This window comes from Bradyrhizobium sp. USDA 4516 (assembly GCF_054055915.1).
Genome location: NZ_JBSRXT010000001.1, coordinates 6328821 through 6384481, shown reverse-complemented (window position 1 = coordinate 6384481; position 55661 = coordinate 6328821). Strand labels below are relative to the sequence as shown.

General features: G+C 65.4%; 56 protein-coding genes and 1 riboswitch (2 of these 57 cut by a window edge). Of the genes, 20 read left to right on the top strand and 36 right to left on the bottom strand.

Annotation, left to right across the window (positions count from 1 at the left end):
• From ACVI1L_RS29045 to hutI, 11 genes are all read right to left on the bottom strand, one after another.
• Window positions 1-1032 carry the 5' portion of an aliphatic amidase gene (locus ACVI1L_RS29045; protein WP_028331418.1) on the bottom strand. The gene continues 6 nt to the left of window position 1, outside the view, so the window shows 1032 of its 1038 coding nt (coding positions 1-1032); it begins with the start codon at window positions 1030-1032; its stop codon lies off the left edge, out of view.
• Window positions 1033-1065: 33 nt separating this feature from the next.
• On the bottom strand, window positions 1066-1758 hold the full coding sequence (gene urtE / locus ACVI1L_RS29040; RefSeq protein WP_050386944.1) for an urea ABC transporter ATP-binding subunit UrtE: 693 nt from the start codon (window positions 1756-1758) through the stop codon (window positions 1066-1068).
• Window positions 1751-2503, bottom strand: a complete 753-nt coding sequence (urtD, locus tag ACVI1L_RS29035; protein WP_057015922.1) for an urea ABC transporter ATP-binding protein UrtD — start codon at window positions 2501-2503, stop codon at window positions 1751-1753. Before urtD (ACVI1L_RS29035) ends, urtE (ACVI1L_RS29040) begins: the two co-directional genes overlap by 8 nt.
• On the bottom strand, window positions 2500-3639 hold the full coding sequence (gene urtC / locus ACVI1L_RS29030) for an urea ABC transporter permease subunit UrtC (RefSeq protein ID WP_456784454.1): 1140 nt from the start codon (window positions 3637-3639) through the stop codon (window positions 2500-2502). Before urtC (ACVI1L_RS29030) ends, urtD (ACVI1L_RS29035) begins: the two co-directional genes overlap by 4 nt.
• 16 nt (window positions 3640-3655) lie before the next feature.
• A complete protein-coding gene (gene urtB / locus ACVI1L_RS29025) occupies window positions 3656-4525 on the bottom strand; it encodes an urea ABC transporter permease subunit UrtB (RefSeq protein WP_456784453.1) in 870 nt (289 codons plus the stop codon).
• Between the two features lie 129 nt (window positions 4526-4654).
• The gene (locus ACVI1L_RS29020; protein WP_057015919.1) at window positions 4655-5905 is read right to left on the bottom strand and encodes a transporter substrate-binding domain-containing protein; all 1251 of its coding nucleotides are present in this window, start codon (window positions 5903-5905) and stop codon (window positions 4655-4657) included.
• A 127-nt stretch (window positions 5906-6032) separates the two neighbouring features.
• Complete coding sequence (locus tag ACVI1L_RS29015; RefSeq protein ID WP_016845707.1) at window positions 6033-6674, bottom strand: ANTAR domain-containing response regulator; 642 nt, start codon at window positions 6672-6674, stop codon at window positions 6033-6035.
• The gene (locus tag ACVI1L_RS29010) at window positions 6671-7825 is read right to left on the bottom strand and encodes a transporter substrate-binding domain-containing protein (protein ID WP_028331424.1); all 1155 of its coding nucleotides are present in this window, start codon (window positions 7823-7825) and stop codon (window positions 6671-6673) included. The genes ACVI1L_RS29015 and ACVI1L_RS29010 overlap by 4 nt, the downstream gene beginning before the upstream one ends.
• Before the next feature lie 363 nt (window positions 7826-8188).
• Window positions 8189-9856 (bottom strand): urocanate hydratase, encoded by a 1668-nt coding sequence (gene hutU / locus ACVI1L_RS29005; protein ID WP_253587282.1) that lies wholly within the window; start codon window positions 9854-9856, stop codon window positions 8189-8191.
• A gap of 27 nt (window positions 9857-9883) precedes the next feature.
• On the bottom strand, window positions 9884-11443 hold the full coding sequence (hutH, locus tag ACVI1L_RS29000; RefSeq protein ID WP_456784452.1) for a histidine ammonia-lyase: 1560 nt from the start codon (window positions 11441-11443) through the stop codon (window positions 9884-9886).
• Window positions 11440-12654 carry an imidazolonepropionase gene (gene hutI, locus ACVI1L_RS28995; RefSeq protein WP_456784451.1) on the bottom strand — a complete coding sequence of 405 codons (1215 nt, stop codon included), beginning with the start codon at window positions 12652-12654 and terminating at the stop codon, window positions 11440-11442. The genes hutH and hutI overlap by 4 nt, the downstream gene beginning before the upstream one ends.
• An 85-nt stretch (window positions 12655-12739) precedes the next feature.
• On the opposite strand from hutI, the gene ACVI1L_RS28990 reads away from it, so the two are divergent.
• The 5 genes from ACVI1L_RS28990 (at window position 12740) to ACVI1L_RS28970 (ending at window position 17554) form a co-directional block, all read left to right on the top strand.
• Window positions 12740-14098, top strand: a complete 1359-nt coding sequence (locus ACVI1L_RS28990) for a formimidoylglutamate deiminase (protein ID WP_456784450.1) — start codon at window positions 12740-12742, stop codon at window positions 14096-14098.
• Window positions 14095-14838 (top strand): histidine utilization repressor, encoded by a 744-nt coding sequence (hutC, locus tag ACVI1L_RS28985; protein WP_456784449.1) that lies wholly within the window; start codon window positions 14095-14097, stop codon window positions 14836-14838. The genes ACVI1L_RS28990 and hutC overlap by 4 nt, the downstream gene beginning before the upstream one ends.
• 137 nt (window positions 14839-14975) lie before the next feature.
• A complete protein-coding gene (locus ACVI1L_RS28980) occupies window positions 14976-15920 on the top strand; it encodes an ABC transporter substrate-binding protein (RefSeq protein ID WP_057015912.1) in 945 nt (314 codons plus the stop codon).
• 78 nt (window positions 15921-15998) lie between these two features.
• On the top strand, window positions 15999-16772 hold the full coding sequence (locus tag ACVI1L_RS28975) for an ABC transporter permease (protein ID WP_456784448.1): 774 nt from the start codon (window positions 15999-16001) through the stop codon (window positions 16770-16772).
• On the top strand, window positions 16769-17554 hold the full coding sequence (locus tag ACVI1L_RS28970; RefSeq protein ID WP_168857084.1) for an ABC transporter ATP-binding protein: 786 nt from the start codon (window positions 16769-16771) through the stop codon (window positions 17552-17554). The genes ACVI1L_RS28975 and ACVI1L_RS28970 overlap by 4 nt, the downstream gene beginning before the upstream one ends.
• Window positions 17555-17670: 116 nt before the next feature.
• On the opposite strand, the gene ACVI1L_RS28965 is transcribed toward ACVI1L_RS28970, so the two are convergent.
• The 7 genes from ACVI1L_RS28965 to urtA form a co-directional block, all read right to left on the bottom strand.
• The gene (locus ACVI1L_RS28965) at window positions 17671-18018 is read right to left on the bottom strand and encodes an FmdB family zinc ribbon protein (RefSeq protein WP_057015943.1); all 348 of its coding nucleotides are present in this window, start codon (window positions 18016-18018) and stop codon (window positions 17671-17673) included.
• A gap of 101 nt (window positions 18019-18119) precedes the next feature.
• The gene (fmdA, locus tag ACVI1L_RS28960; RefSeq protein WP_456755616.1) at window positions 18120-19349 is read right to left on the bottom strand and encodes a formamidase; all 1230 of its coding nucleotides are present in this window, start codon (window positions 19347-19349) and stop codon (window positions 18120-18122) included.
• Between the two features lie 28 nt (window positions 19350-19377).
• A complete protein-coding gene (gene urtE / locus ACVI1L_RS28955) occupies window positions 19378-20067 on the bottom strand; it encodes an urea ABC transporter ATP-binding subunit UrtE (protein WP_050400072.1) in 690 nt (229 codons plus the stop codon).
• Between the two features lie 12 nt (window positions 20068-20079).
• Window positions 20080-20835 (bottom strand): urea ABC transporter ATP-binding protein UrtD, encoded by a 756-nt coding sequence (urtD, locus tag ACVI1L_RS28950; RefSeq protein ID WP_057015909.1) that lies wholly within the window; start codon window positions 20833-20835, stop codon window positions 20080-20082.
• A gap of 12 nt (window positions 20836-20847) precedes the next feature.
• The gene (urtC, locus tag ACVI1L_RS28945) at window positions 20848-21984 is read right to left on the bottom strand and encodes an urea ABC transporter permease subunit UrtC (protein ID WP_456784447.1); all 1137 of its coding nucleotides are present in this window, start codon (window positions 21982-21984) and stop codon (window positions 20848-20850) included.
• A 17-nt stretch (window positions 21985-22001) separates the two neighbouring features.
• The gene (urtB, locus tag ACVI1L_RS28940) at window positions 22002-22928 is read right to left on the bottom strand and encodes an urea ABC transporter permease subunit UrtB (protein ID WP_076833517.1); all 927 of its coding nucleotides are present in this window, start codon (window positions 22926-22928) and stop codon (window positions 22002-22004) included.
• Window positions 22929-23099: 171 nt separating this feature from the next.
• Entirely contained in the window at window positions 23100-24362 is a 1263-nt protein-coding gene (gene urtA / locus ACVI1L_RS28935; RefSeq protein WP_092079983.1) for an urea ABC transporter substrate-binding protein, read from the bottom strand.
• 169 nt (window positions 24363-24531) lie between these two features.
• Here urtA and ACVI1L_RS28930 point away from each other — a divergent pair, with 169 nt between their 5' ends.
• Both ACVI1L_RS28930 and ACVI1L_RS28925 read left to right on the top strand, forming a co-directional pair.
• Complete coding sequence (locus ACVI1L_RS28930) at window positions 24532-27900, top strand: hybrid sensor histidine kinase/response regulator (protein WP_456784446.1); 3369 nt, start codon at window positions 24532-24534, stop codon at window positions 27898-27900.
• Entirely contained in the window at window positions 27890-28816 is a 927-nt protein-coding gene (locus ACVI1L_RS28925) for a response regulator (protein ID WP_456784445.1), read from the top strand. Before ACVI1L_RS28930 ends, ACVI1L_RS28925 begins: the two co-directional genes overlap by 11 nt.
• Before the next feature lie 53 nt (window positions 28817-28869).
• Here the strand turns inward: ACVI1L_RS28925 and ACVI1L_RS28920 are convergent, their stop codons facing one another.
• Entirely contained in the window at window positions 28870-29865 is a 996-nt protein-coding gene (locus ACVI1L_RS28920) for an AraC family transcriptional regulator (protein ID WP_456784444.1), read from the bottom strand.
• Window positions 29866-29995: 130 nt separating this feature from the next.
• Between ACVI1L_RS28920 and ACVI1L_RS28915 the strand changes: the two genes are divergently transcribed.
• From ACVI1L_RS28915 to ACVI1L_RS28905, 3 genes are all read left to right on the top strand, one after another.
• Window positions 29996-30532: a carboxymuconolactone decarboxylase family protein gene (locus ACVI1L_RS28915; RefSeq protein WP_456784443.1), complete on the top strand. Its 537-nt coding sequence runs from the start codon at window positions 29996-29998 to the stop codon at window positions 30530-30532.
• 37 nt (window positions 30533-30569) lie between these two features.
• On the top strand, window positions 30570-31076 hold the full coding sequence (locus ACVI1L_RS28910) for a YkgB family protein (RefSeq protein WP_456784442.1): 507 nt from the start codon (window positions 30570-30572) through the stop codon (window positions 31074-31076).
• Between the two features lie 335 nt (window positions 31077-31411).
• The gene (locus ACVI1L_RS28905) at window positions 31412-31603 is read left to right on the top strand and encodes a hypothetical protein (RefSeq protein WP_456784441.1); all 192 of its coding nucleotides are present in this window, start codon (window positions 31412-31414) and stop codon (window positions 31601-31603) included.
• 40 nt (window positions 31604-31643) lie between these two features.
• Here ACVI1L_RS28905 and cobF read toward each other — a convergent pair whose 3' ends face one another.
• The 6 genes from cobF to cbiE are packed head-to-tail and all read right to left on the bottom strand — an operon-like array spanning window position 31644 to window position 36761.
• On the bottom strand, window positions 31644-32393 hold the full coding sequence (cobF, locus tag ACVI1L_RS28900; RefSeq protein ID WP_229189276.1) for a precorrin-6A synthase (deacetylating): 750 nt from the start codon (window positions 32391-32393) through the stop codon (window positions 31644-31646).
• Window positions 32394-32400: 7 nt separating this feature from the next.
• On the bottom strand, window positions 32401-33129 hold the full coding sequence (cobA, locus tag ACVI1L_RS28895; protein ID WP_229189275.1) for a uroporphyrinogen-III C-methyltransferase: 729 nt from the start codon (window positions 33127-33129) through the stop codon (window positions 32401-32403).
• Complete coding sequence (locus ACVI1L_RS28890; RefSeq protein ID WP_456784440.1) at window positions 33126-34436, bottom strand: cobyrinate a,c-diamide synthase; 1311 nt, start codon at window positions 34434-34436, stop codon at window positions 33126-33128. The genes cobA and ACVI1L_RS28890 overlap by 4 nt, the downstream gene beginning before the upstream one ends.
• Window positions 34433-35218 carry a precorrin-4 C(11)-methyltransferase gene (gene cobM, locus ACVI1L_RS28885; RefSeq protein WP_229189273.1) on the bottom strand — a complete coding sequence of 262 codons (786 nt, stop codon included), beginning with the start codon at window positions 35216-35218 and terminating at the stop codon, window positions 34433-34435. The genes ACVI1L_RS28890 and cobM overlap by 4 nt, the downstream gene beginning before the upstream one ends.
• On the bottom strand, window positions 35215-35583 hold the full coding sequence (locus tag ACVI1L_RS28880; protein WP_057015941.1) for a cobalamin biosynthesis protein: 369 nt from the start codon (window positions 35581-35583) through the stop codon (window positions 35215-35217). Before ACVI1L_RS28880 ends, cobM begins: the two co-directional genes overlap by 4 nt.
• Window positions 35580-36761: a precorrin-6y C5,15-methyltransferase (decarboxylating) subunit CbiE gene (cbiE, locus tag ACVI1L_RS28875; RefSeq protein WP_456784439.1), complete on the bottom strand. Its 1182-nt coding sequence runs from the start codon at window positions 36759-36761 to the stop codon at window positions 35580-35582. Before cbiE ends, ACVI1L_RS28880 begins: the two co-directional genes overlap by 4 nt.
• Between cbiE and ACVI1L_RS28870 the strand changes: the two genes are divergently transcribed.
• On the top strand, window positions 36760-37509 hold the full coding sequence (locus tag ACVI1L_RS28870; RefSeq protein ID WP_057015897.1) for a cobalt-precorrin-6A reductase: 750 nt from the start codon (window positions 36760-36762) through the stop codon (window positions 37507-37509). The two genes, cbiE and ACVI1L_RS28870, sit on opposite strands and share 2 nt — an antisense overlap.
• Here ACVI1L_RS28870 and cobJ read toward each other — a convergent pair.
• The 7 genes from cobJ to ACVI1L_RS28835 are packed head-to-tail and all read right to left on the bottom strand — an operon-like array spanning window position 37485 to window position 45392.
• On the bottom strand, window positions 37485-38219 hold the full coding sequence (gene cobJ, locus ACVI1L_RS28865) for a precorrin-3B C(17)-methyltransferase (protein WP_456784438.1): 735 nt from the start codon (window positions 38217-38219) through the stop codon (window positions 37485-37487). The two genes, ACVI1L_RS28870 and cobJ, sit on opposite strands and share 25 nt — an antisense overlap.
• Window positions 38216-38947 (bottom strand): precorrin-2 C(20)-methyltransferase, encoded by a 732-nt coding sequence (locus tag ACVI1L_RS28860; RefSeq protein ID WP_456784437.1) that lies wholly within the window; start codon window positions 38945-38947, stop codon window positions 38216-38218. The genes cobJ and ACVI1L_RS28860 overlap by 4 nt, the downstream gene beginning before the upstream one ends.
• Window positions 38948-38949: 2 nt before the next feature.
• On the bottom strand, window positions 38950-39579 hold the full coding sequence (locus ACVI1L_RS28855) for a precorrin-8X methylmutase (protein ID WP_456784436.1): 630 nt from the start codon (window positions 39577-39579) through the stop codon (window positions 38950-38952).
• On the bottom strand, window positions 39579-40742 hold the full coding sequence (cobG, locus tag ACVI1L_RS28850) for a precorrin-3B synthase (RefSeq protein WP_456784435.1): 1164 nt from the start codon (window positions 40740-40742) through the stop codon (window positions 39579-39581). Before cobG ends, ACVI1L_RS28855 begins: the two co-directional genes overlap by 1 nt.
• Window positions 40739-43987 carry a cobaltochelatase subunit CobN gene (gene cobN / locus ACVI1L_RS28845; protein ID WP_456784434.1) on the bottom strand — a complete coding sequence of 1083 codons (3249 nt, stop codon included), beginning with the start codon at window positions 43985-43987 and terminating at the stop codon, window positions 40739-40741. The genes cobG and cobN overlap by 4 nt, the downstream gene beginning before the upstream one ends.
• Entirely contained in the window at window positions 43987-45021 is a 1035-nt protein-coding gene (gene cobW, locus ACVI1L_RS28840; RefSeq protein WP_057015891.1) for a cobalamin biosynthesis protein CobW, read from the bottom strand. The genes cobN and cobW overlap by 1 nt, the downstream gene beginning before the upstream one ends.
• The gene (locus ACVI1L_RS28835; RefSeq protein WP_028331460.1) at window positions 45018-45392 is read right to left on the bottom strand and encodes a DUF1636 family protein; all 375 of its coding nucleotides are present in this window, start codon (window positions 45390-45392) and stop codon (window positions 45018-45020) included. Before ACVI1L_RS28835 ends, cobW begins: the two co-directional genes overlap by 4 nt.
• 94 nt (window positions 45393-45486) lie before the next feature.
• A riboswitch (cobalamin riboswitch) is annotated at window positions 45487-45698 on the bottom strand.
• A gap of 36 nt (window positions 45699-45734) precedes the next feature.
• Between ACVI1L_RS28835 and cobO the strand changes: the two genes are divergently transcribed.
• The gene (gene cobO, locus ACVI1L_RS28830; RefSeq protein ID WP_141339887.1) at window positions 45735-46388 is read left to right on the top strand and encodes a cob(I)yrinic acid a,c-diamide adenosyltransferase; all 654 of its coding nucleotides are present in this window, start codon (window positions 45735-45737) and stop codon (window positions 46386-46388) included.
• 11 nt (window positions 46389-46399) lie between these two features.
• Window positions 46400-47848, top strand: coding sequence for a cobyric acid synthase (locus ACVI1L_RS28825; protein WP_057015889.1), 1449 nt, complete (start codon window positions 46400-46402; stop codon window positions 47846-47848).
• A gap of 181 nt (window positions 47849-48029) precedes the next feature.
• On the opposite strand, the gene cobD is transcribed toward ACVI1L_RS28825, so the two are convergent.
• Together cobD and cbiB are read right to left on the bottom strand one after the other, a co-directional pair.
• Window positions 48030-48995, bottom strand: coding sequence for a threonine-phosphate decarboxylase CobD (gene cobD, locus ACVI1L_RS28820; RefSeq protein WP_456784433.1), 966 nt, complete (start codon window positions 48993-48995; stop codon window positions 48030-48032).
• Between the two features lie 11 nt (window positions 48996-49006).
• Entirely contained in the window at window positions 49007-49948 is a 942-nt protein-coding gene (gene cbiB, locus ACVI1L_RS28815; protein WP_456784432.1) for an adenosylcobinamide-phosphate synthase CbiB, read from the bottom strand.
• Between the two features lie 149 nt (window positions 49949-50097).
• On the opposite strand from cbiB, the gene cobU reads away from it, so the two are divergent.
• Genes cobU through ACVI1L_RS28790 form a run of 5 tightly spaced genes read left to right on the top strand, consistent with a single transcriptional unit; the run spans window position 50098 to window position 52554 of the window.
• The gene (gene cobU / locus ACVI1L_RS28810; RefSeq protein WP_057015887.1) at window positions 50098-50601 is read left to right on the top strand and encodes a bifunctional adenosylcobinamide kinase/adenosylcobinamide-phosphate guanylyltransferase; all 504 of its coding nucleotides are present in this window, start codon (window positions 50098-50100) and stop codon (window positions 50599-50601) included.
• Between the two features lie 32 nt (window positions 50602-50633).
• Complete coding sequence (gene bluB, locus ACVI1L_RS28805) at window positions 50634-51266, top strand: 5,6-dimethylbenzimidazole synthase (protein WP_456785622.1); 633 nt, start codon at window positions 50634-50636, stop codon at window positions 51264-51266.
• The gene (locus ACVI1L_RS28800; protein WP_076833476.1) at window positions 51244-51588 is read left to right on the top strand and encodes a hypothetical protein; all 345 of its coding nucleotides are present in this window, start codon (window positions 51244-51246) and stop codon (window positions 51586-51588) included. Before bluB ends, ACVI1L_RS28800 begins: the two co-directional genes overlap by 23 nt.
• The gene (locus ACVI1L_RS28795; protein WP_456784431.1) at window positions 51585-51797 is read left to right on the top strand and encodes a CbtB domain-containing protein; all 213 of its coding nucleotides are present in this window, start codon (window positions 51585-51587) and stop codon (window positions 51795-51797) included. Before ACVI1L_RS28800 ends, ACVI1L_RS28795 begins: the two co-directional genes overlap by 4 nt.
• Window positions 51798-51807: 10 nt before the next feature.
• Window positions 51808-52554, top strand: a complete 747-nt coding sequence (locus ACVI1L_RS28790) for a CbtA family protein (RefSeq protein ID WP_456784430.1) — start codon at window positions 51808-51810, stop codon at window positions 52552-52554.
• Here the strand turns inward: ACVI1L_RS28790 and ACVI1L_RS28785 are convergent.
• Entirely contained in the window at window positions 52537-53364 is an 828-nt protein-coding gene (locus tag ACVI1L_RS28785) for a dienelactone hydrolase family protein (RefSeq protein ID WP_456784429.1), read from the bottom strand. The genes ACVI1L_RS28790 and ACVI1L_RS28785 overlap by 18 nt on opposite strands.
• Before the next feature lie 104 nt (window positions 53365-53468).
• Between ACVI1L_RS28785 and ACVI1L_RS28780 the strand changes: the two genes are divergently transcribed.
• Window positions 53469-54395 carry a GlxA family transcriptional regulator gene (locus ACVI1L_RS28780; RefSeq protein ID WP_456784428.1) on the top strand — a complete coding sequence of 309 codons (927 nt, stop codon included), beginning with the start codon at window positions 53469-53471 and terminating at the stop codon, window positions 54393-54395.
• Here the strand turns inward: ACVI1L_RS28780 and ACVI1L_RS28775 are convergent.
• Window positions 54384-54806 (bottom strand): hypothetical protein, encoded by a 423-nt coding sequence (locus ACVI1L_RS28775; RefSeq protein ID WP_456784427.1) that lies wholly within the window; start codon window positions 54804-54806, stop codon window positions 54384-54386. The two genes, ACVI1L_RS28780 and ACVI1L_RS28775, sit on opposite strands and share 12 nt — an antisense overlap.
• A gap of 155 nt (window positions 54807-54961) precedes the next feature.
• On the opposite strand from ACVI1L_RS28775, the gene ACVI1L_RS28770 reads away from it, so the two are divergent.
• Window positions 54962-55661, top strand: the 5' portion of a protein-coding gene (locus ACVI1L_RS28770; RefSeq protein ID WP_456784426.1) for a glycosyltransferase family 87 protein. Its footprint extends 668 nt past the window's final position; the window shows 700 of its 1368 coding nt (coding positions 1-700); the start codon lies at window positions 54962-54964; its stop codon lies off the right edge, out of view.

Here is a 55661-nt window from a genome sequence, read left to right as displayed (position 1 = left end):
ATGTGCGACTTTCTGGTTCGGAATGCCCTCGATCGGGCATTCGTCGGTTCCGACGGTCGGACGGGTCATGGCCTCGACCATTTCCCGGGTGCCCTCGGGGTCCGTGATCCAGTTCTTGTAGAAGGTGTAGGGGCAGACCGCGTGCCCCCGATCGCCGTCGCCGGAGTTGATCAGGCCGGTATAGCCGCGGTGCATCAGCTTGAAGAGATGGTTCTGCGACTGCATGTTGCGGCGGGCGTCGCGGATCAGCGACACCGAGAGCTGCGCGTACTGGATGCCGTTCTCCTCCGTGCCGCACTCGCCGAGCGTCCTTCCGTCGAAACCGATGAGCGCGGAATGGCCGAAATAGGAATAGACGCCGTCGAAGCCAGAGGCGTTGGCGACCGCGACGTAGCAGTTGTTGGCCCAGGCCATCGACTTCGAGATCTGGATCTGCTGCTCCTTGGCCGGATACATGTAGCCCTGGCAGCGCACGATCAGCTCGGCACCGCGCATCGCGCAGTCACGCCAGATCTCCGGATAGTTGCCGTCGTCGCAGATGATCAGGCTGATCTTCAGCCCCTTCGGCCCGTCCGAGACGTAGGTGCAATCGCCGGGATACCAGCCCTCGATCGGTACCCACGGCATGATCTTGCGGTACTTCTGGACGATCTCGCCCTTGTCGTTCATCAGGATCAGGGTGTTGTACGGCGCCTTGTTGGGGTGCTCCTCATGGCGCTCGCCGGTCAGCGAGAACACGCCCCAGACCTTCGCCTTGCGGCAGGCGTCGGCGAAGATGCGAGTCTCCTCGCCCGGCACGGACGACGCCGTCTCGTACATCTCCTTGGAGTCGTACATGATGCCGTGGGTCGAGTATTCCGGGAAGATCACGAGGTCCATGCCCGGAAGGCCGAGTTTCATGCCCTCGACCATCTTGGCGATGTTGCGCGCGTTATCCAGCACCTCGGCCTTGGTGTGCAGGCGCGGCATCTTGTAGTTCACCACGGCAACGCCGACCGTGTCCTTGCTGCTCGATATGTCTCCATGCAACATGTCTCGACTCCCTTTCCTGAGCGATAATTCCCGCTACACGGCCATGTGCAGCTGGATGAGATCATCGGTGAGCTCACCGATCGCGCCCTTGGCGACGACGCGTCCCTTTTCGAGCAGCGCGAAGCGGTGAGACGCGCGCCGCGCGAACGCGACATTCTGTTCGACCAGCACGACCGTGATGCCGCGCTCGCGATTGAGACTGACGATCACGTCCTCGATCTGCTCGACGATGTTCGGCTGGATACCCTCGGTCGGCTCGTCCAGCAGGATGACCTTGGGCTTGGCCAGCAGCGCACGCGCGATCGCAAGCTGCTGCTGCTGGCCGCCGGAGAGATTGCCGCCATAGCGATTGAGAAAGTCCTTGAGTACCGGAAACAGCTCGAGCACCCACTCCTCGATGCCGTTGGCCGATTTCGCCGCGAAGGTTCCGAGCGTCAGGTTCTCCCGCACGGTGAAGCGCGGCAAAATCCCGCGGCCCTGCGGCACGTAGGCAATACCGGCCTTGGCGCGCTGATAGGTCCGCAGCGGCGAGATGTCGGCACCGTCGAGCGATAGCCGTCCGGTGCACCGGTCCATCAGGCCGAGGATGCTTCGCATCAGCGTGGTCTTGCCGACGCCGTTGCGGCCGAGCACCGAGAGGAATTCGCCATTGCCAACCATCAGGTTGATGCCCTGCAGGGCGCGGCTGTTGCCGTAGAAGGCGTCGACGTCGGTCAGCTCAAGCATGGCTGATGCCTCCCGATCCGAGATAGGCGCGGCGCACTTCCGGATGCGCCTCGACTTCTGCCGCGGTGCCCTCGGCCAGCATCTGGCCCATATGCATCACGGAGATGATGTCGCCGATCGCCTTGACGAAGCCCATGTCGTGCTCGACCACGATCAGCGTGTGCTTGCCCTTCAGCCGTGCGAACAGTTCGGCGGTCTTGCGGGTTTCCTGCGCCGTCATGCCCGCGGTAGGCTCGTCCATCAGGATCAGCTCGGCGTCCTGGGCGACCAGCATGCCGATCTCCAGCCACTGGGTCTGACCGTGCGACAGATAGGCGGCCGGCCGGTCGAGCTGCTCGGTGAGCCCGACCAGCTCGGCCAGACGCTCGACATGCTCGCGTCCTGAATTGCCGATGTTCCAGCGCAAATTGCCAAGCACGGAGGTGCGACGCGCCCGCGCCACTTCGAGGTTCTCGGAGACCGACAGCTCGCGGAACACGCTCGGCACCTGGAATTTGCGGCCGACGCCGGCGCGGGCGATTTCGTATTCCTCAAGATCCTGCAGCGCGGTGCCATCGAAGCTCACCGTGCCGGCGCTCGGCTTGACCTTGCCGCAGATGATGTCCAGCGCGGTGGTCTTGCCCGCGCCGTTCGGCCCGATCAGGCAGCGCAGCTCGCCCTTGCGCACGCTCATGTTGAGTGAATTGAGCGCCTTGAAACCGTTGAAGCTGACCGACACGTCGCGGAGATCGAGATGGGAGCTCATGTGCTGCCCTCCGTCTGGCCGACGCCTTGCGCCACCCCGCCCGCGGCCGCATGGCGGCGCTGCACGATCCAGCGCAGCACGACCTGCGCAAGGCCGGCGAGCCCCTTCGGCAAAAACAGCACCACGAGCACGAACAGCGCGCCCATCACCAGCGTCCAGGTTTCCAGGAACGCCGCTGACTCCGACAGCGCGCCCTGCATGCCCGCCACCAGCACTGCGCCAAGGAACGCACCGACCAGGCTCTGCCGGCCGCCGACCGCGCACCACACCACCACCGAAAGAGAGAGCTGCACGCCGAGGAAGGTCGGCGAGGCAAACTCCATCACCACCGTGTAGAGCATGCCGGCAAGGCCCGCGATCGCCGCCGACAGCGCGAACACGAAGATCTGGTAGAGCGCGACGTCGTAGCCGAAGTAGCGCACCCTGCTCTCATGGTCGCGGATCGCCTGCACGATCAGTCCGGCCTTGGTTCTCGTGAAGGCAAAGGCGACAAGCAGGCTGAGCAGGACACAGCTGGCCACGAGATAATAGGTAGCCCGGCCATAGGCATCGAACGCGACGCCGAAGATCTCGAGCTGGGCGAGATCGGTGATGCCGTTGAAGCCGCCGGTGTAGCTCTGCTGGTCGATGATCACGAGATTGATCACCACCATGGTGGCGAGCGTGATGATCGAGACATAGACGCCGGTGACGCGGCCCCGGAACATGAACCAGCCGAGCGCCGCCGCAACCAGCGCCGGCACGATCAGGCCCGCGGCGATCGCGAAGGTCAGCGAGCGGAACGGCTCCCAGAACCACGGCAAATGCGGGACATTATTCCAGACCATGAAGTCCGGCAGTCCGCTCGCTCCGGTATGCACCGGCACGGTCTTGAGCTTGAGCGCCATTGCCATGGCGTAGGAGCCGAGCCCGAAGCTCATCGCCTGGCCGAGATTCAGGATGCCGCCGAATCCCCAGGACAGCCCGAGCGACACCGTGAGGATGCCCAGCACCAGATAACGCGCGACCTTGTTGAGCAGGAAGTCGTTGTTGAGCAGCACCGGCAGCGCGAACACCACGGCAGAGACAATGAGCAACGGTGCAAGCTGCGCGATCAGGCGCTGCAATCCGCCGGAGTTAGGAACATGCGACGGCATAGATGAGCGATCTGTCTCAGGCCCGCACGCGTGCGGTGAAAAGCCCCTCGGGGCGGAAACGGATGAGCGCGACGATGGCGAGCAGCACGATTGCCTTGGCCACCGTGTCGTTCTGCAGGAAGGCAATGCCGCCGGAGAGCTCGCCGAGGATGAAGGCGCTCGCCACGGTGCCGGCGAGGCTCTGCACGCCGCCGAGCACCACCACCATGAAGGCATCGACCACATAGCCGGTGCCCATATCGGGCGACACGCTCTTCAGCGGCGACACCAGCGCGCCAGCCAGTCCCGCAAGGCCCGCACCGTAGGCGAAGGTCAGCGCATAGACCCGTTTGGCGTTGATGCCGAACGAGGCAGCGACGGAACGGTCCTGGATGATCGCGCGTAGCTTCATTCCGACCGTGGTGCGGTTCATCAGCAACCAGGTCGCCACGAACAGTGCGATCGACACCACGAACAGGAACACCCGATAGGACGATACCGAGATGCCGAACACGTCCATGCTGTCGGACAGCGCCGGCGGCAGCTGCACGTAGCGCAGTTCGCTGCCGACCATCAGCCGCACCGCCTGCTGCAGCATAATGCCGACGCCCCAGGTCGCAAGGATCGTGTCCAGCGGCCGGTTGTTGAGCAGGCTCAGGACGTAACGCTCAATGACCCAGCCGAACGCGGCGACCACGAAGAAGATCGGCACCAGGCTCGCGAGCAGGCCGAGCCCGAGATAGGTATGGAACACCCAGGCCGCGTAAGCGCCCAGCATCACGAACTCGCCATGGGCGAGATTGATGATGCCCATCGAGCCGTAGATGATCGACAGGCCCAGCGCGACCAGCAGCAGGATCGATCCGATGCTGAGGCCGGTGACGATTTGTTCGATGAATTGGTCCACGTCGGGATCCGCTTTCGATGTTCGCGTTGTGCGCCCTGCCCCTCGCCCCCGTTCGTGCGAGAGGCAGCATTCGTTTCGGGACGCTGGCCGCCGGCGCCGCACGCCGACGGCCTTCGTCAGCCCCCGTCGTCAGCTCTTCTCGACCAAGCCCTTCTCGGTGCATGACTGTCCGGGATAGGCCGCGTAAGGCACCGGCTTCAGCCACTCCTTGGCCTCGACGAGAATCTCGAACTGTCCGTTCGACTTCGCCTGCGCGATCTTGGGCCACAGCCAGGTGTGCAGGTTCTCCGGCTCGATCCGGACCTTGCCCTGCGGTGCAATCACTTCCTGGCCCTTGACCGCGTCGCGGATGTTCGGCGGCGTGAGATCGCTGGTCGCGAGCTTCTCGACCGCCTGCTTGAACAGGTAGGTCTGGAAGTAGCAGGCCTCCGACACGAAATGCGTCACCTTGTCGGCGCCCCAACGCTTCTTGTAAGCCTCGACGAACTTCTCGTTCTCCGGCGACTTGTGCACCATGAAGTAAGGCGCCGAGGTGAAGTGACCGGCGGCCGCCTCGCCGCCCATCGCAGCGACTTCGTTCTCGGAGGTCGTGAGACTCGCCATCGGCATCTTCTCGGGATCGAGGCCGGCCGCCTTGTACTGACGATGCAGCGCGACCACGGAATCGCCGACCACGGTGGAAAAGATCACGTTCGGCTGAGTCGAGCGGATCTTGTTGATGACGGAAGAGAATTCGGAATGGCCGAGCGGCACATATTCTTCCGCCACGACCTCGCCGCCGAGTTTCTCAAGCAGCTTCTTGCAGTAGTTGTTCTCTTCCTTCGGATAGATGTAGTTGGAGCCGATCAGGTAGAACTTCTTGCCGAACTTCTTGACCAGCCAGGGCACGAACTCGTCCTGCTGCTGGTTCGGCACCGCGCCGGTGTAGATGACGTTCTTCGAGCACTCCCGGCCTTCATAGAGCGTCGGATACCAATAGAGATTGTTCTGCCGCTCGAACACCGGGAGCACCGCCTTGCGGCTTGCCGAGGTGTAGGAACCGAACACACTGACGCACTTATCGCCGACGACGAGCTTGCGAGCCTTCTCCGAGAAGGTCGCCGGATCGGACGCGGGGTCCTCGACGATCGGGACGATCTTGCTGCCCTTGATGCCGCCTGCGGCGTTGATCTCCTCGATGGCGAGCAGCGTCGCCTTGTTGAGCGATTCCTCGATGATCGCGGTCGTTCCCGTCAGCGAGAACAGCACGCCGACCTTGATCTCGCCGCCGGCGGCGTAAGCGAGGTCGGCGTTCTTGATCCAGATGTGCGGCAGTCCGGCGCCGGCAAACGCGCCCAGCGCCGCGGTATTCCTCAGCAAAGTCCGCCGTGAAATGCTCATCCCTAGCTCCCTTCAGGACTGAAAAAACAAAAAGCCCTCCCGATGCGCGCTTACGCGAGCATTGGGAGGGCTTTGTTGCCGGTTGTGTCGAAGGCGGCGCTGTCGCCGCCAGCCCCGCTATTGGGGCTTACTGTTGATGATCGTAGCCAAGCAGTTCGAACGAGTCAACAATCGCCGCGGCGACTGCACTTGCCGACACGCGACGATCCATCGCCTGTCGTCTGATGAAGCCATAGGCTTCGGTTTCCGGCATCTGCCGCGTCGCCATCAGGATCGCCTTGGCGCGCTCCACCGTGCGCATCGAGCGCAGATTGTCATCGAGCTTTTCGATCTTGCTGCGAAGCCGCCGTTCATAACCAAATTGACTGCGCGCCAGCACGAGACTGGACAGCACGGCATTCTGCGTGAACGGCCGCGGCAGCACGGCGTTCGGCGTCGCATGACACAGCGCATCGGCGTGAACGGTTTCCGTCGCCGGCAGGATCACAACCAGCGCCGAGCGCGCGTCGCCGGGAATCCATGGCAGGCGCCGCGCCAGGTCAGGGGAATATTCGCAGTACACCACGTCGGCATCGGCGGGCACGCTCTCCGGCATCGGCCAGACCTGCCGCACCCGCATCCGGAACCGCTGCAACTCGCGCAGCAACATGCCGACCTGATCGTCGACCGGCGCGACCACCACCGCCGACAGATCGGCAAGTTCCTGAACCATGGTCTTGCGTCCGCCGACGTCTCGGCTCAGCGACGGCTTACGCGACATTTCGTTCATTGGACGCTTCCTGTTTGCGTTGCACGACCATATCCGATCAGGAACGGATCCGCATGCACCGGCTCCTTCGACTGGCTGACGACATCGAACTGCCCCTGGCGGTTGGCGCGCCCGATGCGGGTCCAGAGGTCGGTATGACCCGACATCGGGTTGACGGTGACGGCACCTTGCGGTGCATCAAAGCTGGTGCCGAACACCATCGAGCGGAGAACTTCGGTGTCGAGTGAATTGACCTGCTCGAGCGCCTTCGCGAACAGATGCAGCTGGAAATAGGATGCTTCGGCGCACATGTTGGTTGAGATATCGGCGCCGAACCGCTTCTTGAAGCGCTGCACAAACGCATTATTAGCGCTGCCCTCGACGCCCTGGAAATACGATGCGGCCGTGACGTGTCCCTCGCCGACGTCGAAGCCCATGGCGGCAATTTCCGCTTCCGTCGTGGTCAGGCTGGCGATCGGCACCTGCTTTGGATCGAGCCCGACATTCGCATAGGCCTGATAAAGGAACACCGTGCCCTCGCCAACGACGGTCGAGAAGATCACGTCGGGCCTGACACGCTTGATATCCTGGATGATCGGCACAAAATCCTGCCAGCGCGCGTAAACATTGACATAGCGCTCGCCGACCACCGAGCCGCCGTTGCTCTTGAGCAGCTCCCGCATCACCCGGTTGGACTCGCGCGGATAGATGTAGTCCGACCCCACGAAATAGAACCGCGTTCCGAACGTATCCATCAAATAGCGGCACAGCGCGAGGCTGTTCTGGTTCGGCGAGGCGCCGGTGTAGATGACGTTGGGCGACGCCTCGAACCCTTCGTAAAGCGTCGGATACCAGAGCAGACCGTTCAGCCGTTCGACCACCGGCAGCACCGCCTTGCGGCTCGACGAGGTGTAGCAGCCGAAGATCGTGCTGACCTGATCCTCGATCATCAGCCGCTTGGCGTAATGACCATAGGCGGCCGAGTCCGATCCGGGGTCATAAGCAACGGGAACCAGCTCGCGGCCGCAGACGCCGCCCGCTTCATTCACCTCTTCGATCGCGAGTTGCGTGCCCTGATACTGGGTCTCCTCGATGACCGACATGAAGCCGGTTCGCGAGAACAGCACTCCTATCCGCCACGGAGCGGATGTCGTTTGGGTAAGGTTCGACATGATCAGGCCCTCGACAGAATTGGAGGGACGAGAGGGATTATTGTTCTTGTTGCTCTCGAACAGCATTGCCGGCTGCGGAAGATTGCATGCCATCTGCCGCGAGACAAGGACCCTGGCCGCTCATCCTGTCAGCGAAGCTGACGCGAAAGCAGGCAGACTAATGTGTCACCCGCGACGGGTCACAGGCGCAGCGCTCCACGGACCACCTATCTCCGGTAGCTGCACCGCCGATTTCCCGTATCAAGGCATGTCCGGCCGGTCACCTCACGTACATCAACCGGAAGGTTGAGAGCTGCAACGGGATTGCTCGTTAACCTGCGCCCCGGTCGGGAGATGCCGCAACTCCCGATCGAGGAGGTCCCATCAGCGCAGGCTAGGCAGATCGAGCCGGTTGGCGCGCGCGCATTCGACCGCCGTGTCATAGCCGGCGTCGGCGTGGCGCATCACGCCTGTCGCCGGGTCGTTCCATAGCACACGCTCGAGCCGGCGCGCGGCCTCCGGCGTGCCGTCAGCGACGATCACCATGCCGGCGTGCTGCGAATAGCCGATGCCGACGCCGCCGCCGTGATGCAGCGACACCCAGGTGGCGCCGCTCGCGCAGTTGAGCAGTGCATTGAGCAGCGGCCAGTCGGACACCGCGTCGGAGCCGTCGCGCATCGCCTCGGTCTCGCGGTTCGGGCTCGCCACCGAGCCGCTGTCGAGATGATCGCGGCCGATCACGATCGGCGCCTTGAGCTCGCCGCGCGCCACCATCTCGTTGAAGGCAAGGCCAAGCCGATGGCGGTCGCCGAGCCCGACCCAGCAAATTCGCGCAGGCAGTCCCTGAAACTTGATGCGCGCCTTGGCCATGTCGAGCCAGTTGTGCAGGTGGCTGTCGTTGGGCATCAGCTCCTTGACCTTGGCATCGGTCTTGAAGATGTCCTCGGGATCGCCCGACAGCGCCGCCCAGCGGAACGGCCCGACGCCGCGGCAGAACAGCGGACGGATATAGGCCGGAACGAAGCCTGGAAAATCGAACGCCTGCTTCAGGCCCATGTCCTTGGCCATCTGGCGGATGTTGTTGCCGTAATCGAGCGTCGGGATTCCCTGCGCGTGAAAATCCAGCATGGCCTGGACGTGATCGACCATCGAGGTCTTGGCTGCCGTCTCAACGGCCTTCGGGTCGCCCGCGCGTTTGGTTTCCCAATCGGCGAGTGTCCATCCCTTCGGCAAATAACCGTTGATCGGATCATGCGCGCTGGTCTGGTCGGTGACGATGTCCGGGCGCACGCCGCGGTGCACCAGTTCGGGAAAGATCTCGGCCGCATTGCCGAGCAGGCCGACCGACACCGGCTTCTGGCTCTTGACCGCCTCAGCAATGATCGCGAGCGCGTCATCGAGCGTCGCCGCCTGGCGGTCGAGGTAGCCCGTCCGCAGCCGCATCTCGATGCGGCTCGGCTGGCATTCGACCGCGAGCATCGAGGCGCCGGCCATCGTCGCGGCCAGCGGCTGGGCACCGCCCATGCCGCCGAGGCCCGCCGTCAGGATCCATTTGCCGGCGAGACTGCCGCCATAATGCCGGCGGCCGACCTCGACGAACGTCTCATAGGTCCCCTGCACGATGCCCTGGCTGCCGATATAGATCCATGAGCCTGCCGTCATCTGGCCGAACATCATCAGGCCCTGCCGGTCGAGCTCGTTGAAATGATCGAGCGTTGCCCAATGCGGCACCAGGTTGGAATTCGCGATCAGTACGCGCGGCGCGTCGGCATGGGTCCGGAAAATGCCGACCGGCTTGCCGGACTGCACCAGCAGGGTCTGGTCGCCTTCGAGCTTGCGCAAGGACGCGGCAATCCGATCAAAGCTCTCCCAGTCGCGCGCCGCACGGCCGATGCCGCCATAAACCACGAGCTCGCTCGGGCGCTCGGCGACATCAGGGTCCAGATTGTTCATCAGCATGCGCAGCGGTGCTTCCGTCAGCCAGCTCTTGGCGCTGATGTCGGTGCCGCGGGGAGCACGGATGATGCGTTCGTTATCCAGTCGGCGGTTCATGACGGATGTTCCTGCTAAGCAAGTCTTCTAAGTCAGTCTTGGAAATGGATCGGTCGGAAGTACCGCGATCGCAGCGGCGGGCAGCGCGTCGGCTTCGATCAGAGCGGCCGCCCTGGCGAGATCGTCAGCCATGTAGCGGTCGGCGGCGAGCGCCGGAACCTGCTCTCGGAGCGCGGCAATGACCGCAGCGAGCGGCGCGCTCGTTGAATGCGGCGCGCGCAGCGTGATGCCCTGCGCGGCGACCAGCAGTTCGATGCCGAGGATGGCGGCGAGATTGTCAGCCATATCGGACAGCCGGCGCGCAGCATGCGCGGCCATCGAGACGTGATCTTCCTGGTTGGCGCTGGTCGGCGTCGAATCGATCGAGCACGGCATCGCACGCTGCTTGTTCTCGGCATAGAGCGCCGCCGCCGTCACCTCGGCGATCATGAAGCCGGAATTGATGCCGGGTTCGGGCGTCAGGAACGGCGGCAGGCCGAAGTTCAGGGCGGGATCGACGAGGGTCGCGATCCGGCGCTCGCTGGTCGCCCCGATCTCCGAAAGCGCCAGCGCGATCTGGTCGGCGGCGAACGCCACCGGCTCGGCGTGGAAATTGCCGCCTGACACGATCTCGCCGGTCTCGACCAGGACCAGCGGGTTATCCGTCACGGCATTGGCCTCGATGGTCAGCCCGCGCGCGGCCTGCGCGAGCAGGTCGAGCACAGCACCCGCGACCTGCGGCTGGCAGCGCAGGCAATAGGGATCCTGCACGCGCTCGTCGCCCTCGAGATGCGATTGCCTGATATCGCTGCCGTCAAGCAGCGCGGTCAGGGCGGCGGCCGCAGCGATCTGCCCGTCATGGCCACGCAAAGATTGAATCTCGGGACGAAACGGCACCGTCGACGCCATCGCCGCATCGACCGACAGCGCACCGGTCACCAGCGCGGCGCACGCCAGGCGATGCGCACGCAGCAGACCGGAGATGGCGTAGGCGGAGGAAAACTGCGTGCCGTTGATCAGCGCGAGCCCGTCCTTCGGGCCGAGCGTCAACGGCGCGAGGCCGGCAACCGCAAGCGCTTCGCGACCCGGCACGACTTTGCCATCAAGGATTGCCTGTCCCTCCCCGATCATGACCGCGGTCATGTGAGCGAGCGGCGCGAGATCGCCGGAGGCACCGACCGAGCCCTGCTGCGGCACCAGCGGATAAACGCCGCGCGCCAGCATGCCCTGCAACTGCTCGATCACCTCGCGGCGCACGCCGGATGCGCCGCGACCGAGCGAAATCACTTTCAACGCCATCATCAAACGCACGATCGGCTCGGGCGTGTTCGGACCGACTCCACAGCAGTGCGACAAGATGAGGTTGCGCTGAAGCAGCGCGGTTTGATCGGGCGCAATGCGCGTCGATGCCAGCTTCCCGAAACCGGTATTGATGCCGTAGACGGGAACGTCGATATGCGCCGCCTTCGCCACGATCTCCGCGGCCGCCTCGACGCGCGGCCAGCACGATAGATCGAGCCTGATGGGCGCGCCCGCGAGCACGCGCACCAGGACGTCGAGGCCGACGGTTCCGGGCGTCACGACGACAGGCGCATCCCGATCGCTCATTGCCCCCTCCACACCCGGCTGTGCAGCGGGTTGAAGCCGATGCGGTAGACCAGTTCGGCCGGACGCTCGATGTCCCAGATCGCCAGATCGCACCACTTGCCGGCCTCCAACGTGCCGGTCTCGGCGAGCATGCCGAGCGCGCGCGCCCCTTCCCGCGTCACCCCTGTGAGGCATTCGGCGACCGTCATCCGGAACAGCGTTGCGCCCATGTTCATCGCCAGCAGGAGCGAGGTGAGCGGCGAGCTGCCAGGATTGCAATCGGTCGCCAGCGCCATGTTCACACCGTGGCTACGGAACAGCTCGACCGGCGGCTTGTGCGTTTCACGAATGAAATAGAACGCGCCGGGCAGCAGGACCGCGACGGTGCCGGCCTTCGCCATCGCCACCGCGCCGGCTTCGTCGGTGTGCTCGAGATGATCGGCCGAGAGCGCCGAGAATTTCGCGGCCAGCGCCGCGCCGCCGAGATTGGACAGCTGATCCGCATGCAGCTTGACCGGCAGTCCGAGCGCACGCGCCGCCTCGAACACCCGCGCCGTCTGCTCTCCGGAAAACGCGATTCCCTCCATGAAGCCGTCGACGGCATCGGCGAGGCCGGCCTTGGCCACGGCCGGCAGCATCTCGTTGCAGACCAGATCGATGTAACCGTCCTTGTCGCCATTGGCCTCCAGCGGCAGCGCATGCGCTCCGAGGAAAGAGGTGCGGATCGCGACCTGCCGCAGGCGGGCGAGGCTGCGTGCCGCCGCAAGCTGTCGCATCTCGGTCTCGGCATTGAGGCCATAGCCGGACTTGATCTCGACGGTGGTTGCGCCCTCGCCGATCAGCGCGTCGAGCCGCGGCAGCGCGCCGGCGACGAGCTCCGCCTCGGTCGCCTTGCGCGTCGCCGCAACGGTCGAGACGATGCCGCCGCCGGCGCGCGCGATCTCCTCATAGCTCGCGCCCTTCAGGCGCAGCTCGAACTCGTGCGCGCGGTTGCCGCCGAAGACGAGATGGGTGTGGCAATCGACGAGCCCAGGCGTGATCCAGCGGCCGGCACAATCGATCCGATCAACGGCGTCCGCACCCACAGGAAAGTCCGACTGCACGCCGGCATAGACGATGCGGCCGTCGCGCGCCGCGATCAGGCCCCGCTCGATCTCGCCGAGATCAGTGCGGTCGCTGCGCATCGTGGCGAGCCGGGCGTTGTGCCAGATACGGTCGAAGCGCTCTGCCATGCGATCGTCCCCTCGAGGTGGGATGCTTGACTTATATGTCTAGACATATAATCGTGTCCGGGTTCTGTCCAGCCGGCGTGGAAAAATGACACGACTGCATTTCGCATTCGCGCTGCTGCCTTCGGGCTGGGCCAATGACGTGCAAGTCGTCGTTGTCGATGGCGCGATCGCCTCGGTGACGGCGGGCGTTGCGCCTGGCGCCGGCGACGAACGTCACCAAATGGCGGTTCCGGGATTGGCGAGCCTGCACAGCCACGCCTTTCAGCGCGGCATGGCCGGCCTTGCCGAACTGCGCGGCGACACGACCGATACGTTCTGGACCTGGCGTGAGACGATGTATCGCTTCACGCTGACCATGACGCCGGACGACGTCACAGCCGTCGCGACCCTGCTCTATGTCGAGATGCTCGAGCGCGGCTTTACCCGTGTCGGCGAGTTTCACTATCTGCATCATGATCGAGACGGCGCGCCCTACGCCAATCTCGCCGAGATGGCCATACGCATCGCAGAGGCCGCCGACGCCTCCGGCATCGGGCTCACGCTGCTGCCAAGTTTCTATGCTCACAGCACGTTCGGCGGCGCCGCACCGCATGCCGGGCAACGTCGCTTCATCTGCTCGGTCGATCAGTTCGCCGCGCTGATGGCCGCCTCGCGCGAGGCAATCCGAAAACTTCCCGGCGCCAACATCGGCATCGCTCCGCATAGCCTGCGCGCCGTGGCGCCGGATGAGCTGGCGGCGATCATCCCGCCTGCCGGGGCGGACCCGATCCACATCCACGCCGCCGAACAGGTGCGCGAGGTGGAGGATTGCCTTGCCTGGTCAGGACAGCGGCCGGTGCAATGGCTGCTCGAACATGCGCCCGTCGATCAGCGCTGGTGCCTCATTCACGCGACCCACATGACGGAGCAGGAAGTCAATGCACTCGCCGGCAGCGGCGCGGTTGCCGGCCTTTGCCCCGTCACCGAAGCAAGTCTCGGCGACGGCATCTTTTCGGCGCGAGAATTCCTCGCCGCGGGCGGCCGGTTCGGCATCGGCACCGATTCCAATGTGCTGGTCGGCGTCGCCGACGAGCTGCGCCAGCTCGAATACGGTCAGCGGCTGAAACACCGCGAGCGCAATGTACTCTCGGGGCGTCCCGGCACATCCACCGGCCGCGCCCTGTTCGACCAGGCGCTCGCTGGCGGCGCGCAGGCTCTGGCACGGACCAAGGCCGGGCTTGCGCCCGGCGCGCGCGCCGACATCGTCAGCCTCGACACCGCGCATCCGTCCCTCGCGGGACGGTCGGGCGATGCGGTTCTCGACGGCTGGCTGTTTGCAACCGGCAGCGACGCGATCGATTGCGTCTGGGCCGCCGGCGACAAGGTGGTGGCGGGCGGACGGCATCGGCTGCGCGACAAGGCGCGCGAGCAGTTCAATGCAAGCGTGCGGAGGCTCGTCGCATGAGCCTCGCCTCCGACCAGGCCAAGCCCGGCGCGGCGAACAAGCCGACACTCTACAAGCGCATCCGGCTCGACATCGAGACGCGGATCCTGACCGGCGAATGGCCGCCCGGGCATCGCATCCCGTTCGAGCACCAGCTGATGGCGCGCTATCGCTGCTCGCGCATGACGGTGAACAAGGCGTTGTCGGAACTGGCGCAGGCCGACCTGATCGAGCGGCGGCGCCGTGCCGGCACCTTCGTGCGCCGTCCGCAGCATCTGTCGGCGGTGCTCAAGATCGCCGACATCCGCGCCGAGATCACCGCGCTCGGCCGCAGCTACGGCTATCAGCTGATCGAATGCCGGCGCCGTACCGCGACATCGGCCGATCGCGCCCGGCTCGGCGTCAGCACGGCCGGCAAGATAGTCGCGATCGCCTGCCGGCACAGCGCCGACAATGTGCCGTTCGCCGTCGAGGACAGGCTGATCGATCTCTCCACGGTCCCGGAAGCTGCAACCGCGGACTTCGCCCGCGAACCGCCGGGGTCATGGCTGCTGCACCATGTGCCGTGGACCGAAGCCGAGCATACGATCAGCGCCGTCATCGCCGACGACCGCACGGCAAAGGCGCTCGACATCGCGGTCGGGGCGCCCTGCCTCGTGATCGACCGCTACACCTGGCGCAGCGCGCGCACGGTGACGGCGGTGCGGCTGCATTATCCAGGCGAGACGCATCGCCTGGTGGCTCGCTTCAAGGGAGGCTGAGGACAGCTTGCGCGGCATATTTCATGCAATGCATCATGGGCCATCGTCCGCCGACATGCTTCATGCGGCAATCCGCCGCGATCAGTGACGTGAAGACATCAACTGGGTTCAATCCATCGTTCAAGGGGTCGACAATCATGCGTTCCTTCAAGCTATTGCCCGCAATCGCAGTGTTGCTCGCGTCCACGGGCGCGTTCGCGGATGACGTCAAGGTCGGCGTCGGCATCTCCGGATGGACCGGCTTCGCGCCGCTGACGCTCGCCAAGGAGGCCGGCATCTTCAAGAAGAACGGCCTCGACGTGACCCTGAAGAAGATTCCGCAGAAGGACCGCCATCTCGCGATCGCCTCGGGCGACATCCAGTGCGCGGCCACCACGGTCGAGACCTGGATCTCCTGGAACGCCAATGGCGTCGCGACCAAGCAAATCTTCCAACTCGACAAGAGCTATGGCGCCGACGGCATGGCCGTGCGCAACGACATCGCCGCGATCAAGGACCTCAAGGGCAAGACCGTCGCGGCGTCGGCGCCCGGCACCTCTCCGTATTTCGCGCTGGCCTGGATGCTGAAGAAGAACGGCCTCACGGTGAAAGACGTCACCGTGGTGAATCTGGAGCCGGCCGCCGCAGCGCAGGCCTTCGTCTCCGGCCAGAACGATGCCGCGATGACCTACGAGCCTTATCTGTCGACGGTGCGCGCCGCTCCCGACAAGGGCAAGATCATCGCGACCACGCTCGACTACCCGATCGTGATGGATACGTTCGGCTGCACGCCGAAATTCCTGACCGACAATCCGAAGGCGGCGCAGGCGCTTGCCAACAGCTATTTCGAGGCGCTCGACATGATCGCCAAGGACCAGGCCAAGTCCTACGAGATCATGGGCGCTGACGTGAAGCAGACCGGCGAGCAGTTCGGCAACTCGGCAAAGTACCTGCGCTGGCAGGACAAGGCCGCCAACCAGAAATTCTTCGCCGGCGACTTCCTGACCTTCAATAAGGACGCTGCCGAGCTCCTGCTCGAGGTCGGCATCATCAAGGCCGCGCCGAAGGTCGAAGACATCTACGACGCAAGCTTCATCAAGTAACGCAGCAACCATTTGGACCGGTCCCACCTCGCGACACAGCGGGCGGGACCGGCGCATAAGCTACCTCCGGATCATTTGATGCGTCCTCTCGAGCCCACGACATCGAAGCAGCGCGTGGCCTATGGCCTCGCCTTCTTCGTGCTGTTCGTCGCCCTCTGGTCCTGGGCAACGTTCGGCGGCCATGTGTCGAGGACCTTCCTCGCCAACCCGCTGACCATGGTGCAGGAGGGCTATGAGCTGCTCGCAAAGCAGGGCTTTCTGTTCGACATCGGGATGACGATCTGGCGCGTGATCGGCGGGTTTGTGCTTGCTGCCGTCATCGCGGTGCCGCTCGGCGTTCTGATGGGCGCTTACAAGCCGATCGAGGCCTTTCTCGAGCCCTTTGTGTCCTTTGCGCGCTATCTGCCGGCATCCGCCTTCATCCCGCTGCTGATCCTGTGGGCGGGCATCGGTGAGTTGCAGAAGCTGCTTGTGATCTTCATCGGCGCAGTATTTCAGATCATCCTGATGGTCGCCGTCACCGTCGGTGCCACACGGCGCGACCTGGTGGAGGCCGCCTACACGCTCGGCGCCCGCGACCGCGGCATCATCCGCCGCGTGCTGCTGCCCTCCGCCGCGCCCGAGATTGCCGAAATCCTTCGGCTGGTGCTGGGCTGGGCCTGGACCTACGTCATCGTGGCCGAATTGATCGGCTCATCATCCGGCATCGGACACATGATCACCGACAGCCAGGCGCTGCTCAACACGGGCCAGATCATCTTCGGCATCATCGTGATCGGGCTGATCGGCCTGATCTCCGATTTCCTGTTCAAGGCCTTCAACTCCTGGCTGTTCCCGTGGAAGCTCGCATGACCGCGCTCAGGATCGATCAGGTCTCGCGAACCTTCCCCGCCCGCGCCGGCAACGCGCCGACGAGAGCGCTCGAGCCGACCACGCTCGACGTCGGCAACAACGACTTCGTCACCATCCTCGGCCCCTCCGGATGCGGAAAGTCCACTTTGCTCCGGATCATCGCCGGGCTCGACCGGCCGACCAGCGGACGGGTCACGCTCGACGGGCGCGAAATCACCGGCCCCGGCGCCGATCGCGGCATGGTGTTTCAGTCCTACACATTGTTTCCGTGGCTGACGGTGCGGGAGAATATCGCCTTCGGCCTGCGCGAGCGCGGCGTGTCGCAAGCGGAGCGCCATGAGATCGCCGATGCGTTCATTCGCCGGGTCGGGCTATCGGGCTTCGAAAATCACTGGCCCAAGCAGCTGTCGGGCGGCATGCAGCAGCGCACCGCGATTGCCCGTGCGCTGGCCAACGATCCGAAGATCCTGCTGCTCGACGAGCCGTTCGGCGCGCTGGACAACCAGACGCGCGCACTGATGCAGGAGATGCTGCTGGGGATCTGGGAGCGCGACCAGAAAACGGTGCTGTTCGTCACCCACGACATCGAGGAAGCGATCTTCCTCGGCAGCCGCGTCATCGTCATGAGCGCGCGTCCGGGCCGCATCAAGGCCGAGATCGCAGTCGACCTGCCGCATCCCCGGTCCTACAAGATCAAGACCACGCCCGAATTCGTCGCCCTGAAGGAACGGCTGGTCGAGGAAATCCGCACCGAAGCCCTGAAGGTCGCCGAACAGGCCTGATGATCAGCCACGCTTCTAGAGCCCTTCCCGTTCCGAGTGAATCGGGACGGGCTCCAGACTCTTGTTTTGACGCGTTTTCTTAACGCGAACCGGTATCCACTTCGCTCGAAGACGCTCTAATGGCTGATCATCCAGGGCCGCGCGGTCGGAAAGCCCTTAGCGCCGCTCTTGGTTTTGGTCATCAGCCGTGCCGGCTTCTTCCTTCCCGTCGAGCAGCAGCCGCAGCCCGGGCCGTGCGCCGCCTTGTATTGATCGAGCGTCTTCGGCGCGTGGCGGCTCTGCTCGTTGGTGGCGTGGGCCTTGCGCTTGTCGGAGGGCATGCAGAAGAACGCCGGCGCGGTCAGGATCACGCGCGGCGACGTCGTCTCGCATTGCGGGCAGTCCTGCGGCAGGTCGCATTCCGCCATCGGCCGCATGTCGGTGAACGGGCCGCAGTCGTTGCAGAGATATTCGTAGATCGGCATTTCCTTCATCCTTGCGCAATCGTGCGTGACATCCGGCGATGGATGCGGGGCGGCCAATACGCAGCCGTCCCGCACCCTTCGCGCAGGGATCACCAAAAGGATCACTTGTCCGGCGAGATTGGCATCTGCACGTCGCCCGTGATGTGCTTGATCGGTCCCGCCGACGACGGCATGACGTCGAAGTCGAAGATCTCCGTCGGCAGCCACAACGTGGCGCAGGCATTCGGCACGTCGACGACGCCGGAGATGTGACCCTGGCACGGCGCGGTGCCGAGGATCGAATAGGCCTGGGCGCCGGAGTAGCCGAACTTCTTCAGATACTCGATCGCGTTCAGGCAGGCCTGGCGATAGGCGATGTGGACGTCGAGATAATGCTGCTTGCCGGCCTCGTCGACCGAGATGCCCTCGAAAATCAGGTAATCCTTGTAGTTCGGCGTGATCGGCGACGGCTTGAACACGGGGTTCTTGATGCCGTATTTCGAGACGCCGTCCTTGATGACGTCGACCTTGATGTGCAGCCAGCCGGCCATTTCGATCGCGCCGCAGAAGGTGATCTCGCCGTCGCCCTGGCTGAAATGCAGATCGCCCATCGAGAGGCCGCCGCCCGGCACATAGACCGGGAAGTAGATCTTCGAGCCGCGCGACAGATCCTTGATGTCGCAATTGCCGCCATGCTCGCGCGGCGGCACGGTGCGGGCGCCCTCGAGGCCGATCTTGGCCTTGACGTCGCCCTTGGCCTGGCCCGCATGGGCGGTCGGCGCGAACGGCGGGTTGGCGAGGCCCGGCACGCGGGTCGGGTTGGTCGCGATCAGTTCGGCTTCGCGCGCGTTCCATGCGGCAAGCATCTTGGCGTCGGGCAGACAGCCGATCAGGCCGGGATGGATCAAGCCGGCGAAGTTCACGCCGGGGACGTGGCGCGACGAGGTGTAGAGGCCCTTGATGTCCCAGATCGACTTCTGCGCCAGCGGGAAATGGTCGGTAAGGAAGCCGCCGCCATTCTGCTTGGAGAAGAAGCCGTTGAAGCCCCACAGGCTCTCCTTCAACGGACCAACGTCGAGCAGGTCGACGACGAGGAGATCGCCGGGCTCGGCGCCCTTGACGCCGATCGGGCCGGACAGGAAGTGCACGATCGACAGATCGATATCGCGCACGTCGTCGGCGGAATCGTTGTTCTTGATGAAACCGCCGGTCCAGTCGACGGTCTCGATGATGAAGTCGTCGCCGGGGCTGACCCACTCGACGATCGGAACCTCCGGATGCCAGCGGTTGTGGATCTTGTCGTTTTCGTAGGCCGACTTGCTGAGATCGACCTTGATCAGTGTATCTGGCATCGCATTGCTCCCCTTGGGTTACTGATAGTTAGACGGACAGGTACTTGGAAATCTGCGCGGCATCGACGCTGGCGCGTGGATCGTCGCGGACGATCTCCCCGTTCTCGATAACGAGGACGCGGTCGGCGATGTCGAGCGCGAAGCTCAGGACCTGTTCGGAGACCACGATCGACAGCCCGCGCTCGTCGCGGATCCGCTTCAGGGTGCGCGCCATGTCCTTGATGATCGACGGCTGGATGCCTTCGGTCGGCTCGTCCAGCAGCAGCACCTTCGGCTTGGTCGCCAGCGCGCGGGCGATCGCGAGCTGCTGCTGTTGACCGCCCGAGAGATTGCCGCCGCGCCGGCCCTTCATCTCGAGCAGCACCGGAAACAGCTCATAGATATCGCCGGGCACCTCGGAGCCGCCCGACACCACGAGCCCGGTCTCGATGTTCTCCTTCACCGTCATCGTGGAGAAGATCATGCGACCCTGCGGCACATAGGCGAGCCCCTTCGCGACCCGCTCGTAGCTCTTCATCGCGCCGAGCTCGGTGCCGTCCATGGTCACCTTGCCGCTCTTGGCCGGCAGGATGCCCATCAGCGACTTCATCAGCGTGGTCTTGCCCATGCCGTTGCGGCCCATGATCGCGACGATCTCGTTGGGTGCCACCGAGACGTTGAGGCCGTGCAGCACCTCGCTCTGGCCGTAGGCGACGTGAAGATCATTGATTGCCAGCATCGTCCCGGTTCCTCAGTGGCCCAAATACACTTCGATGACTTTCGGATCGTTCTTGACGTGCTCCATCGTTCCCTCGGACAGGATCTGTCCCTGGTGCAGCACCGTGACCTTGTGCGCGATGTCCTCGACGAACTTCATGTCGTGCTCGATCACCAGCACCGAACGGTCCTTGATGATGCGGTTGAGCAGCTCGGCCGTCTTGGCGCGCTCGGACACGCTCATGCCGGCGACCGGCTCGTCGAGCATCAAGAGGTCCGGATCCTGGATCAGCAGCATGCCGATCTCGAGCCACTGCTTCTGGCCATGGCTCAACTGGTCGGCATAGGTGTTGAGCTTGTCCTTCAGGAAGATCATCTCGGCGACCTCCTCGACCCGCTGCCTGACGGTATCGTCGCGCTGGAAGGTCAACGAGCCGAACACGGTCCGGCCGCGCGGGAAGGAAATCTCGAGGTTCTCGAACACGGTGAGATCCTCGAACACCGACGGCGTCTGGAACTTGCGTCCCACCCCGGCCTGCACGATCTCGTTCTCGCGCAACCTGGTCAGCTCCTGGCCACGGAACTGGATCGAGCCTGACGTCGCCCTGGTCTTGCCGCAAATCAGGTCGAGCACCGTGGTCTTGCCGGCGCCGTTCGGGCCGATGATGACGCGGATCTCGTTCTCCTCAACATAGAAGGAGAGATCGTTCACGGCCTTGAAGCCATCGAACGACACAGTGAGACCGGAGACCGCGAGCAGGAAGTCCTTGGGCTGATGGCCGACGAGCATGATGATCCCTCCTCACTCGGCCGGTGCGCCGTCGGCGATCAGGCCGGCCGCCGATTTCGATTTGCGTGATGCCAGCAGGCGATCGATGCGCGGCTGGACGTGGTCCGCCCAGATGCCGGAGAGCCCGTTCGGGAAGGCGAGCACGACCGCGATGAACAGCGCGCCGAGGCCGAACAGCCAGAGCTGCGGGAAGGACTCCGAGAGGCTGGTCTTGGCGAAATTGACCAGGAGCGCGCCCCAGACTGCGCCGAAGATCGACATCCGGCCGCCGACCGCGGTGTAGATCACCATCTCGATCGACGGCACGATGCCGACGAAGGACGGCGACATGAAGCCGACCTCGAGCGTGAACATGGCACCGCCGATCGCAGCGAACACCGCCGCGGCGCAGAACGCGAAGATCTTGAAGTTGGCGACGCTGTAACCGGAGAAGCGCACGCGATCCTCCTGCTCCCGCATTGCTACCAGGATGCGCCCGAGTTTTGTCAGGCGGATGAACTGCGCGACGCAGATGCAGCCGAACAGCAGCACAACCTCGACGAAATACAGAATGAACTTGGCGTGATCGGTGCGGATGTCCCAGCCGTGCAGCGTGCGTAAGTCGGTAATGCCGTTGATGCCACCGGTGTAGCCTTGCTGCCCGACAATCAGAATAGTGAGGATCGCGGCGATCGCTTGCGTGATGATGGCAAAGTACACGCCGCCGACCCGACGCTTGAACATCGCGGCACCGATGATCAGCGCGAAGACCGCGGGAACCAGCAAGATCGCAAGCAGCGTGACCGGGAAGCTGTGGAACGGCTTCCAGAAGAAAGGCAGCGAGGTGAGCTGGTTCCAGTCCATGAAGTCGGGGATGCCCGGCGTCGACTGGATCTTGGTGTTCGCGACCGACGACGCCTCGAGCTTGAGGTACATCGCCATGCAGTAGCCGCCGAGGCCGAAGAACACGCCCTGCCCCAGGCTCAGGATGCCGCCATAGCCCCAGCACAGCACGAGGCCGATCCCGACGAAGGCGTAGGTCAAATATTTGGCGACGAGGTTGAGGCGGAAGATATCCAGCGACAGCGGCAGGATGACAAACAACAGCACCGCGAGCGCAAGGAAGCCGAACAGTTCGGAGCGATTGAAAAAGCGCGAGTTGATGATCATGACCAGCCTGCTTGTTCTTATTTGCGGACCTTGAGCGCGAAGAGCCCCTGCGGACGCACCATCAGGATCGCGACGATCGTCAGCAGCGTGATCACCTTGGCCATCGATCCCGACAGGAAGAATTCCAGCGTCGATTGGGTCTGCGAGATCGAGAAGGCGGAGGCGATGGTGCCGAACAGCGAAGCCGCACCGCCGAACACGACGACCAGGAAGGTGTCGACGATGTAGAGCTGGCCGGCGGTCGGTCCGGTCGAGCCGATCATGGTGAAGGCCGAGCCGGCGATCCCGGCGATGCCGCAGCCGAGGCCAAAGGTGTAACGATCGACCTTCTCGGTGTTGATGCCGACGGCGCCCGCCATCACGCGGTTCTGCACCACGGCGCGCACCTGCTTGCCCCAGCTTGACCAGAACAGCACATAGGCGACCGCGATCGTGATCAGGATGGTCAGCGCCATCACGAACATGCCGTTGATCGGTATCTGGATGGAGTCGGTCGCTTGCCAGGAGCCCATCATCCATTCCGGCAGTTCGACGCCGACCTCGCGCGCGCCGAAGACCGAACGATAGGCCTGTTGCAGGATCAGGCTGAGGCCCCAGGTCGCCAGCAGCGTGTCGAGCGGACGCTTGTAGAGATGGCGTATCAGCGCCCACTCGACCAGCATGCCGAGCGCGCCTGACGCAATGAACGCGAGGATCATTGCGATGAAGAAGTAACCGGGGAACAGCCAGGGCGCGACGTGCTGCACGGCGTTCGACGTCATCCAGGTGACGTACGCCCCCAGGATCATGAACTCGCCATGGGCCATGTTGATGACGCCCATCTGGCCGAAGATGATGGCAAGCCCCAGCGCCATCAGCACATAGACGGAGAACAGGATGAGCCCGGCAAATCCCTGCATCGCAAGGATGGCGCCGAGATCGCTGATCGAATAGTCGCCGAACATCTGGTCCTCCGTCATTCCAAGGGGCACGCGCCGCCGGTCAAGCGACGCTCGTTCCGCGGCGTGGACGATGACGTCCACGCCACGATGCGTTGTGGAGCTTCGTAGCCCGGGTGAGCGGGGGCGATACCCGGGACGGTCCCGCATATCGCCCCGCTCATGCGGGCTACTGGCTCACTGGTAGCCCTTGGGGAACGGATCCGGCTCGACGAGATCGGCGGTCTCGTAGATCAGCTCATACTGGCCATCGGCCTTGGCGCGTCCGACGCGGGTCTTCGACCAGAGGTGATGGTTCTCGTGGATCCGGACGTAGCCTTCGGGCGCGCCCTTGAACTCGACGCCAGGGGAAGCCGCCGCGATCTTGTCGATGTCGAAGCTCTGCGCCTTCTCCACCGTCAATTTCCACAGCCACGGGCCGAGATAGGCGGCCTGCGTGACGTCGCCGATCACGGTCTTCTCACCCCACATCTTCTTGAAGGCGGGCACGAAGGCCTTGTTGTTCGGGTTGTCGAGCGACTGGAAGTACTTCATGCAGGCATAGGCGCCGGCGATGTTCTCGCCGCCGATACCGTCGATCTCGTCCTCGGTGACCGAGATCGTGAGCAGCGTCTGCTTGGACAGGTCGATGCCGGCCGCCTTGAGCTGCTTGTAGAATGCGACGTTGGAGCCGCCGACAATGATCGCGTAGATCACGTCCGGCTTGGTCAGCTTGATCTTGTTGATGACCGAGTTGAACTGGGTCGAGCCGAGCGGGAAGTATTCCTCGCCGACCACCTTGCAGCCCTGCAGATGGTTCTCGATGTGCTTGCGCGCGATCTTGTTCGAGGTGCGCGGCCAGATGTAGTCCGAGCCGAGCAGGTAGAAGCTCTTGGCGCCCTTGGTCTTGTTGACCCAGTCGAGTCCGGCGATGATCTGCTGGGTCGCCTCCTGCCCGGTGTAGATCACGTTCTTGGACTGCTCGAGGCCTTCATAGAAGGTCGGGTAGTACAGCATGCCGTTGTACTGCTCGAACACCGGCAGCACCGCCTTGCGCGAGGCCGAGGTCCAGCAGCCCATCACGGCCGCGCATTTGTCGTTGACCAGCAGCTTCTTGGCCTTTTCCGCGAAGGTCGGCCAGTCGCTGGCGCCGTCCTCCTGGATGAACTTGATCTTGCGGCCGAGCACGCCGCCGGCGGCATTGATCTGCTCGATCGCGAGCTTCTCGGCCTCGACCGACCCGGTCTCGGAGATCGCCATGGTGCCGGTGACGGAATGCAGGATGCCGACCGTGACTTCGCTATCGGTGACTGCAAGACCCGTGGTATTGACCGCAGAGGTTGCAGGAACGTCGGCAAATGCCGGACGGCCCAGCATCGAAACGGCCGGCAATGCCGCCATTCCCATCAAGAGCTTGCGTCGGAGCGGAGACTTCAGGCCTGGTTTTGGTTCGTCTGACATGAGCACCCCATCTGGTTCGAGAACGCTTATTGATCAGGCGAGGATTGCTCACTTTTGTGCAGCGCACTGATACGTGAGATCGCGTATACTGCACCGCAAAATAGCGACGTAGGTTTTTGGTACGGGATTTGCCCGCGATCAGCGCATTGTGGACCAGGAGTTCAAACGAGTGGCAGGGCGGCAGCGGATAGACCGCGTCAGGCGCCAGTACAATCAATGGGTCGCCAACCAGACGCTGGAAGACTACGCGCTGCGCTTCACCGCCAAGAGCGCGCGGCGCTGGTCCGCCGCCCGCGTCGCCAACACCGCGCTCGGCGCGATCTCCTTCCTCGCGCTGGAGGCGATCGGCGGCACCATCACCCTGAACTATGGCGCGATGAACGCCTCCGCCGCGATCCTGGTCGTCAGCGTCATCATCTTCCTCTGCGGACTGCCGATCGCCTACCATGCCGCGAAAAGCGGCATCGACATCGACCTGCTGACCCGCGGCGCCGGCTTCGGCTATATCGGCTCGACCATCACCTCGCTGATCTACGCCTCCTTCACCTTCATTTTCTTCGCGATCGAGGCGGTGATCCTGGCCAGCGCGCTCGACATGTGCTTCGGCATCCCGCGACCGATCGGCTATTTGATCAGCGCAGTCGTGATCATTCCGCTGGTCATCTACGGCATCACGCTGATCAGCCGCTTCCAGCTCTGGACCCAGCCGCTGTGGATCATCCTCCACATCATGCCGTTCGCGGCGATCGCCTGGGCCAATCCGCATTCCTTCACCGAGTGGCGCAAATTCGCCGGCGATCACGGCGATCCCGCAGGGACTCTCGACCTGCTGCTGTTCGGCACCGCCGCCTCCGTCGTGTTCGCGCTGGTGGCGCAGATCGGCGAGCAGGTCGACTTCCTGCGCTTTCTGCCGCGCGACCGCCGCACCTCGCGCAAGGCCTGGTGGATCGCGCTGCTGAGCGCCGGTCCCGGCTGGATCGTGCTCGGCGCGCTCAAGCTGCTGGCCGGTTCGTTCCTGGCCTTCTTCGCGCTCAGCCACGGCGTCTCGGCCGAGCACGCGGCCGAGCCGGCCAACATGTATCTCGAAGCCTTCCGCTACGTGCTGTCGCAGCCGGATCTGGCAATGGCGCTGACCGGGACATTTGTGATCCTGTCGCAGGTCAAGATCAACGTCACCAACGCCTATGCCGGCTCGATCGCCTGGTCGAACTTCTTCTCCCGCCTCACCCACTCGCATCCCGGCCGCGTGGTGTGGCTGGTGTTCAATGTCGTCGTCGCGCTGCTGCTGATGGAGATCGGCGTCTACAAGGCGCTGGAGCAGACGCTCGCGCTCTACTCGAACGTCGCGATCGCCTGGGTCGGCGCGCTGGTGGCCGATCTCGTCGTCAACAAGCCGCTCGGCCTGCGGCCGCAGCACATCGAGTTCAAGCGCGCCCATCTCTGCGATATCAATCCGGTCGGCGTCGGCGCGATGACGATCGCCACCGTGGTCTCGATCAGCGCGTTCTATGGCCTGTTCGGCCCGACCGCGAAGGCGCTGTCGGCCTTCGTTGCGCTTGCGGTCGCGTTCGTCACGGCTCCCCTGATCGCCTGGGCCACCGACGGCAAGTACTACATCGCCCGCAAGCCGAAGCGGAGCTGGCAGAACATTGAATCGATCCAGTGCTGTATCTGCGAGCATGCGTTCGAGCCCGAGGACATGGCCTCCTGCCCGGCCTATGCCGGCCCGATCTGCTCACTGTGCTGCTCGCTCGACGCACGCTGCCATGACCTCTGCAAGCCGCATGGCCGGATCGGCGCACAGGTCTCGGACGCGCTGGGCAAGGTGATGCCGCAGCCGATCTACGCCCGCATCAATTCACAGCTCGGGCATTACCTCGGCGTGTTCGCCGTCTCAGCCGGCCTCGTGGCGCTGGTGCTCGGCCTGATCTACCTGCAGACCACGGCGGCCGTGCATGCCAATGAATTGCTGGCCGACGTGCTCTGGAAGGTGTTCTTTGCGCTGACCCTCATCATCGGCGTGGTCGCCTGGCTGTTCGTGCTGGCGCAACAAAGCCGGCGTGCCGCGGAAGCGGAAACGCGCCGGCAGACCACGCTGCTGATCCAGGAGATCGACGCCCACAAGCGCACCGATGCCGAACTGCAGCGCGCCAAGGAAGTCGCCGAGTCAGCCAATCTCGCCAAGAGCCGGTACGTCGTGGGCCTCAGCCACGAGCTGCGCTCGCCGCTGAATGCGATCTCCGGCTACGCGCAATTGCTGGAGCAGGACGATAGCCTGCAGGTGCGGCCGCGCGAGCAAGTGCGCGTCGTCCGCCGCAGCGCCGATCATCTGTCTGGGCTGATCGACGGCATCCTCGATATCTCCAAGATCGAGGCCGGCCGGCTCTACCTGTCGCGCGACGAAGTGCGGCTGAACGATTTCCTCGAGCAGCTGGTCGGCATGTTCCGCCTGCAAGCCGCAGCGAAAGGCATCGACTTCGTGTTCAAACGGCCTGCCGTGCTGCCCGTCGTGGTCTATGCCGACGAGAAGCGGCTGCGTCAGATCCTGATCAACCTGCTGTCGAACGCGATCAAGTTCACGCAATCCGGCCAGGTCCAGTTCGTGGTGCATTACCGCAGCCCGGTCGCAGAGTTCGAGGTGATCGATACCGGGCCGGGCATCCAGCCCGACGACCTCGAGCGGATCTTCGCGCCGTTCGAGCGCGGTGCGCTCGGCGTCACCCAGCCGCAGACCGGCACCGGGCTTGGCCTGACCATCAGCCGCCTGCTCGCGGGCGTGATGGGCGGCGACATCAAGGTCCTGAGCACGGTCGGCACCGGCAGCACCTTCCGCGTCAAGCTGCTGCTGTCGGAGGTCACCAATCCGCGGCGCGATGCACCGGTCGATGCTCCCGTGTACGGCTATCACGGTCCGCGCAAGACCATCCTGATCACCGACGACGACCCGATCCACCGCGACCTGTTGCGCGAGATCCTGACGCCGCTCGGCTTCATCCTGCTCAGCGCGCCGGACGGACCGGGCTGCCTTGCCCTCGCACAGCATTGCCGGCCGGACTTATTTCTGCTCGACATCTCGATGGCGGGCATGGACGGCTGGACGGTCGCCGAAACCCTGCGCTCCGAAGGCCATCACCAGGCGCGGATCCTGATGATCTCGGCCAGCGCGCTGGAGGCTCATGGCGCGCCGCTGGCGCAGCCATTCCATGACGGCTACCTGATGAAGCCGATCGACATCCCGCGGCTGCTCGAGACCATCCGCCAGTTGCTCAAGATCGAGTGGCAGTATGAGGCCGAGCCGGCCCCGCCTCCGCAATGGAAGCCCGAGAACGGTTCGCGGCCGCCGGTGAAATATGTCGAAGAGCTGATCAGCCTCGGCCAGCTCGGCTATGTCAGGGCGATCCAGCTCAAGCTCGACGAGATCGGCAATGAGTGTCCCGAACATGCCGATTTCGTCGGCCAGATGCGCACGCTGATCGACCGGTTCGATCTCGATGAATATATGGCGACGTTGAAGACATTGCACAGCTATGACCATTGAACAGAAGAAGCGCGACGTCGCGCTCGTCGTCGACGACTCACCCGAGACGTTGCGTCTCTTGACCGATGCGCTCGACGGCGCTGGCATGACCGTGATGGTCGCGCTCGACGGCGCCTCGGCGATGCGCATCGTCGAACAGATCACGCCCGATATCGTGTTGCTCGATGCCGTGATGCCCGGCATGGACGGTTTCGAGACCTGCCGGCGGCTGAAGCGCGACGCAGGGCTCGACGGCGTGCCGATCATCTTCATGACGGGCCTCGCCGAGACCGAGCATATCGTGCGCGGGCTGGAGGCCGGCGGGGTCGACTATGTCACGAAGCCGATCGTGGTCGAGGAGATGCTCGCGCGCATCCGGGTCCATCTCGCCAATGCGCGGATGACGCAAAGCGCCCGCGCGGCGCTCGACGTCTCCGGCCGCTATCTGCTCGCCGTGAACAGCGCCGGCGCGCTGCTGTGGGCGACGCCGCAGGCACAGCGGCTGCTGTCGGATACGCTCGCCGACGCCGCCGACAATTTCGCGCTGCCGGACCCGATGCCGCAATGGCTCGAGCAGGCGCAGAAGGGCGTCACGGGAAAGAAGACAGCGACCGTGGCGTCGTTCCCCGGCAACGAACAGCTTCGGCTGCAATATATGGGCAAGCTCGGGCCCAACGAATTCCTGCTGCGGCTCGCCAAGGACACCAGCGGCGACATGCCAGCCGAGTTCTCCAGCGAGCTCGGCCTGACCACCCGCGAGGGCGAGGTGCTGTCCTGGCTCTCCAAGGGCAAGACCAACCGCGACATCGCGCAGATCCTCGGCCTCAGCCCGCGTACCGTCGACAAGCACCTCGAGCAGATCTACGCCAAGCTCGGCGTCGAGAACCGCACCGCCGCCGCCGCGATCGCGGTCAACGCGAGGCATCGCAAGTCTTGATCGAGCGCCCTCTGCGCCTCGCGCACCGAAACGTACGCGAGGCACCGAGGACGCTAAGCATCCACAGTCGGCGAACTGCCTTTCCGATCAGCCGGCACGGCAGATTCCGACGACACGTCCTGTTCCGGCGGCTGCGTCTTTCGCCACTGCGCCGGCGTCACGCCCATGTGGCTCTTGAAGGCGCGCTGAAAGGCAGCCTCCGATTGATACCCGACCATCTCTGCCACGGCGCCCGTCGAAAGCGATGATCCCTTCAACTCGTTCGCCGCAAGTGTCATCCTGATATCGGTGAGCAGATCGCTGGCCGATCGCCCGAGCTTGTCCTGGAACTGCCGCGCCAGCGTCGCGCGCGACATGTTGCAAAGCCGTGCGAGCTCCGGCAGCGACCACGCGCGCGCGGGCTCCTTGAACATGGCGGCCACGGCCGGTGCGAGCCTGGGATCGCCGACCAGGGCGAGAAGTCCCCGTGACGTTGCATCGGTCTCGCTGGCAAGCCGCAGCACAAGCGCGAACATTGCCGTGGACAGCGCATTCAGCATGGCGTGGCCGCCCAGATGATCGTCGGCCGTTTCGCTGCGCATCAGCGACACGAGCCCGGCGAGCTGCGCAGCCGTTCCCTTTCCCGCACGCGTGCCGGCATGCACGACAAGGCGCGGCGGAAGATAACCGCGCAACAGACGGTCGTGTGGCGGTGCAATCGCGAAGTGCCCGCACAACAGGTCAAGCCGTTCGTCCGATCCGAGGTTTTCGCTGATCGTGAAATTCTCCGCCGCCCGGTTGCGCGCCGGCAGCGGTGTCGCCCCGCTGCCATCGTGCATCACGTGTCGCGGGTTGCCGGGAAGCAGGAGGATGTCGCCGGCCTTCAGCAGCAACGGCCGTCCGCCCGCGGCGTCGTCCAGGATCGCCGAGCCGGCAAGCACCGCATGATAGGGGATCTCGCTGGTTACACCCGGGCCCTGCTCGATACGCCAGGGCACGCTGTAGCTGCAGCGCAGGTCGAGCCGCCCGCGCACCGGCATCATCTCGAACAGCCGGCTCAGCCAATCCATAGCCATTCCCCCCGAAGCAGTTCATGAGACGATGGAGCATATAAACGAGCAATATGAACATTCAATGTCTCAAATCTCGATCCTATTGTCACTCCGCAATCGTTCACCACCCCAAACAAGGAGTGCCACCATGGCTCGTCTCTCAACCCCCAATCTCGAAACCGATACCGGCCCGTCCGGCCAGATCTACGCCCAGATCAAGAAGGCGATCGGCGCCGTCCCGAACACCTACGCGGCGATTGCCGCCCACGGTCCGGCCGCGCTCAAATCGATCCTCGCGGCCGATGCCGTCCTGACTGGCGGCAGCCTGCCCCGGCGCGACCTGGAGATCGTCAAGCTCGTGATCAGCGCTGCCAGCGGCTGCGATTATTGTGTCGCCGCGCACTCGCATCTCGCCAGGCTCGCCGGCGTGAATGCCGATGTGCTCAAGCAGATCCGCGACGGCGCGCCGACCGGTGACGCCCGGCGCGATGCGCTCGTGCATTTCGTCCGCAAGCTCGCGCAGTCGAGCGGCACCGTCAGCGACGGGGATTTCGCCGCGATCAAGTCCGCCGGCTACAGCGACGCACAGCTGGTCGAGATCAGCCTGGCGTTTGCGACCACGGTCTTCACCAACGTCTTCAACCGCATCAACGACACCGACATCGACTTCCCGGCAGTCGCGTGAAGCGACCGGGCGATGTCGCGCGAAAAGGATCATGACCATGACCACGCTTGCCAACACCACACAAAATCCGCTTGTCCGCGCGCTTCATAGGTCCGGCCTGCTCGCGGAAGATCTCGACTATCACGTCGTCCGGGCCGCGATGGTGATCATGTTCCTGTTCTTCGGTTACCAGAAGTGGTTTCCGTACGAGTTCGAACGGCTGGTCCCGTTCATCAGCAACGGGCCGCTGATCTGGTGGCTGTATCCAGCGTTCGGCCACGCCGGCGCCAGCTACTTCCTTGGCGCCTCTGAGTGGACGTTCGGTTCGCTGCTGCTCGCGGGCTTCTGGGACAAGCGGCTCGGCGTGCTCGGCGCCCTCGGCTCGACAGGCACCTTCATCGCGACGGTCACCATCATTCCGTTCATGCCCGATGGCTGGGACGTTGCCGCCGGTGGCTTCCCCGCGATGACCGGCAACGTGCCGTTCCTGATGAAGGACGTCGTTCTGCTCGGCGTCTCGTTCTACCTGCTGCGACAGGACGTGGTTCGTCTGATCAGGCAATAGCTGATCGCGATTGATCGCCGGTGGGCCTCGGGCGTGCCGGCGATCGCGCGTGGTATTGAGCAGACGCAGCATTTCTCTCGAACACAACGACATGGCAGTCACTATTGCTGCACGGTCCAGCGGCCCATGCTCTTTAAGAGCCGAGCCATAACCCATTGCCGAACTTGCATAACGCGTTGAAAATCGGCTCCGCGCGATCGGCTGCGCTGTCGCCCGCTCGACGACGCACCGCCGCTTCCATGCACGAATGATCCGGTAGCTCTCCGGCCATGAACATAGTTCCGCCGCGCGGTCTGCGCAAAAAAGGAGCGCCGGTGTTGTTCTGGGGTGAGTTGATGAAGAAGGACGACGTCACATGCCCGCGCTGCGGGGCCGGATTCCGACGCCTTGAGCTGGCGTCCGGATCTGGAAGCAAGGGCGAGTATCGCTGCCCGGTCTGCGAGACGCCCCTCGAGCAGTTCGATGGCGACAGGCTTGTCGCTTACCGCCTGACCATCCAGCCCTCGATTCGCGGGTTGAAGACCTAGCGGCCCCGCTGGATGGAATGCCGCCGGAGCAAAATCTGGATCACGATCTCCGCTTCAGGACATAGCTGTCCATGATCCAGCCGTGCCGCTCACGTGCCTCTCGTCGCGCGGCGACGATGCGAGGGCCCACCTCTGCCAGTTCCCCCGCCATGATGATCTGATCGGGCATGCCGAGATAGGCGCCCCACCAGATTTGCAGCCCGGCAGGATCCAGCATCTGGAAGGCGGCGCCGCCGTCGAGCATCACAACAATGGTGTCGACGCCGGGCGGCCAGCCGCCATCGCGCAGCCGCCGGCCGGTCGTCACGAGGAACGGCTCGCCGATCTCATTGAGCGGCAGCGCATGCGCCGCGCACAGCGCCTGGATCGACGTGATGCCCGGGATCACCTCGATCGATGGCAACGGATCGAGCCGTCTCGCAATCCGCAGGCTCGAATCGTAAAGCGAGGGATCGCCCCAGATCAGCAGGGCGACGCGTCCCTCCCCGCCGAGATGGCGCGCGATTTCCTGCGACCACGTCGCGGCGATCGCATCGTGCCAATCGTCCACACCCTTGCGATAGTCCTCCTCACCGGCGTCACGCACCGGCAGGTCGAACTCGGCAATGCGTGTGCAGTCATTGCTCAACGCTTCTGCGCAGATGGTGCGACGCAACTCGGCGAGATCCGACTTCGCCGTCCCCTTGCGCGGGATCAGGATCAGGTCGGCGGCATTGATCGCGGCGGTCGCGGCGAAAGTGAGCTGCCGGGGATCACCACAACCGATGCCGATCAGGGACAGCGTCAACATGGCCGCATCACCCTCGCTCCGGCGCCAGCGCACCGAACAGAATAACGGCAGCCGCCGTGGCCGCGCCGGCATGCGTGAGCTGTTCGGCCAGCGCTGCGATCGTGGTGCGAAGCAGCCGCTCGTCGGTGTGCCCGAGCGATTCCGCCAGCAGTGCGGGCGTGTCGGGCGCGAGGCCGTGCGCGATCAGCCTTGCGGCCAATGCCGGGAAGGTCCGCCGCCCCATATAGACGACGGTGGTCGCTTCCGGATCGGCCAGCGCCGCCCAGTTCAGATCCGCGGGCAATTCGCCCGTCACGTCGGCACCCGTGACGAACTGGACCCGGCGCGAGGTCAGCCGGCGCGTCAGCGGAATGCCGGCCTGCGCGGCGGCAACCGAGGCCGAGGTCACACCGGGAATGATTTCGTAGCCGATGCCGGCCGCGCGCAGCGCTTCGATCTCCTCCTCGAGCCGTCCAAAAATACCGGCGTCGCCGGATTTCAGCCGCACGACCCGCACGCCGGCGGTGGCATAATCGACCAGCAGCCGGCTGACATGGTGCTGCTTCGCCGACAGGCGGCCGGCGCGCTTGCCGACCGCGACGAGGTTGGCGCCGGCGCGCGCGAGATCGAGGATCGCGCCCGAGGCAAGATCGTCATAGAGCACCACATCGGCCTTGCGCAGCCGCGCCGCTCCCTTCATGGTCAGGAGTTCGGGATCGCCGGGACCGGCCGAGACGAAGGAAACGAATCCGCTCACCGGTCCTCCGCAATCAGATGGAAGAATGTACCCGTCGCACAGCCGCGCCGCGATCCGGTCTCCGCAACGATCGTACCAGTCGCATCACGCACCACCGCGAGCGGCGTGTCGGGCTGCGCGATGATCGTCGAATAGTGAAACTCGTGGCCGCGCAGGCGTGCGCCTGGGCCGTGGCCGGGCATCGGTGCGGCGAGCTCGGCGAGCCGGTAGCCCAGATGCATGCGGCGCTTGGCATAGCTCGTCTCAAGGCCGAGCAGGCCCGCCATCTCGTGGCGCACGCCGTCGGCATCGGTCAATGCGGCGCCCAGCACCATGTAGCCCCCGCATTCGCCATGCACCGGCCGCGTCTCGGCGAAGGCGCGGAGCCACCCGAGAAATTGCCTGTTGGCCGCAAGCCGGCCGGCATGCAGTTCGGGATAGCCGCCGGGCAGCCAGCACACATCGGCGTCCGCGTCGGGGCCTTCGTCCGCAAGCGGCGAGAACGTCACGATCTCAGCGCCGGCCGCTCGCCAGGCTTCCAGCATGTGCGGATAGACGAACGAGAATGCGGTATCGCGCGCCAGCGCAATGCGCTGGCCGGGCGGCGTGATGTCCAGGCTGGGTACGGCGGATTGCGGCGACCAGACCTCGGCCGATTTCAGCACGGCGTCGAGATCGACATGCTCGGCGACGAAGCGTGCGGCTTCGTCGATCAGACCGTCGATTTGAGCCTGCTCTTCGGCCTGTACCAGGCCGAGGTGACGCTTCGGCAAGGCGATCTCGGCGTGGCGCGGCAGCGATCCCAACACCGGGATGCCCGCGCCTTCCATGGCACTGCGCACCAGGGCTTCATGCCGTGCGCTCGCGACGCGATTGAGGACGACGCCGGCAAGCCGAACGCCGGCGCGAAAATCGCGCAATCCCGCCGCGACCGCCGCCGCGGTCTGCGCCTGACCAGAGGGATCGATCACCAGCAGCACCGGCCACCCCATCATCTCGGCGATGTCGGCGGTGGCGCCGGTTCCCGAGACGCCCCGCGCGGCGACGCCGTCGAACAGTCCCATCGAGCCTTCCGCCAGCACGAGATCGGCATCCGCGCCGCGGCCTGCCAAATGCGCGATGGCTTCGCGCGCCATCGCCCAGCTATCGATGTTGACCGACGCGCGTCCCGTGGCGACCGCGTGAAAGGCGGGATCGATGTAGTCAGGCCCGCTCTTGAGGCATTGCACCCTCACGCCGCGATTGCGATAGGCGCGCGCCAACGCCAGGGTCAGCGTCGTCTTGCCGACACCGGATGCCGGCGCGGAGATGACGAGCGCCGCGGTCATTGCGATGATTCCGGAAAATGCGGCGCCGCCCCGACCGGACGGTAGCGACGGTCGTAGTCAGCTGCATAGAGACGACTCTCGGCGAATTCGTCCGCGCCGAGCGTCTTGCCGACCAGAATGAGCGCAGTGCGTTCGAGCTCGGGGCCGACGGCGGTATCGAGCGTCGCGAGCGTGCCGCGCACGATGCGCTGGTCCGGCCAGCTCGCGCGCCAGACGATCGCAACCGGGCAATCCGCGCCGTAGTGCGGCGTGAGCTCGGCGATGACCTTGTCGAGCAGATGGATCGAAAGATGGATCGCCAGCACCGCGCCGGTCGCGGCAAAGGCTGCGAGCGTCTCGCCATCAGGCATCGCGCTCGCCCGGCCCGGCGTGCGCGTCAGCACCACCGATTGCGCAAGGCCCGGCAGCGTCAGCTCGGCCTCCAGCGCCGCCGCGGCTGCCGAGAAGGCCGGCACCCCGGGCGTGACCGAATACGGAATCCGCAACGCGCGCAGCCGGCGCAGCTGCTCGCCCATCGCCGACCAGATCGAGAGATCGCCCGAATGCAGCCGCGCGACGTCCTTGCCCTCTGCATGCGCGGCAGCGATCTCGGCGATGATTTGGTCGAGCGAGAGCGGCGCGGTGTTGACGATGCGCGCATCCGGCGGACAATGCGCCAGAACACCCGATGGCACCAGCGATCCGGCATAAAGACAAACCGGGCACGAGGCGATGAGATCGCGCCCGCGCAGGGTCAGCAAATCGGCAGCGCCGGGTCCTGCGCCGATGAAATGCACCGTCATTCGCCGTCTCCTTCCGCGATCGCCGCAACGGCCATCCGGTCCGGTGACGCGGTCCTGATCGAGATCAGGCGTGCACCGCGCCCTGCTGCAGCGATCGCCGCAGCTTCGGCGACCGAGCCCGTTCCGAATCTCGCCTCGATGAACTCGGATTGCGTTGCAGTCTTTATTTCAGCCAGGACCCCGGCGGGAATGCTCAGGACCGGCAGCCCCAATTCCCGCGCCAAGTCCCTCAATGCCGCCGCATCGGCCTTGTCACTCACCGTTGCAATTGCCGCAAGGCTGTCGGAACCGCCTGCCGCGTCGAGTGCGTCGCGCAAGGACGCGACACTGGCATTGCGCCTGAATCCGAGACCGGCGACTTTCATCGGAGCGCGCTCCATTGCACGATCGGCCGCGCGGCCTTCCAGGCGCGATAGCGGCCCAATGGCTCGGCCTGCGCGATCTCGAGGCGCATCAACTCGCCGCCATGACGCCGGTGCAGATCGGAGAGCAGCGCCTCTGTCTCCAAGGTCACCGCATGTGCGACCAGCCGCGTGCCCGGCGCGATCCGCGACCAGATCGCATCGAACATCGCGGCGTCGAGGCCGCCACCGATGAACACAGCGTCAGGCGCGGCGAGGTCCGATAAAGCGCCGGGGGCCTCGCCTTCGATGATCGTGATCCGATGCGCCAGGCCGAAGCTCGCCGCATTGCTGCGGATGTTGGCGGCGCGTTCGCTGCGGGCTTCGACGGCGATCGCCATCCCTCCACACAGCGCCCACTCGATCGAGATCGAGCCCGAGCCCGCGCCGACATCCCACAGCCGCTCACCGGGCCGCGGCGCGAGCGCCGACAGCGCAAGCGCGCGGACCGGCCGCTTTGTCATTTGCCCGTCATGCACAAAGAGCGCATCGGCAAGACCCGAGCTGCGTGCGATTCCCTGCGCTCCCCGCGCCTCCAGCGCGATCGCGATCAGGCTCTCGCCTGAATCACCCGCATACGAGTCGGCGCGATGCTGCGTGATGGATTCACGCGGTCCGCCAAGCGCCGCAAGCGTCCATATTGCCGACGCCCCCCAACCACGCTCCGTCAGCCAGCGCGCAAGGTCGGAAGCTGCCTTGCCGTCACGCAGCAGGCAGATGATCCGCGCATCGCGCACTAGATGCGGCAACAGCCGCTCGAACGGCGCGGCATGAAGACCGAGACAGACAGCATTCTCGATACGCCAGCCCAAACGAGCCGCCGCCAGTGAGAACGTCGACGGCGCGGAGTGCGCGACCCACTCACCGGCCTGCAGCTTCTCGACAAGGCTTCCGCCGACGCCATGCCAGAACGGATCGCCCGACGCGAGCACCGCCGTCGGACGGCCGCGACAGCTCAGCACGATGTTCGCATCGAACGGCACCGGCCAGGCACGGCCACGGTCGGCGATGCCGGCGAGCGCGAGGTGCCGTTCGCCGCCGAAAACTGTTTCGGCTTCACGGAGCGCCTTTCGGCTTGCATCGGAGAGGCCGGCAAGGCCATCTTCGCCGATGCCGATGATGGTCAACCACGGATTACCCATGATGCGTGCCCTGATCCTGGGCGGAACGGCCGACGCCAATCTGCTCGCCGCTGCGATCGCAAGCGCGGGGATCGACGCGGTCTATTCCTATGGCGGCCGCACCCGTGCGCCAGCTGACCAGCCATTGCCAGTCCGCAGCGGTGGTTTCGGCGGCGTCAGCGGTCTTGCCGACTATCTGCAACGCGAAGCCATCACGCATGTGGTCGATGCGACGCATCCCTTCGCGGCCGAGATGAGCCGCAACGCCATCGCGGCGTGCGCGCAGACCGCAACGCCGCTGCTCACGCTCGAACGCGCGCCCTGGGACAAAACCTCCGGTGATCGCTGGATCGAGGTCGCGGACGTCGTATCCGCAGCCGCGGCCTTGCCGGACAGCCGCGCCAGCGTGTTCCTCGCGATCGGCCGCCAGCACGTCGCGCCGTTCGGCGCCCGGCCGCAGCATGCCTATACGTTGCGGTTCGTCGACCCGCCCGAGCAAGCGCTTCCATTGCCCGATGCCGACGTCATTGTGTCGCGCGGCCCCTTCACGCTCGAGGGTGAGCTCGCGATGATGCGCACGCGTCGCGTCGAATGGATCGTCGCCCGCAACTCCGGCGGAACCGGCGCGCGCGCCAAGATCGACGCCGCCCGCGTGCTCGGCCTTCCCGTCATCATGATCACACGGCCGTCGCTGCCCGACCGGCCACGGGTGGAAAGCGTGAGCGAGGTGATGCAGTGGCTCGGTCATCGAACCTGCCTCGGCGCGTAGACCCAGCGGCCGACCCGCCGTGTCGCCGAATTGCCGACGATCACGAGCGTCCGCATGTCGGCCATCTCCGGCCTTGCGTCACGCAGTTCGACCGTCTCGATCCGCTGCTCGGGCGTGCTGACGGCGCGCGCGAACACCACGATCCGCTCGTCACAGCCGGCCTCGCGCAAGATCTCGAGCGCGCGCCCAAAACCTTCCGGCCGGCTGGCCGAGCGCGGATTGTACATCGCGATCGCGAAATCCGCTTCGGCCGCAAGCCGCAGGCGCTTCTCGATCAGCGGCCATGGCTTGAGATTGTCGGAGAGGTTGATCGCGCAGAAATCATGACCGAGCGGCGCGCCGGCGCTTGCCGCCGCCGCCAGCATCGCCGTCACGCCGGGCAGAACGCGAATCGGCAGGTCGTGCCATTGCGGCGCGTCCTCCAGCGCTTCGAACACGGCCGATGCCATCGCAAACACACCGGGATCGCCAGAGGAAACCACGACGACGTGGCCCCCTTCCGACGCGAGCCGCAGCGCGGCAGCGGCGCGCTGCAACTCCACGCGATTATCCGAGGGATGCAGCGTGAGCCCGGCGCGCGGCGGCACGCGGGTCACATAGGGCGCATAGCCGACGATGTCGGTCGCAGCCGCGAGCGCAGCAGCGACCTCCGGCGTGATCAGCGCCTCATCGCCCGGTCCGAGCCCCGCGATGGTCAGCGTGCCGGTCATTGCGCGGCCTCCCTTCGCCGTCCCTGCCCGTGCACCAGCACGATCGCAAAATACGGACAATCGGCCTCGCCGACATCTGCAAGCCGTGCGACGCGCTGATCCGGCATGGTGCCGCGTTCGACCAGCCACGCATCATCGAGGCGCCCCGCGGACGCCAGCGCGCGGCGAATCTTCGGAAGATTGCGACCGGTCTTCATGACGACCAGCGCGTCGGAGCTGCGCATCCGCTCGGCGAGCTCCGCTTCCGGCAGCGTCCCCATCAGAACGGTCGTCATATCGTCGGCCAGCGCAATCGGCTGACCCACCGAATTCCAGCAGCCGACCATGCCGGGAATGCCGGCGATCACCTCGATCTCGACACGCCCCTGCAGCCGTGCATGCAGATGCATAAATGAACCATAGAAATAGGGATCGCCCTCGCAGAGCACGACGATGTCGACCGCGCGCGCAAATCGCGCCAGGCGCTCGGCCCATTCGTCATAGAAGTCGGCAAGCAGCCGCGCATAGTCCGGACTGTCGAACGCGATCTCGGTGGTGACCGGATATTCCATCGGATATTCGTCGACGTGAGCGGCGAGCAAGCCTTCGACAATGCGGCGAGCCTGCCCCGGCTGGCCCTTCTTGCGAAAATAGGCGACGTGCTTCGCGGCACGCACAACGCGGTCGGCGCGCACGCTCATCAGGTCCGGATCGCCTGGGCCGAGGCCGCAGCAGATGATACGTCCCATCGCTATTCGCTCCGGCTCGCCAGCGCATTGACGGCGGCAACCGTGATCGCCGAACCACCGAGCCGTCCCTCGACCGTCAGCGCCGGCGCGGGGGGCTCAGCCATCAATGCCGCCTTGGATTCCGCCGCGCCGACAAAGCCGACCGGACAGCCGATGATCGCCGCCGGCCTTGGGCAATCACCATCCTCCAGCATGTTGAGCAGATGAAACAGCGCCGTCGGCGCATTGCCGATCGCGACGATGGCACCGGCCAGATGCGGCCGCCACAGCTCGAGCGCTGCCGCGGAGCGCGTGTTGCGCATCGATTGCGCAAGCGCAGGTACCTTGACATCGCCGAGCGTGCAGATCACGGCATTGCCGGCCGGCAGCCGCGCGCGCGTGATTCCCTCCGACACCATGCGCGCGTCGCAGAGGATTGGCGCGCCCTCCTGCAAGGCGGCTCGCGCGCGCGCAGCCATGCCTGATGTGAAGCGCACATGCGCTTCCAAGCCTACCATACCGGCGGCATGGATCATGCGCACGACCACCGGCTCTTCGTCTGGCGTGAAGCGGGCAAGATCGGCCTCGGAGCGGATGGTGGCAAAGGACTGGCGATAGATCGCCGCGCCATCGGTCTCGTAGACGCGCGGCATCAATGGCCTCCCGTCAGCACGGTAGGATTTGCGACGAGGTACGAACTGCTCAACCCTCGGAGGACCGGCGCATCCCGCGTCGTGCTGCGGCGGATCAGATCAAAGCCCTCGTCTGTCGCAACGAGGGTAACATCCGCAGAACCGGAATGGGCGCAGCCCTTGGCGCAGCCGGAGACGTGAAGCCGCGCATCGGATGGAATATGCCGCGCGAGCGCCGATGCCAGCATACGCGTGTCCGCATGCGCATCGCCGCAGCGCGGTGCGCCGCTGCAGGCGACCACACGAAGCCTCGGATCGCCGGCATCAGTCACGAGGTCCGCCCCACCGGGCATCTCGCGCATCCCCTCCACCAGCATCATCCGCCACGGTGTCATGCGGAGAGCCCGCGCGCAGCCGGCGAGATCGTTGAGCGTCTGGTGCGGGATCTGCCCGAAGGCGACGCCAACCATCGCGCCCATTGGATAGATGCCCGGCACTGGACTCGACGATTGGCCGACTGGTTCGGCATCACCGCGAAGCGACTGCGGCAGGCTCGCGCCGCCGGCGAGATGAGCCGCCATCCGTCGCCGCTCACCCCTGGTTCCGCCGGAGGTGACAAACCATTCGGCCAGCGCCAACGCGACCTGAACGGCCTCGCTCCGCATGACCGAAAGCCCGCGCTGCGCGCCATCGGCCCGCACCAGCAGTCCCCGGCCGCGATCGCGCTCGATCCTGATATCGGCGGACGCATCCGCCAGCATCCGCGCATTGCCATCATCGATTGCGAAGCCGAACTTGGTTGGAAGACCAAACGAGGCACCGGCAAGCCCCTGCTCAAGCTCGGTCGCAAGCGAGCGCGTCTCGTCGGCGACAGTCCAGAACGGCGTCACCAGAATGTTTCGCTGCGCCTCGGTATTCGAGTCCGTGTCCAGCAACCCGAGTTCAGCGAGCCCATCGACCAGGGGCGGATAAGCTTCATCGCTGACGCCGCGAATCTGGAGATTGGCGCGGCTGGTCAGGTCGATCAGGCCGTTGCCGTATCGCGCCGCCAGCCTGGCGATTCCCGCTGCCTGCGCCGCGTCCAGCCGTCCGCCGCGCGGGCGAATGCGCACCACGAGGCCATCGCCTGACTGCATCGGCCGCAGCGCGCCTGGACACCAGCCCTTGACCGCAACCGCGCTCATGAGGCCTCCTGCAGCGCAGCCGCGATCGAATTGCGCCGCGTCTGCCAGAGCGAGGCTTCATGCAATCTCGCGAAGCAGGTTTCGATCGCAGCCAGCGCCGCCGGGTTCTCGCGCGCCATGAAGCCGCGAACCTCGTCATTGCCGAGCGTCGCATCGTAGTAGAGATCGAACAGATGCGGCGGCACCGCGCCGGCAAGATGGGCGAACGCCGCCATGTGCTCCAACGTCGCTGTGATTTCGGCGGCACCACGGAAGCCATGGCGCATCATGCCCGCGATCCAGGCAGGGTTGGCCGCGCGCACTCGCACCACCCGTGAGATTTCCTCGGTCAACGCCCGGGCATGCGGCTGATCCGGCCGCGTCGCATCGAGGTGATAGAGCGATGGGGCTTTCGTGCCAAGGCGCCTCGCCGCCGCCGCGATGCCCGCCTCGTGCGCGGCGTAGTCGGCCGCCAGCAGCAGATCGGTCTCCGGCAGATCCTGGGTGTGAACAAAACTGTCCGCAGCCGCGAGCCGCGCCTCGATGCCGGCGCGATCGGGCCGCATCTCGCCGTCGGATGCGAGAGCCCACGACGATGCCGACAACCAGGCTTCGCCGGCCGCCTCGCGCGCCTCCGGTGTGAAGACGTCGGGGACCGACGAAATGCCAACGCCATAATGTCCGGGGCGAGGACCGAACACGCGCGCGATGCGCTGCCGGTAAGGATTCTCGTCCGCCTCGTCGCTGCGTTCGGACAACGCCTCCGCCGCGGCTTCGAATAACTGGGCCAGCCCTGAGAAGACGTCGCGGAACAGCCCCGACACGCGCAGCGTGACGTCGATGCGCGGCCGGCCGAGCTCTGCCGGCGCGATGATGTCGTAGCCCGACACCCGCCCCGAGCCGTGATCCCAGCGCGGCGCGATGCCCGCGAGATGCAGGGCCATCGCAAAGTCCTCGCCGGCGGTGCGCATCGTCGAGGAGCCCCAGAGGTCGACCACGAGTCCCTTCGGCCAGTCGCCGTGATCCTGCAAATGACGGCGCAGCAGCCCTTCAGCAAGCTTCACGCCTTGCGCATGCGCCGACGGCGTCGGCACCGCGCGCGGATCGACCGCAAACAGATTGCGCCCGGTCGGGAGCACGTCGCTGCGCCCGCGATAGGGCGAGCCCGACGGCCCCGGCGCAACACGCCGGCCGGCGAGCGCACCAAGCAACGCCTCCTTCTCCGCCTCACCGCAAGCGCCCTGCCCGAACACATGCAGGCCGTCGCCGAACTGGCTTTCCTTGAGGTCGCAGACGAAACGATCGATCTGCGGAATGGCCTCGGCCGCGGAGACCGACGCGGCGAGACCGAGATCGTCCTCCAGCCCGGCGATGCGCGCTTCGTCGCGGATCGCGGCGATCAGGCGCTGCCGGCGCGCCGGATCGAGACCATCGGCGGTCGAATACTCATCGAGCAAGCGCTCAAGATTGCGCAAGCCTTTGGGGACCGCGGCCTGTGCCAGTGGCGGCGGCAGATGACCGATCGTCACGGCACCGATCCGGCGCTTGGCCTGCGCCGCCTCGCCGGGATCGTTGACGATGAAGGGATAGACAACAGGCAGATCGCCGATCAGCGCCTCCGGCCAGCATGCGGGCGACAGCGCAACCGACTTGCCGGGCAGCCATTCCAGCGTTCCGTGCGCGCCGATGTGGACGACGGCATCGATGGCCTGCCGCCTGAGCCACAGATAGAACGCGACATAGGCATGGCGCGGCGTGCGCGCCAGATCGTGATAGTCGGCGTCGCGCTGTCCCACCTCACCGCGCTCCGGCTGAACGGCGATGACCGATTTGCCGCAGCAGATCGCCGCGAAATGAAATGCGCCGTCACGGCAATCGGGATCATCTTCCGGCGCGCCCCATGCGCGGCTGAGATCGCCCTGCAGCAGCTCGGGAAGGCCGGAAAGCGCCGCACGATAGTCGGCGACGTTCCACGTCAAATTCCTGCGCAAAAGAATGTCGCCCAGTGACTCCACCGGCTCAAGGTCAAATCCCGCGCCCGCGAGATCAGCCAGCATCGCCCCGACCGAGGCAAGCGCATCGAGGCCGACGGCATGCGCGATCTGATGCGGGCGGCCGGGATAGTTCGAGAGCACCAGCGCGAGCCGCTTCTCCTGTGCCGGCTTGCTGGCAAGCCGATGCCAGGCGGCCACGCGTGCGGCAACTGCAGCGACGCGCTCGGCATCCGGTCGATGCGCAAGATGCGCGAATTGCAGCTCAAGATCGCGCTCACCAGGCGATTTGAAGCTCACGACCCCTGTGAACAGGCGGCCGTCGACCTCCGGCAGCACCACATGCATCGCGAGATCGCCGGGCGAGAGCCCGCGGAGCGACAAGGCCCAATCCTCGCGCCGCGCGGTCGACAGCGCGACCTGGAACACCGGGCATGATGCAGCGTCGAACGGCGTCGTGCCGTCGTCACCGGCCGCGGAAAACGCGGTCGCATTGACGATCGCCGCTGGAGCGCATTGCGCAAACTGAGCGCGCAGCCAATCGGCCACGCCCGCCGCCTTCAGCGAGGTGACGAACACACCGTGGGCATCAAAGCCCCTCTCACGCAATGCATCGATCAATGCATCGACCGGCGCCGTATCGCCTGCCGCGAGGTAGGAACGATAGAACGTCACCAGCACGCGCGGCCGGCCGTCCGGTGCCGGCAACGCCGTGATGGCACCGCGCCGGGAATCGTAGACGCCGATCTCGGGAAGATCGATCTCGCCGACCACCGGCCCGGCATAGAGTCCGGACGCCAGCGCCAGTTGCGCGATCACGGCCTGCGCGGCAACCGGGCCGCCCTTGTCGCACAGCACCTTCAGACGGCGCAGCGTCGAGACCGGCAAGGTCGAGAATTCATCGAGCCGCAGATCGTCGCGGCCATCCGCCGGCAGCACCACCAGGGCAATGCCGCGCTCCTTCGCCAGCCGATGCACCGCGGCCAGCCCGTATGACCAATAGGGCTCGCCGCCGATCAGCCGCACCAGAATGCCGCGGGCGTGCGAGAGCGTCCGCTCGATATAGGTATCGACCGACAGCGGATGGCGCAGCTCCGCGAGATTGGCGAGCCGCAGCGACGGCAGCGCAGCACGGCCGCGCCGCCAGCCGGCCGCGAAGGCAGCAAGATCGCTGTCGGAAAACGACAACACCACGAGATCGGCCGGATCCTGGCCGAGGTCCCTTGGCGTCGCGGTCTCCTCAAGGCCGCGGCTCTCGCGGAAGACGACGTGCATCAGACACCAAGCCGTGCCCTGATCGCGGCTTCATCGATGTCGGCATGTTCGCCGATCACGACGAGCTTCGACTGCCGCGCCCGGGCGCCCCAGGGCATGTCGAACTGATGCCGCACCCGCTCGCCGACCGATTGCACCAACAGCCGCATCGGCTTGCCTTCGACCGCGATGTAGCCCTTGGCGCGCAGCACGTTCTGCTCGCGCGCCAGCCCCTTGATCGAGGCGACCAGCGCGTCGACATCCGAAACTTCCGGAAGATCGATCACGACGGAATTGAAATCGTCGTGCTCGTGTTCCTCCTCGCCATCGTGATGCGACGGCCGCGCCGCGAGATCGCTTTCCGCCGCCGCCCCGAGCCCGAGGATCACGCGCGCGTCGATCGTGCCGTCGACGACGGGCAACATCGGCACCTCGCGCGGCATCTCGGCCGCGATCACCTCTTTCGCTGCCTTGATCCCCTCCGCCCCCGCGAGGTCCGCCTTGGTCAGCAGCACGATATCGGCACATGCGATCTGGTCCTCGAACACTTCCGACAGCGGCGTCTCGTGGTCGAGATTGTCATCCGCCGCACGCTGCGCATCCACCGCGGCCGGATCAGGCGCAAAACGGCCGGCGGCGACGGCCTCGGCGTCGGCGAGCGCGATCACGCCGTCGACCGTGATCCGCGAACGGATCTCCGGCCAGTCGAACGCTTTCAGCAGCGGCTTCGGCAGCGCGAGCCCGGAAGTTTCGATCACGATGTGATCGGGCTTCACGTTCCGCGCCAGCAACTGCTCCATCGCCGGGATGAAATCGTCGGCGACGGTGCAGCAGATACAGCCATTGGCGAGTTCGACGATGTTCTCGGCCGGACAATTGGCGTCGGCGCACGACTTCAGGATGTCGCCGTCGACGCCTTCGCTGCCGAATTCGTTGACCAGCACCGCGAGCTTCTTGCCGTTGGCATTGCGGATCAGATGCTGGATCAGTGTCGTCTTGCCGGAGCCGAGAAAGCCGGTCACGACGGTGACCGGAATTTTGGCGAGCGTGGTCATTCTGCGGCCTCCGGCACGACGGGAAGAGGTGGAATGCGGGCGAGCGATTGCTTGCGGAAGATTTCCGGACGGCTGCGCCACGGCACGATGCCGTCGGGCGCCGCCGCATAGGCGGAGGCACCGGCGATCACATCCGCGGCATTATCAGCGGACAGTCGGCCGTAGACATAGGACCAGCGCCCCGGCGCGCTGAGCGCGACCGAGCAACCCTGGCTGCAGGCCGACAGGCATGCGACGGGAACCAGATTGACGTCATCAGGCACGCCGGCCTCGACAAGCGCGGCATGCAGGCGTGCACCGGGCGCGAGCTCACCTTCCGCCGGCGTCTGGCCGGCGCGGCAGGTGATGCAGACATGAAGTGTAACGCTCATCGCCCTTCCTGGATTGACAGCGGGAAGCGATGAGGCACACGAACCGATTTTGGACAGGTTCGTTCCCCGTCGCGGAACACCCCGTCCGCCGGTTTCACAACATGCTGCGTTGGCAGGTCTCCCGGCTTGCGGAGCAGGTTTTACCCTTCGATGCCCACCTTCCCGACTCCGTATGGAATCAGTGGCTTGGGCATCTCTCCGGTCACGGTCGCGGGGGCGGCTGCGCTTCGGGCCCGATTTAGCGGAGCCCTATCGCATTCCCTCTTCGCCTGTCGTAGGACAGGAACCAACGCAGGACCACCATTCGTCCAAGCCTCGCACTTGTCAAGCCGAAGGAATGTGATGACTTCTGATGGAAAGGACGCTGAAGACGGCGCCCTCGGCACCGATCTTTCGCCGGATGCGCGCCACGCGGACAAGATGGCGAAAAAGAAGGCCGCCCGCGACCGCATCATGGCGACCAAGAGCGGTGAAAAGGGCCTGATCATCGTTCATACCGGCGCCGGCAAAGGAAAATCGTCCTCCGCGTTCGGCATGATCGTGCGCTGTGTGGCGCACGGCTTTCCCTGCGCCGTGGTGCAGTTCATCAAGGGCGCCTGGGATACCGGCGAGCGCCGCCTGCTCACCGGGCATTTCGGCGATCTCTGTCAATTTCACGCCATGGGCGAAGGCTTTACCTGGGAGACGCAGGATCGCGCCCGCGACATCGCGGCAGCGCAAGCCGGCTGGGAAAAGGCCAAGCAGCTGATCGCAGACCCGAGCCTGCGCATGGTCGTGCTCGACGAGATCAACATCGCGCTACGCTACGATTACCTTGCGATCGCCGATGTCGTCGACTTCCTGACCACGTCGAAGCCGCCGATGACCCATGTCGTGCTCACCGGGCGCAACGCCAAGGAGGAGCTGATCGAGATTGCCGATCTCGTCACCGAGATGACGCTGGTAAAGCATCCGTTCCGCTCCGGCATCAAGGCCCAGCCGGGCGTCGAGTTCTGACGGGCATCACGATGGCGCGCGCATTGATGATCCAGGGAGCCGGCTCGGACGTGGGCAAATCGCTCATCGTCGCCGGCCTCGCCCGCGCCGCCAGACGGCGCGGCCTGCGCGTGCTGCCGTTCAAGCCGCAGAACATGTCGAACAACGCCGCCGTGACCGTCGATGGCGGCGAGATCGGCCGCGCGCAGGCGTTGCAGGCGCTCGCCGCCGGCGTCGAGCCGCACACCGACATGAACCCGGTGCTGCTGAAGCCCGAGACCGATGTCGGCGCCCAGGTCATCGTGCACGGCAAACGGATCGCCACCGCACGCGCGCGCGAATATGCCGGCATGAAACCATCGCTGATGGGCGCGGTGCTGGAGAGTTTTGCGCGCCTGAAGCAGCGCGCCGATCTGGTGCTGGTCGAGGGCGCCGGCAGTCCCGCCGAGGTCAACTTACGCAAAGCCGATATCGCCAATATGGGATTTGCGCGCAAAGCAGACGTGCCCGTGGTGCTGGTCGGCGACATCGACCGCGGCGGCGTGATCGCGCAGCTCGTCGGCATCAAGACGGTGATCGACCCTGATGATGCCGCGATGATCCAGGGCTTTGTCATCAACAAATTCCGCGGCGATCCGACATTGTTCGACGACGGCTATCGCCTGATCGAAGAACGCACGGCGTGGCGCGGCTTTGGCGTGCTGCCCTGGTTCGTCCGCGCCGGCGAACTTCCGGCCGAAGATGCGCTCGGGCTCGGCGAGGCGCGCAAGCCCGGCCAGTGCAAGATCGCGTTCCTTGCGCTGTCGCGGATTGCCAATTTCGACGACCTCGATCCGCTGAAGCTCGAGCCCGGCGTCGATCTCGTGATGGTACGTCCGGGCGAAGCCATCCCGGGTGATGCGAAGCTCGTCATCCTGCCCGGCTCGAAATCGACCCGCGGCGATCTCGCCTTCCTGCGCGCGCAGGGCTGGGACATCGACCTCCTCGCGCATCATCGCCGCGGCGGCCATGTCCTCGGCCTGTGCGGCGGATACCAGATGCTAGGACACAGCGTCGCCGACCCCGATGGGATCGAAGGTCCTGCCGGCGAAACGCGCGGGCTCGGGCTGCTCGATGTCGCAACCACCATGACCGAACAGAAGACGCTGACGCGCTCCAGCGCGGTGCATGCCGCGACCAGCCAGCCGATCAGCGCCTATGAAATCCATATCGGGCGCACCGACGGGCCGGATCGCGCGCGGCCCTTTGCATCACTCGACGGTACGGCTGAGGGCGCGGTCTCCGCAGACGGGCGCGTTCACGGCAGCTATCTGCACGGCCTGTTCGCCTCGGATGAATTTCGCAAGGCGTTCCTTGCACAGCTCGACATCCCCGCGGCGGATCAGACTTACGGCGCCAGGGTCGAGAGCGCGCTCGACGCGCTCGCCGGGCACATCGAGACCCATCTCGATGTCGAAGGCCTGCTCGCGCTGGCGCGTTAAAGCGAGATGATTCCTTCTCACCTCGCCCCGCGTGCGGGGAGAGGTCGGAACGCATCGCTAGATGCGTTCCGGGTGAGGGGGAGTCTCCGCAACCGCAGCTGTCGCCGAATATGCGGATGCGGCCCCTCACCCCAGCCCTCTCCCCGTAAGAACGGGGAGAGGGAGCGCAGCGCCGTCGCAATCAGCGCGACAACACGGCGGAAAGGCGCGACCACTCGGCCTCGCCTCCCGGCAAGCCGAGGCGCAGCCATCCCGGTTTCTGCTGGAAGACCCGCGACCAGATCTGCGCACGGGCAAGTTTCTCCTGCGCAGCCAATGCATCGCCCGTCTGGTAGAGCCGGAACAGCAACGTGCCACCGAGCAGCGTCCAGCCCTGCGATCGCGCTATTGCATCGAGCCTGACGCAGTCGTCCGCGAGCCGCGCAGCCGTCGCCGTTGCCCAGTCGTGATCGAGCAACGCGCGCCGCCCGATCGCGATTGCTGCTCCCGAAACCGGCCATGGGCCCGCCCTCGCCGCAAGCGCGGCGACGTCCGCCTCGCTGCCGATCGCGAAGCCGAGGCGCAAGCCGGCAAGTCCGTAGAACTTGCCGAATGAGCGCAGGATCAGCAGCCCCGCGTGTCCTGCTTCCGGTGCAAGGGACAGGTCAGGAACGGCGTCCGCAAAACTCTCGTCGATGACGAGCCGGCCAACGCGCGGCAGCAGTGCCAGCAACTCGCGCCGGTCATGGCGTCGTCCGTCGGGATTGTTCGGATTGACGACGACGGCGATGTCCGCTCCCGCCAGCGCGGCGAGATCGGACACCTCGGCGACGTCCCAGCCGGCGGCCGACAACACCGCGGCATATTCATTGTAGGTCGGCGCCAGAATCCGCGCCCGCCCCTTGAGCGCCAGATGCGGCAGCAACTGAATCGCGGCCTGCGCACCACCCATCGCCACGATCGGCGCCTTGGTGACATAGGCCTGCCGCGCAGCGTCGTGCAGCGATTCAAGATCGGATCGCGACGGCAACGCGCTCCATTGCCGCGGCTCGACATCGACCAAGGGATACGGCACCCGATTGATCCCGGTCGACAGGTCGATCCAGTCGTCCGCGGCGCCGCCGAAGCGCTGCCGGGCGACATCAAGGTTCCCGCCGTGCTCACGCATGCGCCGCACCTTCACGCCCGCGCCAGGGCGACAAACGCCGCAGCCAACAGCACCATGGCGTAGCGATAGAGTTTCAACCCGGTGAGGACATCAGCGGCAGCCGGATCGCGCGCCCCCTCGTTCAGCCAGGGCTCATCGGCGACGTGCCCGTGATAGATGCGGGGACCGCTGAGCCGCACGCCGAGCGCGCCGGCCATCGCAGCTTCCGGCCAGCCGGCATTCGGCGAGCGATGCCGGCGCGCATCGCGCAACATGCATGACCACGCCTGCGAACGGTTCGGCGCGAGCAGCACGAACAGAACACCCGTCAACCGCGCCGGAATGAGATTGGCGAGATCGTCGATCCGGGCGGCTGCCCAGCCAAAGGCTTCGTGCCGCTCGGTGCGATGACCGATCATGGAGTCCAGCGTGTTGATCGCCTTGTAGCCAAGGATTCCCGGCAGGCCGAACAGCGCGCCCCAGAACACCGGCGCCACGATGCCGTCGGATGCATTCTCGGCGAGGCTCTCGATGGTGGCGCGCGCGATGCCGACGTCGTCGAGCGTTGCCGGATCTCGCCCGACAATCTGCGCGACCGCCGAACGTGCGGCCGTGATGTCGCCGGATACCAAGGGACTTGCCACCGCGGCGACATGGTCATGCAGCGAGCGCACGGCAACCAGCGGCCACGCCAGGACGCCGACAAGGACAATGCGAACCCATCCGGATGCGAGCACGGACTGAACGGCCCAACCGAGCGCAATCACCAGCGCGATCACCAGGATCGCAGCCGCAATGCCAGCCACGCGACGAAACGCCGGCGGGTCGGAGGCGCGGTTCCAGGCGCTATCGACAAGATTGATCAGCCGGCCGAGCCAGGTCACGGGATGGCCGATGCGGGCAAACAGCCACGCCGGCCAGCCGATCAGGGCATCCACCGCCATCGCCACCGCCATCGCTCCCGCAAAACCCACGATAATCCTCTCCGCGCCGCGGTCCCCCTGATGCGCAAGACATCGGCCGAGTGCAAGCCCTCCGTGACGGATTTCGGCTTTGTCTTTCTCCGCGATTGGTGGTTAGAGCGTTTGTGAACGACGCGCGTACCGGTCGCACAGGAGATGATATGGCCGTCATTCTGATCACGGGGGGAGCGCGGTCCGGCAAAAGCCGGCGCGCCGAACTTCGTGCGCGCAGCTTTCCGGGACAGCCGGTCTATATCGCGACCGCCGAGGCGCTCGATGCGGAAATGGATGAGCGGATCGCCAAACATCGCGCGCGGCGCGGCAGCGACTGGATCGAGCGCGAGGTGCCGCTCGATCTGGTTGAAGTGCTGTCCGGGACCGATGGCGCTGGTGCAAGGCTGGTCGATTGCCTGACGCTCTGGCTATCCAATCTGCTGCATGCCGGGCGCGACTGGTCGCAGGAAGTGACGCGGCTGGCGGATGCGCTGTCGCGCCAGCACGGCCCGGTCGTGCTGGTCACCAACGAGGTCGGCCTCGGCATCGTGCCAGACAATGCATTGGCGCGGACGTTCCGCGACGCCGCAGGAATCATGAACCAGACTATCGCCGGCATCGCAGACGAGGTCGAGTTCGTCGTTGCGGGCCTGCCGATGAAGCTTAAATGAAATCCGAGATCGATCCTGCCAAAGGCCCCGCAATGGTCTCATTCGACGATACGTTTCGCCGGCAGCTGCACGATCTGTTCGTGTGGCGGCGCGACGTGCGGCGGTTCCGAACCGATCCGCTGCCGGATGGCACGATCGAGCGGCTGATCGAGATCGCCTGCCTGTCGCCTTCGGTCGGCCTGAGCCAGCCCTGGCGGTTCGTCGTTGTCGACGACAAGACACGACGCCGCGCTGTCATCGACGACTTCAAGGCCTGCAACGCCGATGCGCTGCGGTCCTATTCGGGCGAGCGCGCCACAAAATACGCCGCGTTGAAATTATCGGGCCTCGAGGAGGCGCCGGGCCACCTCGCCGTGTTTGCCGAGAAGACCGACCGGATCGGCGCCGGTCTCGGCCGCGCGACGATGCCGGAGACGTCGGAATATTCCGTGGTGGCCGCGATCTGCTCGATGTGGCTTGCCGCGCGCGCCGAAGGCATCGGCATCGGCTGGGTGTCGATCCTCAATCCAGAACGCATTCATGGCGTTCTGGAAATCCCGCACTCCTGGAAATTTATCGGCTATCTCTGCATCGGTTACCCGCAGACCGAGTGCGACCGTCCGGAGCTCGAACAGGCCAAATGGGAATCGCGGCGAGGTCCGGATGAATTCACCATCCGACGCTGACCGCCCCCCTGCCGGCGACGGCACCTTGAGCTGTGACGCGCACTGGCGCGCCGACATCGCCTCGCTGGTCTTTCCCGTGCCGGAGCACCGCGCTATCTGCGCGGTGCATCGGGGCGCCTTTCGCACGCTGCTGGGCACCGATCCGACGGTGGACGCATGTCTCGCCCATTTCAGGCGGTTTGAACCAGCCTTCAAGGCAGCCGCACGCGCCAAGATCGAGCGCAAGCGCATTCCTCTTGGAACAAATTTGCATCTTACCAGTCGCGACATCACCCGAAAGCTGCTAGAAGCCGATCAAATCGAATGTGGAGAACGACCATGAGCCAGTCCCAGACCGCGCAAACCCAGGTTACTCAAGCTCAGGTCACGCATCTGCCGATCGCTACCCGACAGGTCGGACGGCTTGTACAGTCGTTGATGGCCATGACGCTCGGCCTGTTCATCGTCGGCGTGGTCGGCTTCTCGCACATCGACGTGATCCACAACGCCGCGCATGACGTGCGCCATTCCAACGCCTTCCCCTGCCACTGATCTCGTTGGCATGAGCACGTTTCGCTCGATCGTCTTCTCGTCGGTCATTGCCGGATTCATCGTCGGCCTGATCGTCACGGCGGTCCAGCAATTCGGCACCGTTCCCCTGATCCTCAGGGCCGAGGTCTACGAGAAGGCGGCCACGCACAAGCACGAAGCCGCCGCGCCACCGCAGGTGATCCTCGTCCATGATCATGCGGATCATGATCATGGCGCGGAGGCCTGGGAGCCGCGCGACGGTTTGGAACGCAACGTCTATACCGCGGGGGCAAACATCCTGACCGCGATCGGTTTTGCGCTTCTGCTCTGCGGCTTCCTCGCGGTTCGCAGCGGCGCGACCGGCGAGCGGATCTCGTGGCATGAAGGCTTGATGTGGGGCCTCGCCGGTTTCGCCGTCTTCACCATTGCTCCGGGCCTTGGACTGCCGCCTGAATTGCCGGGGGTCCCCACCGCTCCATTGCTCTCGCGCCAGATCTGGTGGGTGACGGCGGTGCTGGCGACCGCAGCCGGCCTCGGGCTGATCGTGTTCCGGCGCTCGATGCCGGCCGCCATTGCCGGCGTGGTCCTGATCATGCTGCCGCATCTGATCGGCGCGCCCGAGCTGGAGCACGTCGAGACCAACGTGCCTTCGTCGCTGTCGCACCAGTTCATGGTCGCCGTCACGCTGACCAGTCTGGTGTTCTGGTCGCTGCTGGGCAGCCTGACGAGCGCCGCATTCGCCTATTTCGACCAGCCGAACTCATCCGCTCGCGGGTGACAGCCGCTGCCTGAAAAACGCCAGGATCTCATCGCGGGCCACGATGGTCGGCTGGCCGGCCTCGTCGATCAGATGCACAGTCACGACGCTGTGCGGTGTCGTGACGAAATTCCGGAAGAACGGCGGCACATCGCGGTTCGCCGCGCTGTCGGGAAGCACTCGCCCAATGAAGCGGTCGCCGAGTGCCTCGCGATAGGCCGCAAAGCGCTGCGCCATGCAGAACTTGTCGCCCTCAAAGCGATAGGCCAGCACGGTCAGGTCTTCGCGTTCCAACCGCTCGCGGACCGCCTTGACCTCCTCCGGCGCGATCTCGATGCCCGCCGGATCGTTCAATGGCAATGACGGCTGCGAAAGCACCGGCGCCAGCATCGACGGCTCCAGCATCATGGTGAGCGCGAAATTGCCGGTAAAGCACATCCCGATGGCCCCGACACCGGGACCGCCGCATTCACCATGGGCAAATCGCGCCAGCGCGCGTAGCCATTGCGTCACGGGACTCGACCGGTTTGCGGCCATCGCGCGAAACTCCGCGCTGACGCAGGCGCGCTGAAACACCGCGGCGCCCTCCTCTGCGCTCGCGACAGCGCCGTCACGGCCGAACAGCGACGGCATATAGACGGTGAAGCCGGCATCGCGAACCCAGCGGGCGAAGCGCGCCACATGCGGGCTGATGCCCGGCATCTCCGCCATCACGATCACCGCAGGACCTGCGCCGCCAACATGGACGGTCTTGCCGGCCCCATCGAGGGTAATCTGGCGGCGCTCGAAATCCTCGAGCGGATCGTCCTGGGTCATCGGCCGGTTCGGCATCGGCGGTCCTCCTGATCGAGATCGGCAGCGTCTCGGCGTCAGAGTTGCGATTTTCCGGCCCGGCAGCTAGTGTCAAAAATGACATTGATCGCGGATTTTATGACATGACCAGGATTGCGGTTGTCGAGATCGACGGCTGCCTCGCGTCAGCGGCCGCCATCACCCACGACGTGCTGGCCACCGCCAACCGGATCAGTACGACGAAGCGCACACGCTTCGAGGTGACGACGCTGCGTTATGGGCCGAGGCGGCGCGCCGCCCGATTGCGCAGCGCCGACCTCGTCATCGTTCCCGGGCTCGGCTCGGCATCGGCCGGTGAGCTGGAGCGGAAGCTGGCGACACCGGCATGTCGGCACGCCCGTGACATGCTGGTCACGGCGTTCGCGAGCGGCGCGATGCTCGCCGCGTCCTGCGCCAGCAGCTTCCTGCTCGCGGAGACCGGCCTGCTGGACGGCAAGCGAGCGACCACGACATGGTGGTTCGCGCCGCTGTTTCGGCAACGCTATCCGAATGTCGAGCTGATGACGGAGCGGATGGTGGTCGCCGACTGGCCGATCGCAACCGCCGGCGCGGCGATGGCGCAAATGGACCTGATGCTTGCGGTGATCACGCGTCTCGGCAGCCCGGCGCTGGCCAAGGGCTGCGCCAATTACCTGCTGCTTGGCGAGCGGCATTCGCAGGCGCCGTTCATGGCGATCAATTATCTTGCCAGCCAGGACCCCAAGGTCGCCAGGGCCGAGAAATGGGTGCGCAGTAACATCGCGCGCGACTTCACGATCGGGGACGTTGCCGCTGCCGTCGCGCTGACGCCGCGGACATTTGCCAGACGGCTCGAGGCGATCTGCGGCGTGTCGCCCATTCAATTCGTGCAACGCATCAGGATCGAGACGGCTCGGTCGTTGCTCGAGACCACGCGCCTGTCGGTCGAAGAGATCGCGGGCAAGGTTGGATATGCCGAGCCCTCGACCCTCCGCCGGCTGATCCGGCGCGAAACACGGCATTCGCCGCGGCATTTCCGTTCAGGCGGTTGATCCGCAACGACGCCACATCCGCGATGAAATCATCACGCCGACAGCCACGCGAAGGCGCGGCGCAAGAATGCCGGCGCATCCTTTTCGACGGGCGTGCCATGGGCTTCCACTCGCGAGGAACAAATGATGCAGCGAGTTGGGCGCCACGATGTGCCTGACCTGGCCGAGTGCGTCGACGCCGGCCTGCATTTGCTCGGTCAACCGGACCGGCGACCAGATGAAAAGGGCACCGTCCGCCAGCCTGACGATGGCCATCCGGGTCGGATAATGAAACCCGGCGACCGCAAGGTTCGGTCCCCCGGCAATCCAGATGTCGTGCCCGAACTGCTGCAATACCGCCATTCGCGATGAACCTTGACCGTCGGGCTCCGCATCCAACCCCGCACGCTGCCGCCGGCGTTGCGGGTTCATTTACCATGCCCGGCGTGACAGGCCGCGGACAAGGGGCAATGTCGATCATCGGTTCCGATTGCGCCGCGGCCAATTGCAACGATCGGGTTTACGCAACCTTAGACGATTTGATCCAAATGTTGCGCGTGCACGACGCGAATGGGATGAAGCGGCCGATGTCGCAGAAGTCGGACCTCGAGGGACACAGGCTGGCCTTCGCTGATGACGCCGCGCGTCACCTCGCAGCGGATGACGCAGGTCGTGGCGCTGTGATGCCGCGCGCGACCATCAGCCCAACCTCGAATACGTCCACAGGTCAGCCGCCGGTGGCAATCGCGCATTCACGGCAGTCCGGCGCGGGCGTGCTGGTCTCCGCGCTGCGTGAGGCCGACTGGCTCACGGCTGACCGTGTCACCGCCTTCACCCGCGTATTTCTCGTCCTGTTCATCGCCTGCATCGCGATCATCCCATGGGCCACGCCGACAATGGAAGTCGGCCATGATTTCGCGGCGTTCTGGACCGCGGCAAAGCTCGCGCTCGAAGGCCGCGCCGGCGACGCCTATGGCGACGCAGGCCGCGCCGCTGTAGCCGCCGTGCTCGGTCAGAACACCTACGCACCGTTCTTCTATCCGCCGACGTCGCTGCTGTTCTGGATGCCCTTCGCACTGGTTTCCTTTGCAACGGCGGCCGTCGTCTGGATCTTCGCGACCGGCGCCGCCTATGCAGTCGCGGTGAGAGCCATGCTCGAGCGCGGCTCCGTCGTTCCAGCGCTCGCCTTTCCCGCCGTGTGGGTGTGCGCGCTATTCGGACAGAATTCGCTGTTCTCGGCGGCTCTGCTCGGCGGATCGGCCGCCACGCTGGACCGCTACCCGGTGA

Bases quoted from the DNA above. Each gene is read 5' to 3' on its own strand.
- urtE (WP_050386944.1), bottom strand. From the start codon at position 1,758: ATGCTTGAGCTGACCGACGTCGACGCCTTCTACGGCAACAGCCGCGCC.
- urtD (WP_057015922.1), bottom strand. From the start codon at position 2,503: ATGAGCTCCCATCTCGATCTCCGCGACGTGTCGGTCAGCTTCAACGGT.
- urtC (WP_456784454.1), bottom strand. From the start codon at position 3,639: ATGCCGTCGCATGTTCCTAACTCCGGCGGATTGCAGCGCCTGATCGCG.
- ACVI1L_RS29020 (WP_057015919.1), bottom strand. From the start codon at position 5,905: ATGAGCATTTCACGGCGGACTTTGCTGAGGAATACCGCGGCGCTGGGC.
- ACVI1L_RS29015 (WP_016845707.1), bottom strand. From the start codon at position 6,674: ATGAACGAAATGTCGCGTAAGCCGTCGCTGAGCCGAGACGTCGGCGGA.
- ACVI1L_RS29010 (WP_028331424.1), bottom strand. From the start codon at position 7,825: ATGTCGAACCTTACCCAAACGACATCCGCTCCGTGGCGGATAGGAGTG.
- hutU (WP_253587282.1), bottom strand. From the start codon at position 9,856: ATGAACCGCCGACTGGATAACGAACGCATCATCCGTGCTCCCCGCGGC.
- hutH (WP_456784452.1), bottom strand. From the start codon at position 11,443: ATGAGCGATCGGGATGCGCCTGTCGTCGTGACGCCCGGAACCGTCGGC.
- hutI (WP_456784451.1), bottom strand. From the start codon at position 12,654: ATGGCAGAGCGCTTCGACCGTATCTGGCACAACGCCCGGCTCGCCACG.
- ACVI1L_RS28990 (WP_456784450.1), top strand. From the start codon at position 12,740: ATGACACGACTGCATTTCGCATTCGCGCTGCTGCCTTCGGGCTGGGCC.
- hutC (WP_456784449.1), top strand. From the start codon at position 14,095: ATGAGCCTCGCCTCCGACCAGGCCAAGCCCGGCGCGGCGAACAAGCCG.
- ACVI1L_RS28980 (WP_057015912.1), top strand. From the start codon at position 14,976: ATGCGTTCCTTCAAGCTATTGCCCGCAATCGCAGTGTTGCTCGCGTCC.
- ACVI1L_RS28975 (WP_456784448.1), top strand. From the start codon at position 15,999: ATGCGTCCTCTCGAGCCCACGACATCGAAGCAGCGCGTGGCCTATGGC.
- ACVI1L_RS28970 (WP_168857084.1), top strand. From the start codon at position 16,769: ATGACCGCGCTCAGGATCGATCAGGTCTCGCGAACCTTCCCCGCCCGC.
- ACVI1L_RS28965 (WP_057015943.1), bottom strand. From the start codon at position 18,018: ATGCCGATCTACGAATATCTCTGCAACGACTGCGGCCCGTTCACCGAC.
- fmdA (WP_456755616.1), bottom strand. From the start codon at position 19,349: ATGCCAGATACACTGATCAAGGTCGATCTCAGCAAGTCGGCCTACGAA.
- urtE (WP_050400072.1), bottom strand. From the start codon at position 20,067: ATGCTGGCAATCAATGATCTTCACGTCGCCTACGGCCAGAGCGAGGTG.
- urtD (WP_057015909.1), bottom strand. From the start codon at position 20,835: ATGCTCGTCGGCCATCAGCCCAAGGACTTCCTGCTCGCGGTCTCCGGT.
- urtC (WP_456784447.1), bottom strand. From the start codon at position 21,984: ATGATCATCAACTCGCGCTTTTTCAATCGCTCCGAACTGTTCGGCTTC.
- urtB (WP_076833517.1), bottom strand. From the start codon at position 22,928: ATGTTCGGCGACTATTCGATCAGCGATCTCGGCGCCATCCTTGCGATG.
- urtA (WP_092079983.1), bottom strand. From the start codon at position 24,362: ATGTCAGACGAACCAAAACCAGGCCTGAAGTCTCCGCTCCGACGCAAG.
- ACVI1L_RS28925 (WP_456784445.1), top strand. From the start codon at position 27,890: ATGACCATTGAACAGAAGAAGCGCGACGTCGCGCTCGTCGTCGACGAC.
- ACVI1L_RS28920 (WP_456784444.1), bottom strand. From the start codon at position 29,865: ATGGATTGGCTGAGCCGGCTGTTCGAGATGATGCCGGTGCGCGGGCGG.
- ACVI1L_RS28915 (WP_456784443.1), top strand. From the start codon at position 29,996: ATGGCTCGTCTCTCAACCCCCAATCTCGAAACCGATACCGGCCCGTCC.
- ACVI1L_RS28910 (WP_456784442.1), top strand. From the start codon at position 30,570: ATGACCACGCTTGCCAACACCACACAAAATCCGCTTGTCCGCGCGCTT.
- ACVI1L_RS28905 (WP_456784441.1), top strand. From the start codon at position 31,412: ATGAAGAAGGACGACGTCACATGCCCGCGCTGCGGGGCCGGATTCCGA.
- cobF (WP_229189276.1), bottom strand. From the start codon at position 32,393: ATGTTGACGCTGTCCCTGATCGGCATCGGTTGTGGTGATCCCCGGCAG.
- ACVI1L_RS28890 (WP_456784440.1), bottom strand. From the start codon at position 34,436: ATGACCGCGGCGCTCGTCATCTCCGCGCCGGCATCCGGTGTCGGCAAG.
- cobM (WP_229189273.1), bottom strand. From the start codon at position 35,218: ATGACGGTGCATTTCATCGGCGCAGGACCCGGCGCTGCCGATTTGCTG.
- ACVI1L_RS28880 (WP_057015941.1), bottom strand. From the start codon at position 35,583: ATGAAAGTCGCCGGTCTCGGATTCAGGCGCAATGCCAGTGTCGCGTCC.
- ACVI1L_RS28870 (WP_057015897.1), top strand. From the start codon at position 36,760: ATGATGCGTGCCCTGATCCTGGGCGGAACGGCCGACGCCAATCTGCTC.
- cbiE (WP_456784439.1), bottom strand. From the start codon at position 36,761: ATGGGTAATCCGTGGTTGACCATCATCGGCATCGGCGAAGATGGCCTT.
- cobJ (WP_456784438.1), bottom strand. From the start codon at position 38,219: ATGACCGGCACGCTGACCATCGCGGGGCTCGGACCGGGCGATGAGGCG.
- ACVI1L_RS28860 (WP_456784437.1), bottom strand. From the start codon at position 38,947: ATGGGACGTATCATCTGCTGCGGCCTCGGCCCAGGCGATCCGGACCTG.
- ACVI1L_RS28855 (WP_456784436.1), bottom strand. From the start codon at position 39,579: ATGCCGCGCGTCTACGAGACCGATGGCGCGGCGATCTATCGCCAGTCC.
- cobG (WP_456784435.1), bottom strand. From the start codon at position 40,742: ATGAGCGCGGTTGCGGTCAAGGGCTGGTGTCCAGGCGCGCTGCGGCCG.
- cobN (WP_456784434.1), bottom strand. From the start codon at position 43,987: ATGCACGTCGTCTTCCGCGAGAGCCGCGGCCTTGAGGAGACCGCGACG.
- cobW (WP_057015891.1), bottom strand. From the start codon at position 45,021: ATGACCACGCTCGCCAAAATTCCGGTCACCGTCGTGACCGGCTTTCTC.
- ACVI1L_RS28835 (WP_028331460.1), bottom strand. From the start codon at position 45,392: ATGAGCGTTACACTTCATGTCTGCATCACCTGCCGCGCCGGCCAGACG.
- cobO (WP_141339887.1), top strand. From the start codon at position 45,735: ATGACTTCTGATGGAAAGGACGCTGAAGACGGCGCCCTCGGCACCGAT.
- ACVI1L_RS28825 (WP_057015889.1), top strand. From the start codon at position 46,400: ATGGCGCGCGCATTGATGATCCAGGGAGCCGGCTCGGACGTGGGCAAA.
- cobD (WP_456784433.1), bottom strand. From the start codon at position 48,995: ATGCGTGAGCACGGCGGGAACCTTGATGTCGCCCGGCAGCGCTTCGGC.
- cobU (WP_057015887.1), top strand. From the start codon at position 50,098: ATGGCCGTCATTCTGATCACGGGGGGAGCGCGGTCCGGCAAAAGCCGG.
- bluB (WP_456785622.1), top strand. From the start codon at position 50,634: ATGGTCTCATTCGACGATACGTTTCGCCGGCAGCTGCACGATCTGTTC.
- ACVI1L_RS28800 (WP_076833476.1), top strand. From the start codon at position 51,244: ATGAATTCACCATCCGACGCTGACCGCCCCCCTGCCGGCGACGGCACC.
- ACVI1L_RS28795 (WP_456784431.1), top strand. From the start codon at position 51,585: ATGAGCCAGTCCCAGACCGCGCAAACCCAGGTTACTCAAGCTCAGGTC.
- ACVI1L_RS28790 (WP_456784430.1), top strand. From the start codon at position 51,808: ATGAGCACGTTTCGCTCGATCGTCTTCTCGTCGGTCATTGCCGGATTC.
- ACVI1L_RS28785 (WP_456784429.1), bottom strand. From the start codon at position 53,364: ATGCCGAACCGGCCGATGACCCAGGACGATCCGCTCGAGGATTTCGAG.
- ACVI1L_RS28780 (WP_456784428.1), top strand. From the start codon at position 53,469: ATGACCAGGATTGCGGTTGTCGAGATCGACGGCTGCCTCGCGTCAGCG.
- ACVI1L_RS28775 (WP_456784427.1), bottom strand. From the start codon at position 54,806: ATGAACCCGCAACGCCGGCGGCAGCGTGCGGGGTTGGATGCGGAGCCC.